Here is a 55,778-nt window from a genome sequence, read left to right as displayed (position 1 = left end):
TTTTACCTTGGACGAGGAGGAAGTCTATATCTCTCCTAGTATCGGCATTAGTATCTTCCCAGATGATGGAGTAGATAAAGAGACCCTTACTATTAATGCAGATACTGCCATGTACTTAGCGAAAAAACGCGGGAAAAATAACTACCAATTTTTTGTACACGAAGATAAAAATATTTTGACAAGAAAAACAAAAATAGAAAGAGGCTTAAAAATAGCCTTAAACAAAAACCAATTTACGTTAGTGTACCAGCCGAAGCTCAACATGCTTACAAAAAACATATACGGTGTGGAAGCATTAATACGGTGGAATCATCCTGAATTAGGACAAGTGTCCCCGGCGGAATTTATCCCAATCGCTGAAGAAACGGGAATGATCATCCCCATTGGACAGTGGGTTCTTGAGGAAGCATGCAGACAAAATAAGCAGTGGCAACAGGACGGAATATGGATTAAGGTAGCCGTCAACGTATCTGTCATTCAGTTTGACGACGATCGTTTTATTGAAAAAGTCAGAGGTGCACTAACTGCAAGTGAGCTAGATCCTCACTATTTAGGACTAGAAATAACAGAAAGCGTCATGCAAAACATCCAAAAGTCTTCCTCCATTATTAAGGAGCTAAAGGATGTCGGTGTGAAGGTCTCTATCGACGACTTCGGAACAGGCTACTCATCACTAGGTATCCTAAACAACCTACCTATTGATCTAGTAAAAATCGATAAATCCTTCATCAAAGACGTGATCACAAACTCGAACACTGCATCATTAGTAAAGACGATGATCGAAATGGGCAAGAACCTCGACTTCCACATCATCGCAGAAGGAGTCGAAACCGAACAACAAGCCAACTTCCTCATCGAAAGCGGCTGTAAACTCGCCCAAGGCTACTATTACCACCCACCCCTAAAACCAGAACTCGTGGGGACGGTTCTCATGAGTTGAAAATCATAGGGACGGTTCTCGTGAGTCGAAATGCAAAAGCACCTCCCAGAAATATCACCTATTTCTGGGAGGTGCTGCAACATTACCTAAAATTACTTTCAATTTATAGCAAACTATCTTTTCTTCACTTTTTGATTATCTAAATACTTCTTAAATTCTTCCTTCGTTACATCGGATTCCATCGCTTGCTTCACTAATTGCACCCATTCCTTAGGTAGCCGTTTTTCATCCATATTCATGATCCTCCTTCTAGTTATTTTTAACATGGGCCTATTTAAATAACATAGTTGAATTTAGACCGATCTCTTTCATACAGATACAAAAAATTAAATTTTTACCATCTATCACACAAATTTGTCACTACTAGTAAGTACCCTTTCTAATAAATACCCTTTATTATATTTTTTAAACTTATTAGTGGGTCGTGGGGACGGTTCTACTGAATCGTAATGTAAAGAACCTCCCGGAAATCTCAACAATTTCCGGGAGGTCCTTCAACGTTACATAGCTTTTACCTTGTTTTTAAAATACGGTCATTATTCATTTCCAGTGCTCTCATCAGCCTCACTTTGTGGAATGCCAAAGTTCTGAAAGACATTATGATTGGACAGAGGATATACTTCTTTTTTTGCCAAATGGTTGATAATAACTTTATTTCGGTGAACTGCTAGCCCTAAGTTCGTTGATCCTACTCCGTGAGACTTGGAGATGGCACTATGAACATAAATTTCGTTCGGAATGTCCTCTTTTTTGTATAATCGATAATCAGGTCGAACCTTATATTGATCGTTTTCATCCCACTTAATGATATCGTCCAAGTGATGAATAAAATCCGGTACAAAAGGCCGGTAACCCGTACCAACAATCACCACATCACTTTCATGGGTAAAGGGCTTCTCTTGCTGCCATTGTTCGCATTTCAATTCGTACCCTTCTCCCCCAGCCTTCTTCACAATATCATGCACTTCCGTTAACACCTGGAGCCCAACGTTTAACGGCTGCGCTCCAACGGAATACTCATACAAGAGATTATATATATCCGTTATCGTGTGGGCACTAATCCCTTTATACAGCAAATCCTGACTAGAAAAAATCTGTTCCTTCTCTTCTTCTGGCAAGCTGTAAAAATAATTTACATAGTCCGGTGAAAAGTGCTCTAAGTTTAACTTTGTATCCTCCATCGATAAAAAACCAGATGAACGGGTGAGCCAATCTAGTCGGTACCCGAAATCAGGCTGTTCCTTCAAAAGCTCTCGAAATACCTCTGCTGCGCTTTGTCCCGACCCAACGACTGTGATCGATTTGGCTGATCTGCATCGTTCTTGATGATCGAGAAATTCTGCTGTATGAAAGACATCTTCATTAGGTAACCCTTGAAAGCTCATTGGCATGGCTGGGTGACTTCCAGAGCCGATGACTAAATTTTTTCCACGGTATTTCTCTTTTTTTCCCGAAGCTACTTCAAGTACTTCCACTTCAAAATAAGGGTCCTTCTCTCTTACATGCTTCACATCGACCACACGCTTCCCAAACTGACAGGACGGCAATTTATTGACGGCCCATTGGCAATAGTCATTATATTCTCGACGAGGAATTTCTAATCGCTGTAAAAAATAAAAGTGGTACATGCGATTGTGTTCCGTTATGTAGTTCAAAAAGCTATATGGATTCGTTGGATCAGCCATTGTCACTAGGTCAGCTAAAAAGGGTACCTGCATTTTTGTCCCCTCAATTAACATCCCTGGATGCCAATCAAACTTCTCCCGCTGCTCAAAGAATATGCCCTCCACTTCAGGAACACCGTCCAAAAGGGCAGCCAAGCTTAAATTAAAGGGCCCCACGCCAATTCCAATTAGATCATACATCTTTTGATCATTTACCATACAACTCACTCCCATTCCATCATTATCCTCTCCCCATTCCTCGAGACGTATTCGTGGGAGATTCGGCGGGACGGTTCTTTTGAGTCGCAATGGATCGGACTCTGCGGGACGGTTCTCTTGAGTCATGTTGGATTGGGTGGTTCGGGGGTTTTCATTTCATTCCAATTGGATGAAAAATAATTTTCATTCATTCCACATGGTGCAAATTTTAACTAGCATGGGCGGTCTACTCTCGAAAATACGAAAGTCTCGCATATAGTGTGAAAGTGGATTTGCGGGAAGAATGAAGTCGTCATTGTTACCGCAATTGGTGGTAATACTGAAATGCGGTAAGGTAGTATACATTAGATATAAAATTTTCATTCCCCATGGTAGAAGTTTGCTTGCATGCAGAGTCTATCAAGAAAATAGAAACGGTTCAGTAGTGAAGGGCGACGACTTTAACGGGAAAAGCAATAGACGAAGACCTGATCCTTCAAGAAGCGTTCTAAAGGACAATAAAGCAGGGAAATAAGCAAATGCTGCACTTAGAAACGCCTTAACTACCGGAAAGCAGAAAAATCATGAAATGCGGTAGCTAATAAGCTTTCCGCTAATCCTTTGCTCCCTTTGCAGGAACGGTGGATCCTTCCTCTGTTCCTGCAAATCTCTTTTTCACTCTTTGCAGGAACGGTGGATCCTTCCTCTGTTCCTGCAAATCTCTTTTTCACTCTTTGCAGGAACGGTGGATCCTTCCTCTGTTCCTGCAAACCTCTTTTTCACTCTTTGCAGGAACGGTGGATCCTTCCTCTATACCTGCAAACCTTTTTTTCACTCTTTGCAGGAACGGTGGATCCTTCCTCTGTTCCTGCAAACCTCTTTTTCACTCTTTGCAAGAACGGTGGATCCTTCCTCTGTTCCTGTAAGCAGCGTTTAGGCAATTTGCAGGAGGACTAGCCGGGACGGTTCGTGTGAGTCATAAATAAAGTCAAACCCCTCCCGGAAATCTCAACAATTTCCGGGAGGGGTCTGCCTGCTATGTTTCAACACAGGTGGGTATATGGATGGACGCATCACAAGAACCGTCCCCGTGAATCTGCTAGTTTCTTTATACAGTCTTCAAAGGATCCAAAAATGATAGTGGTGGGTACAGATAACATTAAATTAACTGGGTTATCTAGATTTTCGATTTTTATTCCGTCTTTATCAATGAATATTCCATCCTCTAATTCTTTTACTTCACTATAATAGTTTGAAACCTTTACTGGTAAAGAGGACGAATCATCCATATAACCATAAATTTTTTTCTTTAATGCATACGCATAACCAATTTCAAAACTTGTTCCAGAGTCTGGTTCTGCTCCACGAAACACATTCAAATTTGCAACAACAATATCTGCTTCATTAATTAATTCGATATTTTTTTGAAAAATTTGTTTTGCAATCTCACTTTTAGGAAGCTTTCTATTAATCGAAATGGAATTATCCATAGGAAACATACCAATAAAGCCATTTGCTCTACATATTTTCTTCATTTCGTCTCCGAGTTCTTTTGCATTCGGATAAAAAACATCAAAGCCTGCCAAATATACTTTTTGATCCATTGCTCCTACTCCTCTTCTATCTTCCCGGAAAGCAGTGTTTATGCTACTTGTGGTAGAATAGAGAGCCTCTATCTTCCCGGAAAGCTGCGTTTTTGCTATTTGCGGTAGAATAGGACCCTTCTAGACGACCGCGAAGCAGCAAGACCATAAGATGTGGTAGCATTGAATGAAAATTTTCATACCCCATGCTGCAATCTCCACTTGCATCGAGGTCTACCATTTAGCACCTTCTCCGTCCAAAATCCCCTCATGTTTTCACACGAACAAATCCACGATTTTACCTTCATTTACGTTCACTAGTCCTAAATCTGTAATCTTTAATTCTGGACTAACAGGAAGCGCTATTGTACTCAATGACATAATTGGATTGTAATGCTTGTAACCTAAGTCATGCATACTTTCCCTTAACCGTTTAACTTCTTTTGCTACTTCCTCCAACGGTTCATCAGATAATATACCACCAATTGGTAATTTCAGTGACGAAAGGATTTTTCCGTCTACTACACTACAATATCCTCCTTGATTATGAATAACCTCATTTGCAGCGATAGCCATATCCTCTTCATTTTTTCCTATGACTAATAAGTTATGATGATCGTGTGCATAGGTTGTTGCTATCGCACCTCTCTTTATTGTATCGCCACCTACTAGCCCTACTGATCTATTTCCATTCTTTCCATACCTTTCAAATATTCCAATAAAGCAATAGGCAGATTCCTCATAGTTTACGAGATTAGATTCGCATGACAATTCATCGATTTTTTCTTTTGTAAATGTGGTTCCATCTGATACCATCATAGCCCTAACTTGAACAGTACCATTTTCGTTTGGAGCATGAATCTGGAAATCTGATTTACTTAATTCAGAGATTTTGACACTACTATAAAACTCATTCGGGAATTTAAATGGCTTTTGTTGAAAAGTATGTCCCACTTGAGAATCGTAAACCTTTACTCCATATTTATAAACTTCCTCTATCGTAAATTCTTGTAAATCACTAACCAATAGAAAGTCTGCTATTTTATTCGGTGCTATACTTCCTCTATCATGTAATTGCATGTGTCTATTCGGTGTAAAGGTTGCTGCATAAATAGCATCTTCTGGTTTCATTCCCATTCCTATTGCTTTTTTTACGATATGGTTCAAATGACCATGTTTGACAAATGAATCCGGCATGACGTCATCCGTAATAAAACAAAAATGTTCCTTCACATTATTCGTTATAAGATATTCCATAATTTCTGGTGTCATTGATTTTTCTTGAATTTCAATAAACATCCCTTGCTTCATTCTCTCTTCCATTCCAGCAATGGTCTGTTGTGTATGATCAGATCCAATACCAGCGTTCATAAATTTACATAAATCTAAACCCACTAACCTTGGGAAATGACCTTCAATAACTAGTTTTGGATACTTTTCTCTTATTTTTTTTAATAATTGATTGGTTACTCCATCTGGTTCAGAAATAACAGATTTAAAATCCATTACCTCCCCTAAACATGCGATATCTTCTGAGTTTTCCTTCATTAATAAATCAATATCTTCATAATCAATGCTCCCACCTGAAGTTTCCAATTGGGTAGACGGAACGGAGCTCGGTATCCCTGTAAAAATATCAACAATACACTCTTTACTAGCTTTCACCATTTCCTGAACCCCTTTTAATCCAAAGACGTTCGCTAGTTCATGGGGTTCTGCTACAATTGTCGTAACACCGTTTTGTAATACAGCTGATGAAAATGTGGCAGGTGTAATCATAGAGCTTTCAATATGCAAATGAATGTCTGTTAATCCAGGAATCATGAATTGGTTCTCACCATCAACAACCTCTGCCGCTTCTAAAGAAAGGGCATCATCTTCCCCAATATAAACGAATTTCCCTTCATTTATGGCAGCATTTCCAGGAATGAATGTTTTGAAATAGCTGTTATAAATTTGAACATTCCTTATAAAACTATCAATATGCATATGATCACCCCTTTTCTACTAATACAAGTTTATCTTCTGGTAAGCTTAAAATGACATTTTCCCCAGCATCATAAGGAGGCTCTCTATCACTATTAACCGTTATTTCACCTAATTCTGTATTCACTACGTATTGGTGAAGACCACCTAAAAATGTACTAATTTTTATGCTCCCTTTGATACTATTTTCACTCTGTTTTTCATTTTCTATATAGGATTTCATTTTAATGCTTTCCGGCCTAATTACTCCTTTATAGCTTTTATTTACTTTCACATCATTTGTTTTTAAAGCTCTAAATTTCGAATGATTACTATTAAGTAATAGCTTTCCATTTTCCGATGATTCTACTTCGAAATCAATAAAGTTAGTAAAGCCAATAAAACGGGCGACAAATTCTGTTTTCGGATACTTATAGATTACGGAAGGGCTATCTAACTGCTCAATAACACCCTTGTTCATAATCGCAACCTCATCGGATATGGAAAAGCACTCCTCCTGATCGTGTGATACATAGATGGATGTAATTCCTAATTCTTGTTGAATTCGTCTAATTTCTACACGCATGGCAATTCTCAAATTAGCATCCAAATTACTTAATGGTTCATCAAACAGTAATAAATCCGGATTGATTACAAGTGCTCTCGCAATGGCAACCCGCTGCCTCTGTCCCCCTGATAATTCTGTGACAAATCTGTCTTCAAACCCATTAAGGTCAACTAACTCCAACATTTCTGGAACACGTTTTCTGATTTCACTTTTGGGGACTTTTCTTTGTTTCAAACCAAAAGCGACGTTCTCAAAAACATTGAGGTGAGGAAATAGAGCATAATTTTGAAATACAAATCCAAAATTTCGTCTATAAACCGGAATGTTCGTATAATTTTTATCTTTAAAAGTGAATTTCCCTGCTTTCGCTTCTAAAAATCCTGCAATTAAACGTAACGTTGTGGTTTTTCCACATCCACTTGGACCTAATAAAGAAATTAATTTCCCTTTTTCTACATTCAAATTAAATTTTTCTAAAATATTAATTTTATTATCATACGCAACTGTTACATCCTCTAAAGAAATAAGTGACATAATGTAATGCCCTCCAGTTAATTAATTTATCTTGATTTCGTAAAAAATGTTAGTCCTAATGTCCGTTCAATGACAAACATAAATATAACGGTAAATACCATTAATAAAACGGACATTGCCGCTATTGTCGGATCGAAATTATACTCCACATAATTCAACATTTGAATAGGTAATGTACTTATCCCTGGTCCACTTAAGAAAAGGGAAACATCTACAGTATTAAATGACTCTAAGAATGAAAGAAGAACACCTGCAATAATACCGGAGTGTATATTTGGCAAAACGATAATAAAAAAAGTCTTGAAACGATTAGCTCCTAGACTCATCGCAGCTTCTTCTATGGAAAAATCAAGATTAGCTAAACTAGATGAAATTACTCTAACAATGTAAGGTATCATCAAAATGATGTGACCTATTAGTAAACCAGTAAACATTGGAATATTATAAGAAATAATTAAAAATTTTAATAAAGTAAAACCTAATACAATACCTGGAATCAAAATCGGTGAAATGAAAATGGCATTTAATGTGTTTTTAAACCTAAAATTATATCGGCTTAATGCATATGCTGCTGGTAAGCCTAATAAAAGGGCTATAAAATTCCCTAATAGTGCGATCGTGATACTAATTTTAAATGTTGTCATAAACATACTGACTTCAAATATATTGCTGTACCACTTTAAAGAGAAACCATTAGGTGGAAAGGCTAAATATCTATCAGGACCAAATGAAACGACAATAATGATCAACAAGGGTCCTAATAAGAAAAAATATACAAGGAATGTCATCAATGTTAACAAATAATTTCTTTCATTTTTCACAAATATTTACCCCTTTGGATTGAGTTTTTGTGCTATTTTATTCATTATTCCTATTATGATAAAGGTGGCTACAATCATAATTGTTGCAATAATAGAAGCAGTATACCAATTATTTAACGTGAGAGATTGTTGATATAACAACGTGGACATCACTCGCCTCGACCCACCTAATAACTGTGGCGTTGTATAGGCAGTTAAACTTCCTACAAAAACTAGTACACTACCAACAACTAAACCAGGAACACTTAATGGAAATACGATTTTTATAAATGACGTAAATCTAGATGCACCTAAACTTTGTGCCGCTTTCACTAAGTCATAATCTATATTTTCCATTACTCCTATTAGGGCAATAATCATTAACGGTAAAAATAAGTGTACCAACCCAATCACAATAGCTAATTCGGTATATAAAAACTGAATAGGTTCATTAATAATACCTATTTTTTTTAGCAAGGTATTAAAGATACCTTCTCTTCCTAAAATAGCCATCCAACTAAAGGATCTTACTACTGGACTAATCAACAAAGGAAATACAGCGGCTGCAATAAAAATAAACTTTAATTTTACATTTAATTTTGAAACATAATACGCTACTGGAAAACCTAATATTATACAAATAGTGGTTGTTAATAAGCTAATTCTTAATGTTCGAAATAAAATATTTAAAAAATAATGATCTGTTAAAAATGATCTATACCCTTCCAGCGTAATTCTTCCGTCTAAATAAAAACTTGAAAGAGTAGTGACTAAAATTGGTATAACCATAAAGATTAATAGAAATAGAAAACAAGGTAAGAGAAGTAGATAAAAATATTTTTTATTCAATGAAAATCCTCCTATTTCCCTTAAATTTCTGCAAATCCTTTAGAAAAGGGAGAGAATTCTGTGCACCTTCACGAGAAACGCTTATAGCTGAGGCTTTTATAGCAAATTCAATCGCTTCTATTATTCCTTTTCCTCTACTAATTTCACTAGCAAAAGCTCCAGTAAATGCATCTCCTGCACCTGTTGTATCCCGTGCACGAATTTTATAAGCATTGTATTTAAAGGATTGTCCATTATAAACATACATGACGCCATCTTCACCTAAGGTTAAAATAATGTGTTGATCTTTGATTTCTTTTAATTTTTCTTCTAACGTATCAACCGTACTGTCTGGAAGCTTTAAAAAGCATTGTGCCTCAATTTTATTTAGAATTAAGTAATCGATCTTTTTATATATACTACTTTTCAATTCATGATAAGGAGCAAGATTTACAATAACCTTCTTCCCCATTTTTTTGCATATATCAATGGAATGGTAAATGGTAGATGTAGGTACTTCTAGCTGAAAAACGATGACATCCGATTGGTCAAATAATGAAATATGCTTGTCAATATGTACTGAATCTAGTTTTTCATTAGCTCCACTAACGATAACAATGGAATTATTTCCTCTATCATCAACGGTAATTAATGCGATTCCTGTAGAAGATAAACGCGTCTTTGTTATTCCTTCTATATTAATCGTTTCTTTGCGGAGAGCTGTTTGAAGTTCCTCTCCATAATCATCTTCTCCAACGCAACCAATCATGGAGACACTTGATCCTAACCTTGCTGCTGCAATCGCTTGGTTTGCCCCTTTGCCTCCCGGTAGCTGTTTAAATGTTTTCCCTACACGGGTTTCCCCGATTTGAGGTGTTTTATCTACACGAACAGTCAAATCCATATTAAGACTTCCTACCACTAATACATTTCCGTTCCCCATAAACTTCCCCTACTTTTTAATTTTGATTTAATGTATCTATAAACATATCCATAAACCTTTCATGATCAACCTTTACACTAACATGAATATTGGGCTCTTTATTTAATCTGTTTTGAAAATCACATACCGTTTGTCCATCACAGATTTCACTTTTCGTCTCTATATCAATGTAATATTTTTCTGTTTCTATTAATCCATGATCGATTGCAACGGCTACAGCCAAAGGATCGTGTAATGCACACGCTTTTACCCCATTCCTTTTATAGTATCTGTCTATATAATGGGACGTGCTCGTCTGAACAAATTCATGTATGTCTTTATCTTCTATTTGATTTATATGTTTTTCTCGTAATAATGCTTGCCTTGTAACATCAAGCGTTACTAGCGTTATTGGCAACCCTGAATGAAAAACAGCTTTAGCTGCCTCTGGATCAACGTACATATTATATTCTGCAACAGGAGTTATATTTCCATATTGTTTAACAACTCCCCCCATAACAATAACCTCATCAACATATTGGATAATTTCTGGTTCTTTCTTCATTGCCAAGGCTAAGTTTGTAAGAGGTGCAGTCATAACTAAGGAAACATGATGTTTGTTATTTAATATTGTTTTAATAATGAAATCAGGAGCATATTCTCGATGAGTATCCTCCTTTACCTGTATATTTGTTAATGCTCCCCCTAACCCATCGATTCCATGGACATTATGTTCGTAAATACTCTCTCTAGCTAACGGCTTTGAAGCCCCTCTATGAACACTAATCTCTTTATCCTTCTTTAATAGACTTAGTACTTTTTTCGTATTTATCGTCGCTTTATCTAAAGAAACATTCCCACTTGTGGTGGTAATACCTAAAACATTCAATTTTTTGCTTTTTATAGCAAGAATAATACCTAAGGCATCATCAATTCCTGTATCCACATCTAGAATAACGTTTTTCATACCGTTCTCCTTTTTCATTTTTAACCCTACAAGCTGACTGTCATTCCGGCGTTTATATTTTTCCTAAACTGAATGAATTTCATAAATCATAGCTTTTGTTGAAACGGCTAAATCATCGTCTCCTGACTCCTAGACATCGTTTGGAAAAATTTATACATTCTGGTGTACCTTTTAAGATAAAGGCAAGTGGCCAAAATTTATCTTTATCTTTAAATAAAGGAGCAGTGCCATCAATACGTATTGATGACACTGTATCCTTTTATTTATTCTACAATTTCACGATTCCATCTATCAGTCCAAGCTTCTAACTCATTATTAACTAGCTCCCAATCTAACACGATTAAGCTCTCAATCACGTCTGAGTCATACAACAACCCTTCTGCTTGTTCTTCTGTTAATTCAACAAGTGTGTTACCTGGTGAATTCAAACCATCTATCGCATTCTGTGTTTGTAGTTCTTCACTTAAAGCCCAGTTAATAAATTTCTCAGCTAGTTCTTTATTTTCTGTCCCTTTTACTATATTAATAGTATTCATATAAGCGTAGGCACCTTCATCAGGTATGATTAATTCTGCAGTAGGGACCGCATCAACTATACCGTCGAAAGCAAAGTCCATTGTTGGTCCAATTATTATTTCACCTTGACTAAACATATTTACTAAGTCAGCTGAACCACCATAAAATCTTAAAACATTAGGACTTAATTCTTGTAATTTTTCAAAAGCTAAATCGGCATCAAATGGATCTGCTCCAGCTTGTTTTGCTGCAAAATCCACTACCATCGGTCCAGAAGTAGTTGTAATTTCAGGCATAGCCAGTCTGTTACTAAATTCATCTCTCCATAAATCACCCCAAGATGTTACAGGAGTTTCCGCTGCTGCAGTATCATATGCTAAACCAAACATACCAACTGTATATGCTGGGCCATACTCTTCTCCCAATGGTGCTTGTAGAATTTCGTACATATCTTCAATATTCGGAACATTCGATCTATCAATTGTTTCAAATAAACCTTCTTCTATGGCTTGCATAGCAAAGTAGTCTGATAAATAAATAATATCGATTTGTGAACTGTCTAACCTCACTCTGTTTAAGCGGTCAGAGTTGTTTCCAGTATCAAGAATGATTTCAACGTTATGTTCTTCTTCAAACGGTTCAATGATATTTTTTCGTTCAAGATCTTCATTATATCCCCATGTGGAAATAACTAGTTGTGTTGGTTCATCTGAAGATGATGAATTACTACCACATGCAGCTGCGATAAAAAGAAAACTAATGACAATTATAAATAATAAGTATTTCTTCACTATAAAAACCCCTTTTTTATTTTGATTTGATAATACTAACCTTTTTTTAAGCTTAAGCCTCCTTTTCAAGTTTTTTTGTTGATTCTCTTGGTAGTAGTTCAACCTCATAAGCGTAAGATGTTAGTACAATGTCTTCATTATTAATTTGCTTCATCAAATAATGCAGTGCCATTTTGCTCATTTCATATATAGGTTGTTTTATTGTTGATAGCTCTGGCATAAACGTTTTTGAAAGATCAATATCATCAAATCCAATTACTTTTATATTTTTTGGCACGTATAAATTGGAATCATACAACGCTTTGATAGCACCAATCCCCATCAAATCATTTCCAGCAAATACGCCATCAATGTCCGGATACTTAGCATACAACTCCAATAATGCGCGGTAGCCTCCATCTATACTAAACCCTCCCGGAACGATAAGTCCTGGAGTATATATGTTATTTTTATTTGTTACTTCTTCGTATCCTATTGCTCTTTCTCTTGCTGCATACACATCTAATGGGCCTGAAATATGACCTATTTTTTTACATCCTTGATCTATTAAATGTTGAACTGCCATCGATGCACCTTCACGGTTTTTGCACATAAGCGTTAGAACGTTATGTCCTGGAAATTCTCTATCCAAAACTACGACAGGAATGCCTTCCTCTTGTAGTTTTTTTATTTGTTCAGCCTGTATTGTATAGGAGGCAATCATAATTCCATCGATTCTTTTTTCTTTGAGAATCTTAATGTACTCTGCTTCTTTCTCAGCATTATTATCCGAGTTACACAGGATAACGGAATAGCCTTGTTTAATAGCCTCCGATTCTATGGCGTGAGATATTTCTGGAAAAAACGGATTTAATATATCCGACACTAGTAAAGCGATTGTAGATGTCTTCATTCCAGCTAAACTTCTAGCGATTGAACTCGGTTTATAATTCAAAGCTTTTATTGCATTTAACACGCTATTTTTTGTTGTTTCGTTTACATATCCATTTTTATTTATTACTCTCGAAACCGTTGCAACGGATACTCCAGCCAATTTACTAACATCTCTAATAGTTGCCATCTCGCACCTTCACTTCTAATAGATTATAATCAATTAGGTTTTATGAAAGCCGTTACATAGACTTTTCATAAACCCTTTATTATCTTGCTTTTATTAATATGTAACCGGTTAGATATAAACTAACAAAACAAACATTAGTTGTCAATATAGTTAGAATGTTTTCACTGTTATATAATCTGACAAAATAAAATAAAATTGTGAGGTGAGGGGCGTGGTGGTTCTGGGTGGTTCGGCGGGACGGTTCTTTTGATTCGAATTTGCTGTGACTCGGCGGGACGGTTCTTTTGAGTCATAAAGTCAAACCCCTCCCGGAAATCTCAACAATTTCCGGGAGGGGCTAGCTATCTTCTAGACAGGTGGGTATTTCGATGGACGCATCACAAGAACCGTCCCCATGACCCACGAGTCACTGTGGTGGTTGCTCTAGCCAATTGTTTTCTATCATGAGTGCGGATCCTTTAAGGGCTAGCTTTGATGTGTCTTTTATTGCATTCATATACGTAGAGACTAAATCGCTTCTCATACTGGCTGCCAGTGAGGTAGCGTATTCCGATATGGCTGCAGCTGTAAGAAGTGTCATTTGAAACATCATGAGTTTGTCTGAAAATGGCGCTTCTGTAGACCTGTATACGATTGGTTCCGAAGCCATGGGTATTGGAAGGTCATGTTCCGATAATAATTTTGACATGGCTTTTAGCCTTTTTTCTGTCATTTCCTCTCCCTGCTCCATGAATTCTCTTACTTCTTTAATATCAGCAGTTTGCTTGAAGCCTTTCGTTATTAGTTTTCCAACCATATTTGCTTCAATATTTCCAAAAACATGAGAAATTTCTATGGCATTTAAATCCCTATTCTCTTTTAACAACATCTGTCTGTCTAAGTACTCTTTATCCTCCACAAAATCAACCTCTTCTGGCGGTTCGATGAATGGAGGTTTCATGTAGATGCCTTTTTCTAGCATGAGGTCAGTAACCTCATCATAGCTAGCTACTCCTTCATCTAATCCTTTTTTAAAATAGTTTCTGAGCTCCTTTTCTTTACAGGCAGTATTCATAAAACCGAATACTGCAATTTTAGCTCGCAACATATTTTTTACATACATCAAAAAGAAGGAGTCTGAAAACAAACGTGGTGCATGTATGTTCACGTCTTCATCTGTAAAACCAGTTGGTACAGGAACATTTTCCTTTTCTAATAGGGACTTGCATTCATTAACCAGTTCCATTGAAGTAGCGTTCGTCCGTTGAAGAAAATCCTTCGTATCAGGATCCTCTGTCTGTTCAATAAAATATTTTAGCATACAAATATTGTGAGTTTGGCTCATGTACCCATTCCACAAAGATGCCATTTCCGATGCGTTTATTCTTACATTTTGTGATGCACTCATTTCGCGCCCCCCAAAAACATTGTTGTACATAATTTTTCCAAAATAACGTTTTCTATACGTTTTAATTCCATTCGCGGGGGTTGTTGGGGCCGATGGATTTTGTTGTGTGCTGTTGGATTCGGCGGGATTCGGCGGGACGGTTCTCATGAGTCGCAGCATAAAATACCATGGGTTCTGAGAGTATTCAGGTACGGTGAGCCCATTCACCAGGTGCCTGTGGCACCTGGTGAATGGGTAGCAGAAAAAGCACAGAATTGTTGGATTTTCTGTGCGGTGTAGTGGCATTAGACTCATTAGAACCGTCCCCATGACCTGCTCGTGACCCACGCGTGCATTATTTAGAACTGGCTTTGTTCGAAATAACGCTAGAAAAAATAGGTAATTTCGGCTATTCTTGAAGTAGATAAAATAGGATAAAGGGGATAAGAAAAAGGTGACAACAATTAATTTTCCATTTATTTGTGACTACAAAAATGAAGATCGTTATCGTACTAGCTTTTTCGACCTTGCTATTGAAACGTTCGGTATCCATTTTTCACCATGGTTTGAACGGGGTTGCTGGAATGAACATTATATTTGTTACTCTTATTTGGATCCTGATGAAAAGAACGTGATCGCAAATGTGTCAGTGAATATAATGGATGTTTTGTTGGAAGGCGTAAAGCGAAAGGCCATTCAAATTGGAACAGTCATGACCCACCCTGCTTACCGGAACCGTGGCCTTGCTGCTAGCTTAATGAATAAGGTGATTGCAGATTACGAAAAAACGGTTGATTTTATTTTCCTATTTGCCAACAGCAGTGTTTTACATTTTTATCCAAAATTTGACTTCAAACAGGTGGAGGAGACATTTTTTTCGGTAAAAGTAGACGGGGAAGAAATGGTAAGGTCCAATTATGAAAAAAAAGTAGAGTTCTCAGATTCAATTGTTCCTAATCAATACATAAAAAGTGAAGCAAGCATGGCTCCTGTTAAAAATAATAGTGAACGATTTGGAACCACCCTCCATCGATTAAATATGGATAACGAAGAGGATATTCAATTTCTCCTTCGTTTCTGCGCCGAACGTCGTCCCCTTTCAACTTCCTTTTCTGTTCAAAACGGGGAGCATCTTATGGCTTTTTATTGTTTGTCAGTCCATAAAAATAAGGTATACGTCACTGAGAATAAAGATCTTATCTTAATTTTTCGCATGGATCCGCACGGCACGTGTCATTTATATGATGTGATTAGTAAAGAGAAGGTGCTGTTTGCCGATGTCGTTAGATTGATTTCTACTAAGGTGAGTCTATACGTTCGTGAAGTGGTCTTTCATTTCACGCCTGATTTTGCTGATATATACCCAGATCAACAGGTGCGCCCAGCTGAAGATGATATTCTCTTCTTCCGATCGACGACAACCACCCTCCCCCCTGCCTTCCGCGTACCAGCATTGGCCCGTTCGTAGGTTTTTGCCGTGTGTGAATTCATGGGCAATTCATGGGGACGGTTCTTTTGAGTCAAAGTGTAGAGCACTTGAATGGTTTACATCGTAATCCACCAGGGTACTCGTAACACCGCATCACGAGAACCGTCCCTACGAGTCAGAATATCCACCGCATTCAGCTGACAGAGAAAACTTGATTAATCAATAGTACATGATTTATTTAAGTGATGTTATGCGTTTCTGTAAAAGCAGAGACGCTATTTTACATTACATTTCACCATTAAATCATAGGGAATTAATGGTAACATTTTTTTAGATCCTGTTGAAATGCATAGAGGGATGCTTGCTTAAACCAAAACAAATAAGTATAACTCCTTTGCTCCTGCAAACAGTAACAATGTATGTTTCTGGGAAAATTGAAGACTCCTTTTTTACCTCATATTATACAATTACTCGGTTCCGGGAAGAAAGACGACTCCTATACTCCTGCAAACTATTAAATTGCTGGTTTCTGGGAAGATAGGCTTCTCCTATGTTACCGCAAACATGTATATTACTCTTTTCCGGGAAGATAGAAGCCTTCTATGTTACCGCAAACATGTAAATCACTCTTTTCTGGGAAGATAGACTCCGCATCATGAGAACCGTCCCCATGATTCTTATGATATAATTTAACTTGTTAATTAAACATCGATATGTATGGAAGGGATCAAGAATGATTATGAAACATTTACTACTTTTATTTTTTACAATAATTTTATTAATTGGTTGTGGCAATGAACAAAGTGATGAGCAAACAATTTATGTGGCATCGGCCTCTGACTTATATCATGCTTTAACAGAAATAGGAGATGAGTTTTCCGAGAATAGTGATATTAATATTGAGTTTACATATGGATCAACTGGCTTGTTAACGCAACAGATTCAGGAAGGAGCACCCTTTGATTTGTTTTTGGCGGCTCATGAATCGTACATTGATCGACTAATTGAAAGAGAAGCTGTATTTGAGGATTCAAAAGAATATTATGCCATTGGTAGGATTGTTACCATGTCTTCTAGCGAGGAAAATGTTCCATTGGATAAAGACTATTTATTAAGTCCTGAGGTCCAACATATTACGATTGCCAATCCAGAGCATGCACCTTATGGGAAAGCAGCAAAAGAGACGTTGGAATCGTGGGGAATTTGGGAAGAAATTCAGCCTAAGCTAGTGTTAGGAGAAAACATCAGACAGTCATATCAATATGTGGAGTCTGGGAATGCAGATGTGGGGATTATCGCACTTGCTCTAATGAACAGAACCGAATTTCACTATGAATTAATTGAGGAAGAAGCCCATGAACCAATCTTACAGGCGTTAGGGATACCTGTACAGACTGGGAAAAAAGATTTAGCAAAGAGCTTCATGCAATTTGTCCTAAGTGAAAGAGGACAGGAAATATTGCTAGAGTATGGATTTGATATTCCGTAATGGATACGATTGTTACTCCTTTATGGTTATCCCTAAAAGTTGCAACGATTGCAACGATTATCGCTTTTGTTATGGGAATTCTTCTTTCATGGTGGTTTGCTTTTAATAATAATAAATTAACGAGCTTTCTTTCTATAGTCGTTACTGTACCATTGATTATTCCTCCAACCGTATTAGGATATTATTTACTCCTCCTACTGGGAAGGAGCAGCACGTTAGGTCAAATGGTTGAAAGTATCACAGGACAACCCATTGTTTTTACATGGAAAGCTGCCGTTATTGCTGCAAGCATTGCCGCTTTGCCATTATTAATTAGGCCAATTCAAGCGTCATTCGAGACAATCAACAAAGAAACGATCCAAGCAGCAGAGCTGGACGGGGCTGGTAAGGTTCAATTGCTACGGCACATCATTATCCCCCTAGCATACAAAGGAATTTTAGCTGGACTGGTCCTTGGATTCGCACGAGCAATGGGAGAATTCGGTGCAACATTAATGGTTGCTGGAAACATTCCTGGTAGAACACAGACATTATCTATCGCCATTTACGATGCAGTACAGGCAGACAGAATGATGGATGCTCACGTCATGGTTATTATCTTAAGTCTCGTTACAATCCTATTTTTGTACCTTATTCATCGATGGTTTAAGTAGTTGGGGCATGGGGACGGTTCTTTTGATTCAAAGCATTAGGCCATTATAGAGGATTGTCTAGTGAATGTAACTTTATGAACCTGTGTTGTGGTACACCGCCGACTCATGAGAACCGTCCCTATGAGTCAAAGGAGTGAGTCTGATGGTAGATTGTTGTAGTAATGGTTTAGTGACAGCGAAGGAGATGGTGCGGGAGTGCCCGTCCTGTGAAGGAATTGGAAAAGCTGTTAAGATAATTACGGTGAAAGCAATGCTTAAACCACTTTCTTTAGAAAACTTGAATGGAAATGCTAATCATTCTTTTTGCTCAAATGAAAAATGTGATGTCGTTTACTTTGACACAAATAATAAAACATATGTGAAGTCAGACGTGAAAGTCCCTGTTTTTCAAAAGGAAAATTCAAGGACTGTCCCTGTTTGCTATTGCTTCAATTGGACAAAGGAAAAAATAATAGAATACACAGAGCTAGGACAAGGAACGAAGCCCCTTGAGCATATTAAGGAAAATACGAAAGCAAACCGTTGTGGTTGTGAAGTAAACAACCCTCAAGGAAGCTGCTGCTTAGGAAATGTTACACAATATATAAAAAGCCTTCCAAATTAACGCATTTGGGAGGCTTCTATTTTTATAAATGGCGCCGTCTATTTTTTAACAATAAAACCTGGGAAATGACTGCTAAAATGGGCAATTCCAATAGTGGTCCGATGACCAGCGCTAAGGCAATGAGTGGTTGATCAGGGAATGCGGTCATTGCGATTGCTAAGGCGATCGGCGAATTCCTCGCTAGTGTCGTTAAACTGAGGCTAGTTCGGTCAGCGTACGGAAATTTCATGACTTGTCCGATCTTTTGACCAACCATATAATTTATAACAAAAAATAAAAGGAGAGGTATCATCATTTGCCATATGATCTCTAAGTTGTTGATTACTATTTGCCCTTGAGAGGCAAACATCGCAACAATTGCAAGGCTTAGAAAAACAATTGGCAAGACACTTAATCTATTGATGAGATTCTCCCTTAACACCTGTTTACTTCTCAAGCTAAGTTTTGTCAGCAAGGCCAGCACGAATGGTATAAATAAAACGATTAGAATGCTTTCCAGAAGAAATCCAAGGTCGATAACTCCAGTAGTGCCCCCAAAGATGAGCAGATACACAGGAAGTAACATAATTTGTAATACTAGATTTAATGGTAAGATAGCGGTCGATAAAGCAACATTTCCTCTTGCTATGCCTGTAAAAATTAAGTACCAGTCTGTACAAGGAGTAACCATTAACATGATAAATCCTATATAAAGGGCTGGATTGTCTCCTAAAAAAATCATTGCAAGTAGCCACGCAAAAATAGGTGTCCAAACAAAATTGATGAGAACAGACGTATATGTAAATGTAGTGTTTCTAAACGCGTTTCTTATTTCCTCAATAGGAATTTGTAAGAATGTAATATAGAGCATGGCTACTAATAATGGGACGATAAGGCTTTCGGCATTTGTTCGAATAACCTCCACTTGCCCTATACTAATCCCAATAACCACTGCAAGAAAAATGACAAAGGAATACAATTTCTCCAATAAACTCAATTTGCAACCACTCCAAATAAAAATTCATGGGGACGGTTCTCCCGAGTCGGCCGCCGACTCGGGAGAACCGTCCCCATGAGCCGAATTAATACATACTTAGCTCTTGGATGAATTGGTGGAGGTTTGGGTGCTCGGCCAAATAGAATTCGTCGCCTCTGGAAATGAACACATCTTCCCCTTTATTGGCAATCCAAATTCTTTCTCCTCCCTTTATGCCGATGTGCTGTGAGGAGGATCCATTTGATTCTTCTGGTGGTATTTCAATGATGATCCCTTCGTTCATAATGGGGTGATTGGCTTCGGTTGATTGTCGGATATTCGTTGCAGTATTAAACCATGTAATAATATCGTTTCTCTCTTCATCTGTTGTAGGACGCCATGAATTTCCTCCGTTTTCAATTCCATGACCAAACACAAAGACGACCACATCATCTTCAATTTGCTGATGTGGAGATTGGGTCGAATGCCCTAAAAATAAGAGCAGTACTATAAATAAACAACTGACAGATACCAGTGTGATAACAACCTTCTTCAATATTCTCACCTCAATTTAATCATTGAAATTGAAGTTGACTCCCCTATGAAGCTATGTTTCTCTCTTTTTGTTTAACTACCCTAAAAGGTACTTTCTAATACCACTCCCTTAACGGGGGAGGTTTGTACTACGGCAATAAAAGGATCTAACAAAATCCGCACTAACTAATAAAAGGCCTATGTATATTTAGTTACTTTCGTACTGAAAAATGACTGTTATTTCCTCTAACATTAGTATACCTCTTTATATAAGACGTTCATAGGGGTTAAAAGGTTTCAATACATGGCAACTTTCTAGTGTATACCGTGAAGACGGTGCAGGAGTGAAATGCGGTGACTCCAGCGGGAAAGCAACAGGGGAAGCCCCGACACTTCGGCACGTAAGTGCGAAGTGTCGGGGCTGAGGCGTTGCCCGCGGTAAAGAAGACACTGTGAAGCATGAACAGATGTCGCACTTATGCCTGTGGTGAAAGCGTCCGTATGGAACGGATGAACACCCTTGATAGGAGATTTTCATACTACATGGTGCAATCACTTACATGGAGGTCCACCTCTGAATATGGACTTTGTAGTTTGCTCAAAGCATGCTCAAAAATTATTTTTTAAAAAATAGTTTGTGCATAAAACTATTTGTTTTTTCTCATACTATCTTCATAAGGAGTGTGGAAAAAATGTTGGAACGTTTTGTTATACGGTTTGCAATCGTTTTTGGAATCCTAGCAATACCAACCTTATTTCGTAAGCCTTCTTGGAAACTATGGGTCCCATATTTTTTACTAAATGGCGTTTTGAATCATTTGTTTGATGCCATTTTAGTTAAAACAGGGAAGTTGAAATATCCTGTGCGCTTTCTTCCAAGAAAATTTAAAATTAATTTTGTTTATGATTATATTATTTGCGCTTTTTTATCCGTCTGGTACGGGCAAGCTACGTATAATTCGCGACTTCCGGGAATCGTTGGCAAGCTATTGCTGTTCGGTCTCCCCCAGTCTACATATGAAATCTGGGGCGAAAGAAAGACAAAATTGCTTAAATTTCAGGGTAATTGGGATTGGGTTCACTCTGCATTCGCTGTGTTCATCGTAAAAATTTTAACTCGTAGCATTCTCGAAGTAATCAAACGGGTAGTCCTTCCAAAAATAGATGAGAATGTTGCTGGGGATGAACGTGGGTGATCTATGATCGAATTTCCTCGTTCTATGAGCAGGTTTCCGCCTCCTATGAGCAAGTTCCACGGTTCTATGAGCATTTCCGCTTTCTATGAGCAAGTTTCCGCTTTCTATGATCAAGTTTCAACGTACTATGATCCGGTTTCCACTTTCTATGAGCAGGTTTCCGCCTCCTATGAGCAAGTTCCACGGTTCTATGAGCAGGTTCCACGTTCCTTTATGCATGTTCGCCGATCCGATGAGTAAACTCCCCCCTGGTTCCAACTAGTTTCCCTACCTTAAACTTAGTTCGGTGAATGGCTGGTGTCCATTTTTCCCTGCATTATTTCTTGTCATGTTTTCCTCTCCCCTGCTTATGGATAGGTATAAAGGGCGTTTGCAAACGTTCGGGGAGGAATTGGATTATGACGAAGACTTCTGGGAGAATTGGCAATCCGTTGACCGTGATTGGTTTGTTCGCTGGCCTTGCTGAGGTGGCGATGCTGTCAGCGCTTGCTATTGTTGACGAGAGTTTGCAGCCGATTTTCATTCTGTTTGTCATCGGCTTTCCTATTTTGCTCGTCGTCCTGTTTTTTTTGACGCTGAATTTCAACCCTAAGGTGCTCTACGCCCCTAGCGATTATGAGGACGAACGGCTTTTTGTAAAAACGTTGAATCGGATTAAAGTGGATCCTTACGCGAATGAAAAACAAGGAGCTGATGAGGAAAAAATTGAGTCATTCCATAATCAAACATTTACAAATAAGGTCATCAACATCGACAACAAGGAATTTCGTAGCTGTCATTTTGATAAATGTACGTTAGTGTATAAAGGTGAGGGCTACTTCCACATGGAGGACTGCAGCTTCCATCATGTTTCCTGGAATTTTGAAAAAAATGCAGCGCAGGTCATTAACTTTTTATCGACTATGTACATGGAGTACGGTGACACTGGCAAGGAAATTGTGGAGGTCACGTTTAGCAATATTAAGAACGGACTGTATCACAGCATTGCCAAAAGCGAACGCGGGAAAAAATAAAGCTGCATCCTCATTTCCACTGGAGCATTCGTGAATGCTGCACAGGTTATAACACCGCAAACGCTAGATTGGTGCTAGCGTTTGCGGTGCGGGGTGTGGGTCTATGAGTTGTTTATCAATCGTAGCCGCCAGTGGCTTCTGGTAGTGCACGGTACTCTTCTTTTGTAAAAATAATGTCTAGAATGATATATTCCATTGTGTCTTCCCATTTATTGAGGGCTCTCGATGTGCAAGATGTGTCCCACTCTAAATTGTACTGCTCACCATCTACGGTCATGGTGAGTTCGTATCGGTTATACGGGTCCATGCATGGGGAGCCACTTTCTTCTTCTGGCAAGCTTAGAACGTCCACACTTCTAAATTTTTCGTAAATTGCCTCCATTTCTTCATTGGAAAGTTCCATGTCTGTTGTTGCGGTTCCATCTTGGATTAAATCTTTGGTGAACGTGTTGTCATACGTATTTAACTCATTTGCTGCTGTTATCCCATATTTTAAGGAAAAGGCAAAGTCATCCGGTTTTTCTTTAGGAAAGACATTTGCTGTTGAATTACACGCGCTGAGAAGGATCAACGTTGTAAAAACAAATAACAGTTTTCGCATATTATTCCCCTTTCGATTCCTGTTTCTATAGTAGTCGTTAATTCTGGTTCAAAGGTTTCACTTCTTTTCTTAGAGTAGACTCCCCATGCAAGTGGAGATTTGCACCATGGGGGATGAAAATTTTCTATCTAGCGGCTTCATTCTTACCGTATTTTTGTTTTTCCATCATTTGCGGTAACAATGGCGACCTTCTATACGCCTGCAAATCTCCTTTTCCCTTTTGCAAGCTTATTGGCGACCTTCTATACGCCTGCAAATCTCCTTTTTTCCTTTTGCAGGCTTATTGGATCGCTTCTATACGCCTGCAAATCTCCTTTTCCCTTTTGCAGGCTTATTGGCGACCTTCTATACGCCTGCAAATCTCTTTTTTCCTTTTGCAGGCTTATTGGATCGCTTCTATACGCCTTGCAAATCTCCTTTTCCCTTTTGCAGGCTTATTGGATCGCTTCTATACGCCTGCAAATCTCCTTTTCCCTTTTGCAGGCTTATTGGATCGCTTCTATACGCCTGCAAATCTCCTTTTCCCTTTTGCAGGCTTATTGGCGACCTTCTATATTCCTGCAAACCTTCTTTTTCCGATTTGCGGGCTTATTGGATCGCTTCTATACGCCTGCAAATCTCCTTTTCCCTTTTGCAGGCTTATTGGCGACCTTCTATATTCCTGCAAACCTTCTTTTTCCGATTTGCAGGCTTATTGGCGACCTTCTATATTACCGCAAACCTTCCTTTTCCCTTTTGCAGGCTTATTGGCGACCTTCTATCGTATTTTCAGGGTAGACCGCCTATGTAAGAAAAACTTTCACCATGGAGGATGAAAATAATTATTTTTGTCGATACTTCATTTTGCTTTCATACCGTGTATTTTCAGGGTAGACTTTATTATTAAATTAGTAGTTTCCGGATGAGGATTGTTGCTGAAGGGGTGGGTGACGGGAGATAGAGTATGGGTCTCTATCTTCCCTTTTGTGGCTGTGTCTATGTTTACACAAATGGTTATTGGGGTTGGGTTTCGAGCTTTTGTACGAATTTGTAGTAGCCGAGGATGGTGAGGAAGAGGATTGGGTCGAATAGGATGGAGTAGGTGAATTTCCACCAGCCGTAGTGGAAGTAGCCCCATGGGTGTGGGAGGAGGGCGATTAGTTCGTAGATGAGGATGGCTAGGACCCAGATGGTGATGTATTGGATGTGTTTGGTGATGGGTTGTTTGAGTGGGTACCAGTTTAGGAACATCATGTTGACTGGGGCGATGAGTAGTGTGTTTGGGAGTAGGCCTGCCCAGTCGATGTTTTTGGTGAAGTACCAGTAGCCGTGATATTTGTAGTCGACGATGATGTCGAAGGTTTGGATAAGTGCGATGGTGAACATCCAGATGTGTAGGATTTGGTTGCCTGTTAGGCGTTTGTTTGTTTTGAAGGCGATGGTGTTGAATATTATGATTGCTAGTATGAGTCCGATCATTGTCATTTTCCTTTTTTGTTTAAGGTGCCCGGGGTTGAGTGGGATTATGTATGGTGAGATTTTTGGGTCTATGAGCCGGTTTTGGTGTTCTATGATCGGATTTGGGGATTTGGGGATTTGGGGATGGATTTTAGGTCTATGAGCAAGAGTCGAAGTTCTATGATCGGGTTTGGTTTTTGGCAGGAACATTGGGGGCTTCTTATGTTACTGCAAACCTGCTTTTCTGTGTTTGTAGGTTTTTGTTTCTATGGCTTTCTGCGGCTCTAGGTTCCTGCTTAAAATTAGCAAATTTGGACTTTACCCTTTTGAAGGGACATTGATTGCTTCTATTTTACTGCAAACCTGCTTTTTCCCTTTTGCAGGCTTATTGGCTACCCTCTATCTTCCTGCAAATCTTCTTTTTCCCGTTTGCAGGCTCATTGGCGGGCTTCTATCTTCCTGCAAATCCTCTTTTACCCTTTTGCAGGCTTATTGGACGCCTTCTATCTTCCTGCAAACCTGCTCTTTCCCTTTTGCAGGCTTATTGGCTATGCATTTGCTGATTCTAAGGCTTGCTATAGCTCTAGGTTCCTGCTTAAACTTAGCAAATATTGTTTTGTTGACTTCCTTTTTAATAAAAACCACGTCTACCTTACCTCAAATACCATTTTCACCGTTTGCGGGAATATTGGTGGCTTCTTTATACTGCACTATGAGCAAGAGTGGGAGTTCTATGAGCAAATTTTCAAAATCCATGATCAGTTTTTCCACTTTCTATGAGCATTTCCATTTTCTGTGATCCTGTTTCCTCGTTCTATGAGCAGGTTTCCGCTTTCTATGAGCAAACAAACTACCCCATCATTGACAGAGTCCTCCCCTCCCCACTAAACGGATGCGCTATTTTAAGATATCTATTGGTACGTTTAGTAGGTTCCATAATATGATGCTGCAGATAATTGTAAGGGCCCAGGCTATGATTGGGCGGTGATGATGGATTTTTATAATAACAAATAACATAATGTCGAATACGAAAGACCACAATAAGTTCCAGCCGTTGTGATGCTCGATTAGACCCATTTTTAGATCAAACATCTCTAATCCGATGTAAATGATGACCCAAAGTGAAATCCAGGCAGTTCCCTTAGCCATACCTTTTGGAAATTTTCCGAGGAAAATGAGCACTGTTGCCGGGTATCGCAACAGCATAAACGAAAAAACTAAAAATGTATCATACTTTAATAAAGGGATTCTTTCGTCGAACTCCCATAGTGTGTAATCGTAAAAGATGTAATTGTACGCTAGGTCTCCGAGGATGAAGAATAGTATTGTTGGATAATATTTCTGCCAATTTCTCCAATCTCCCCACTTCCATGCTGCTAGTACAAACAATAGTTTTATTGATAAGTGGATCATGATGTCCGCCCTTTTTCTTTACGACTTTAATGTGATTTAAGCTTTATAAATGTATTTTCTCTAAATTTCTTTTACATAACATATCCTATTTTTTAACAAATATTTATGCTTTTTGTTGGTGATGGTCTTCGGTAGTTTTGCCACTTTCTTCGATCCATTTCTTAAATATGTTACCTAAGATAAGCGTTACTATATGAATAAATGTTAATGGGTACATGGATTTTGCTCTTATTACTCCTAATCTAAATAGAATTCTATCCACTCCTAATACTGCTATCATCCATAAAACCCTTGCCCACTGACTGCACTTTATTATGGTCCATGTTCGAATAAAGGCAAGAATGCTAACATATGTTGGGATAATTTTTATTTGTTTTTTCATGGAGTAACCGAATCGTATTTTTCCTAGAACCTCTAATATAAAAATTCCATTGATACATATGAAGTGGAAAATATTATATAAGGATATAATTTTAATAGGTGGATTATCGCTTTTTAACAGCTGCCACCATTTATCGGTGATGAAAAAATATACTGGGATTAGAAGAAATGTATATGTTTTTTTCCACCACTTACGTTTGTAAATTCCTAAAAATTCAAATATGCTTTCTACGGCAACAAAATAAAGGGTAAAAAGCCATTTCACTTTCCATCCTAGCTGAAAGGCTGTAATAAATAGTGCTGTGAACGGAACATAAATCGCTTGGGACAGAGTAGCCCCCAATACACTATCTAGGTGCTTGTTTCTTAAAAATTTCGGTCTATACGTATACCCTCGGAAAAATGAAAGTACAAAATAGTCAAAAATAAAAGCCATACCCATAATGGAGAAGAGTAACACAGATAGTGATTTTCTATCCTTCTTTTTATAGAAAGTGAAAATGAGCATTGCGGAGTGGAAGATAAACAAAATGATATACGGATATTTGTTCCATTTTTTTCTACGAATAAACATAAAAAAACCCCTATTCCGTAAATGGATTAGGGTTAGTATTCGTCAATATAGGGCATTTCATTAAATTTTTTTTGACAGTATTGCGTTCTGGACCGGAAAGCTTATTTCCCAATTAAATGAGTAATAGTGAACGTGCTAATTCGTCTCGCTTTTTATTTTTTCACTAATGAGATCCTTGATGTAATCATAGTCGATGGACTGTGCTTTGTCGGTGTAGAAAAAACCTTTGTATCTGATTGTATCGTTCGAATTAATGATAAAATCTTTCAGTCGCTTCCTTTTTTGGTTGTAAATGGTCGTTCGGAAACTATAGCCCATGTAGCCGAAGGAGGATTTCCCCTTTTGAAAGGTTACGGCATTTAAGTTCGTTATGATGTGATCGATCTGGTCTTCATCAGTAATCTCAATATCGTAGCCAGTATTTCCGTCAAAAATTGTTATTTTAGATACTTTATTAGGCTCCATGCTCACGACACTGTGAGGAATATATGTCATGGCAAACGCCAGTAGGAGTACGATTGGAATAAATATAAAAATTCGCTTTTTAGCTTTATCGTTCATTTTGGTTAATAGGAAGAAGGTAATAAAAATTGCAATGACTAATAGAAAAATAACTGGTAAAAATAATTCGATGTTCATCTTACATCTCTCTTTTCTGTTTTATTTTACCCCTCTTTTTAACACCCCTAGATTTCCGAAAAAAATTTTATTAGTTTCAAAGAAAGGTTAAAAGACAAAACAAGCCTATCATGGTGCCATATCTTATTGGAATTGTCTTTTCTTTCTTTTTGAAATTACCTTTTTTAATATCAATGGTTAGGACGACGAGGAAACCAATTATTAATGAAAACGTGAGGATATCTGTTTGTGAAAAAAGCTGAAACATTATTCCAGTAAATAAGACGATGGTTACTAAGAAGGCAATAATTCCTGGAATGTACTCTACTTTGAATTCTAGTTTTTTCATTTTTCTCCTCCATGAGTTTTGTGAAGGTTTATATTCCATTCCGGTGAAAAATTAATAGATGCTGCGACTCTTGGTTTAAACGATCGTTTAATCGGTCTAACATTATTATGGATTAGTAGGTCAGCTGGACAGGAGGCTGTTTTGTATTGGAAATACGATATTTTGTCATTCTATTCCATGCCATTGATTTACAATTCTATATTGCGATCATTCATTCCTTCTTTTCTAATGTTGGAAATTGAAAGTTTTGCTACGCAAAACCAGCAAATATTGTTTTTTTCTCATGGTCCAGAACACCTACAACAACTATTGAGCTTCGGAAAGGAGAAAAAATATGTTTTGTGGGGGCTCATTTAGTTTTCTATCTTACTGCAAATGGGCTTTTGCAACGTTTGTAGGCTTATTGGCTGCACTCTATATGCCTGCAATTCGCCTTTTCTCCTTTTGCAGGCTTATTGGCTACCTTCTATATGCCTGCAAATGGGCTTTAGCAACGTTTGCAGGCTTATTGGCACCCTTCTATATGCCTGCAAACCTCCTTTTTCCGTTTGCAGGCTTATTGGCTGCACTCTATATGCCTGCAAACCTCCTTTTTCCTTTTGCAGGCTTATTGGCTATGCATTTGCTGATTCTAAGGCTTTCTGAGGCTCTAGGTTCCTGCTTAAACCTAGCAAATATTGTCTTGTTGACTTCCTTGTTAATAAAAACCACTTCTCCCTTACCGCAAATCCCCTTCTCCCCTATTTGCAGGAACACTGGCACCACATTTATTCCCACAAATCCTAATTTGCTGGCAATTCGGCAATTCCAGAAAGATCAAGGAAGGACTTCCTCATCGATCACCGATCCACACCAATTTTTACAGAACGATCGATTAGCATTTGGTAGCCATAAATGATAAAGGAAAAAGCAAAGTATGTTAGGAATACGAGATGATTGTTGAAGTTCTTTAGCTTGTATACGTTATACTTTTGCATGATCGTACTTAATGGGTAGGCTAGCAGCAAATTCATGAACGAATTAATCCCAATATAACGAATGAATTTTCCATAGGTCAGATGAAAGATCCAGAGTGTTCCGGCAAAAAATGGTCCGAAAACAAAGCTAAAATCATTCCATACTCTTTCCCAGAGGCCACCTTTTATTGACCAAAATTTGTAAGGAATAGCCAATGCACAGACGAATAAGACAAGTGTTGATGTAAAAATAGAAACAGGTAAATATTTTTTTAGTGATGTTTTAGGCAAAAAAATCAGTGAGATTATAGAGATCGTAAAAAAGCATAGTCGTACAATAGCTGGAATCTTCATTCATAACAGGCTCCTTTTTCTTTTTATTATTCGTTGGTAAATAAAAATGTATCCAATATAATTTTCAACTAAATTTGTTCGAAATTCCTCCAAACTCTAAGACAAAACCACAGGAACTATGTATTAGAAGCATTGTATAAATATGCACCTTTCGTTTAAGGCACTATATCATTTTGAATACAATTTTATTTTTGGTAGATATTATTATCATTAAGATACTAGGACTAGGAGAGGATACCCTATGCCGGAAATGAAAGATATCCGTTTGACAGCTTCTGAACTAGCCGTTGTTTGGAGTAGCTATCAAAACAACAGTATGTCTATTTGCGTATTGAACCAATTTTTACAACATGTAGAGGATCAAGATATTAAAGAAATATTAAAGTTAGCACTTACTATATCCGAACAAAGTTTGCAAAAATCAATTACTATTTTAAAAAATGATGGTCAGCCTTTACCAGTTGGATTTATGGGAGAAGATGTTAGTGGTAATGCTCCCCGCTTGTATTCCGATGCCTTTTATTTGTATTACCTAAAGAATATGGCGAAGGTAGGGTTATCGGTGTATGGAGTAGCATTGGCAACCTCTGCCCAGGGTCATGTTCGGGATTTTTTAAGTAAAGCTATTCAAGATTCATTGGACCTTTATAATAAAACTGCAGATGTATTGTTAAGCAAGGGGTTGTTCATTAGACCACCGTATGTTTCAACATCCAATAATGTAGATTTTATTGACGACAAAAGCTATTTAGGTGGGATTCTCAATTTAGGGAATAATAATAGACCGTTGAATGTGGTAGAGATAACACATATTGGGTCAAATGTGGAGGCAAATGCCATTGGAAGTGCCTTACTTACAGGGTTTGCACAAGTGGCACAATCTAAAAAGGTTCGAGAGTACTGTACTACTGGAAAAGAGATTGCGAAAAAGCATATTCGAGTCTTTTCTAAAATGTTAACGGATGATGATATTCCATCCCCGATGCCGTGGGACCTTCAAGTGACCGATTCTACTGAATACACTTTTTCAGATAAATTAATCATGTTCCATTCTGCTTTAATTATTTCATCGAGCATTTCGAACTATGCTACTGCTTCTGCAGTTAGTTTAAGATCAGATATTATTGCGAACTATGTTCGTCTATCTGCTGAATCTGCCCAGTTTGGAAAGGACGGAGCTGATATCATGGTCAAAAATAAGTGGATTGAGCAGCCGCCGCAAATTCCGAACCATAAGAAACTCGCGAAGGAAGATTAGAGAAAGGACGCCATTCCTCTGAACGTGTGTTTTTGGTCTTTGGTCTTTGGTCTTTGGTATATGCTCTGTGATCTTTGGACACTGACGCACTTCAAACATTCATGCTCATCCTCCATCTTCCTTCACATGTTATGTTATGGGTGGTGAATCTCTAGCTTGTGCCAAATCGCCTTCCAGTTTTTTTTATGAATCCGTTGTTCATATATTTCTGTCCGTTCTGTGGTTTCTGTAAAAAATGTTGTTGGCTTTACTTGTAGTTGAATGGCGTCTTCTATTCCACAAGGCGCTGCTAAAATGACCTCCCCTTCCTCATTAAGCTTTGCGCCAAGAGCCGTTGCTGTCTCTGGAAATTTAGACATGGCATCAACGGAGTCTTTGTAAGGAGGGAGGTTATTTCTTTTGTGCATTCGCGCTTGATTTTTTACAGACCAAGGGGTTTCAGGGAGGATAGAACATAGCTTAGCTTCCAACTCCTTTTCATGTTGTTCGTCTATATTTTCAGGATCAAAATAGATGACATCGACGTCTGGTAAGGGAGTGCGAGTTGGAAAACCGTGCAACGTGTCCCAAATTTTTGAACGGACGAAACCAGCACATACCCACCAATCGGGAAGGTTTAGTGTCTTAGCAGCACGGAGAATCTCCATCATCTCTTCGTCTTCCTCTATAATTTCAATGACGTCTTTTTCGTTTTTTAGCATCAATTAAATCCCCTCCCTCTATCTAATATTCATTCTATCATTACTTTAATAGTTGCAAAAAACTTTAGTGATAGGTACTTCATATGACTGTTAATCTTCTTTAGCAATACGTTTCTAATTTTCACCAAACCATTAAGATAGATTTCTGAAGCATATCCCCAACTGATCACAAACATTAATCCGAATTTCCCGCAATATAAAGGCTTCATTAGGCTTTCATACATATCCGCAAATAATTAAAGACATACTAACTATTATCTTGTTTTAGGAGGATAGGATGGCGATGAAATGGCTCAATTTCTTTCATAGAAAAGGAACTACAACAGATGATACTCGTGTACCTGTTCATGCTGGATCAATGTCCAATGAAAAAACGAATTATATTGGTCTTGAGCAGGGCATTACTTACATAAAAGATTCCTTTTCAACTACAGACGATTTAATCATCAATAACAAGCTTTTTCATGAAAAAAAGCTTGTCACGATTTACCTTGATCCCTATTTAGATAAAGATCTCTATCAGAAAGCTATTTCTCTCCTTTCCCATGATAACGAAGCTGCGATGACGGACCAGCTAAAAAAGAGTTTTGATGTTTGTCCCACATTAGATTATGCTATTCAGAAACTATTGGATGGAAAATGCGTCATTCTTTATGAAGGGGTACCACAGCTATTTGTTGTGAATGTTCGTTCTTCTTTTCATCGAGGTGTTGATGAACCTATTAATGAACGGATTGTTATTGGGCAGCATGAAGGTTTCGTGGAAAGCTTAAAGGTGAACCAGCAATTACTTCGGAAGAGAATAATCCATACTGATTTGATTATTAAAAATATGACTATTGGGACAAAAACGAATACGTCTGTTTCTATTATTTATGTGGAGGGTCTGGCCGACTCCAAAGTCGTGAAGAAAATATGGAATGAACTAGATTCTCTTTCTATTAGTAGTGTGGAAAGTAGTGGCGCTGTCATGCAGTTGATAGAGGAGCATAGTTTTTCCCCATTTCCACAAATGTTGAATACAGAACGACCCGATCGGGCTGCTGCAAATTTAATGGAAGGTCGAATTGTTTTAATGTTTGATGGTTCTCCTAGTGTCTTAATTCTGCCCGTGTCATTGTTCACCTTTTTTCAGTCTCCGGATGATTATAATACACGATGGATAATGGGGTCCTTTTATCGTGCAATTCGACTTGCTAGTTTCTTTATTGCCGTTACATTCCCAGCTTTCTATATTGCCGTAGTATCCTTTCATCCCGAGGTTATTCCATCGGGCTTAATATTAATTGTAAAGCAGGCTGTAGATGATATTCCTTATCCTCATATTGTTGAGGCATTTATTATGGAAATGACGCTTGAGTTATTGCGAGAAGCTAGTATCCGACTACCTAATCCTATTGGCCAGACGATTGGTATTGTTGGCGGGTTGGTCATTGGAGACGCTATTGTAAGAGCTGGACTCGTTTCCAATATTATGATCATTATTGTTGCCATTACTGCCATCTCTTCATTTGTTGTTCCTTCCCATGAGATGAGCTCGTCCATCCGGTTGCTTCGATTTCCCATGATGTTTTCCGCTGCCATCTTTGGGTTTGTAGGGATCGTTTATTTTTACTTACTCTTAATCATCCATTTATGTCGATTAGAATCCTTTGGAACTTCCTATTTGTCCCCTCTTGTTCCATTAAAATTAGAAAAGCTAAAGGATTCCTTTATTCGATTCCCTACGTGGTCCCTTAAAAACTTCCGTCGTCCTGGGAATAAAAAACGTAAATCAGCTTTTAAGGAGTGGGATGATTTTGCGTAAAAATCAAGCTATCGTTCCCCCTTATCAGCTTTTCACATTCATGGTCGTGACGCAAATGGGTGCAAGAGGACTGTCACTTCCATTCAATGTGTTTACCGTTTCAGGAAGTGATGGATGGATTTCTGTTATACTTTCTGGACTGTTTATTCAATCGAATATTTTCCTATTATGGTTTATTTGTCGAAAGTACCCTACAAACACTTTGTTTGAAATTACGAAAAAATTGTTAGGAAAAATAGTAGGTAATTTCCTAAACACTTCCTATATTGCTTTTTTTATTACTACCGCAATTACAACGTTAGTTATTTACACTAGTTTATTGAAAGAGTGGATTCTTCCATATACGCCTAATTGGATCCTACTCCTTTTGTTTATATTTATCTGTTCCTACCTTGTGAGAGGTGGGATAAAATCTATTGCTAGCTTATATTCAATCTTGTTTCCACTAAATATCCTTATGGTCATTTTTCTAGCTATAGCTCATAAAAATGCCCATTATTTATTTGTCTTACCTATTGGAAACGAAGGATTAGAGGCCATTGTTCTTGGTGCAAAAGAAGGTATTTACGCTATGACAGGGTATGAATTACTGATCGTTATTTACCCTTTTATCCAAGGACAAGCAAAGGATAAGCTAAAAATGATGACACTATCTAACATATTCGTAACTACCGTCTATACCTTTGTCACGTTTACGAGTATCGTCTATTTCAGTCCACAGGAATTTCTGTTAGTACCAGAGCCAGTCCTTTATATGATAAAAGAGTTTACATTTATTATGATTGAACGAGTTGATTTGTTTTTCTTATGCTTTGTTATCTTTTTTGTTGGGGCAACTTACAGTAGCTATCTTTACGCATCTTCCATTGGGTTAGCATCGTTAATGAATACCAAAAAAATAGAGTGGATCATCCCCCTCGTTGCAGCTACTACAGTTGTTGTAGGTTCTATTCCAAAAAATGACCAATCCATTCAAGAGTGGGTAAAACTATTTAGTAATATTTCTTTTCTTTTTATCTTCGTCTTCCCTGTCATTCTTTTCATGTTCTCATTTTTTAGAAAAAATCATGCTGGAGGATAGCCATGCGACGGAATCGAATCCCATGTTTGTTCATTTGTATTATTGTTTTTTGTACAGGGTGCTGGGATCAGACATTTCTCAAGGATCAATCACTCATCACGGCAATTGGCTTTGACAAGAGTGAGGAAAATGGTCAGTTACTAATGTCCGTTGCCATTCCTATTATTGATAAAGAGAAAATAAATGAGCTTGTCTATTCACATGTGGGGACTTCTGCTAGAAATGCGAGAAGAAGCATTGAACGTTCCACTCAAAAAACGTTAGACCCTTCTAGAAATAGGGTGATTATTTTGAGTGAGGACCTGGCAAAACAAGATATATATTCTTTGTTGGATAAATTTTATCGTGACCCGCGAAGCTCACTTATTGCGAAAATCGCTGTTTCTGAAGGAAACGTAAATGAATTATTAACTATTCCTTTGACTAACCAACCGGAAATTAGTCAATTTATTACTGAGTTAATAGAAGGTGTGGAAAGAGAGTCTCTTGCACCCGTGCAGAATCTCCAGATTATTTGTCCACTTATGTTTGATCCTGGTCACGATTTTTCCGTTCCCTTATTGAGGCCAGGTAAAAACACCATTGACTCTGCTGGACTAGCATTGTTTGACGGTACCAAAATGACAGGAAAACTAGATTCAAACGAAGCAATGGTTTATTTAATGCTAGCAGATGAATTAGGAAAAATAACATCCATCACCCAGAAGGTCCACGACGAGAAAACCCCTGACCAAAACAATTACATTACCTTTCGAATCAATGAGCTTTCAAGAAAGCTACATGTTGAACCAAAGGATAATGGTGAAGTAGCTACAACGTTGGATCTACATGTGAAAATAGCCGTATCGGAATATCCTGTGGATGAACTTCAGGAGGAGGAAAAAATTGATGAATTAACATCTACAATCTCAGAAAACCTAACCACCTATTCAGAAAACATTTTAGATAAAATCCAAGCTGCAAACTTTGACGGACTTGGTATTGGTCGCCACGTTTATGCCCATCACCAAGACTTTTGGAAAAACTATAAATGGAAGGAAATTTATCAAAACGTTCAATTTACCGTTAACATGGAAGTGGAAATTGTTGAATTTGGGATTATTAATTGATTGCGTACTAGCTCGTTCATTGATTGCAAATTTGCTTGCGAATTACTTTGCACTGTACTTTCCATGGAATGGATGGGGAAATGATCATAGACATGGGGAAGTTGCTCATAGAACAGCGAAACTTGCTCATAGAACTGCGGAAGCCGATCATAGAATGGGGAAATGCTCATAGAACAGCGAAACTTGCTCATAGGATGCCGTCTAGACGACTGCAATGCTATGAAATCATGTAATGCTCGGTATAAAACTAGCTAATTTTATTCCCAAAATGGAAGGATACATAAATACGGTGAGAAAGGCTATACACAGTTGGAAAGTTCACGAATAAAATGTAAGATAGAAGTGCTTTTTTTGTTGGTTTGATGGTTATTTCTGTGGTGTACGTATGTAGCTTCTTTTTGCACAAAAATCTTGCGTTAGTTAAGGACTGGGAAGGATGTCTAATGAGCTTCAGCAGTTAATTGGGCAATGGGTTGCTTTGATTGGGGTGATCGTTGCTGCAATTGGACATACAAAAAGGTTAACGAATAATGAGGAATTGAATACGGAGCTTCGTTTGATTGGACGAGGAATTCAAGGGTCTGGGAATGCTCTCCAAGCGTTAGGGGAAACGGAAGAACCCTTCGTTGAGATCGGGAACTGGATTCAAGCAACTGGTGCTGGAACTACGTCCTATGCTGCTTTTAAGCGGTTAATTGGTGAAGAGCTGGAGAGCTTCAATAATGAATTCCTAGGGTCTACTTTACAAGCTCTTGGTGCCAATGTTTCCGCTATCGGCAAGGAAAACAAGGGTAGTCATCCTGTTCGAATTTCAGGAAATATTATTCAGTCCCTTGGGAACATTCTACAGTCAATTGGTGTTGTCTTTATTTTGGCCACCAAAAAGGAAAAGGGCGAAGTGCTTCGCGTTATTGGACCGTGGATCCAGGTGTTCGGTATTGCATTGCAGTCCATTGGGGCAACGATTGATTATGAGAAAGAGATGGAAAATAGTTAATAGGATGATTGGTTTTCGTCATGGATCTAGTTAGTTGAATGATAGCTTTTCGTTATGGATCTAGTTAGTAGGATGATAGCTTTTCGCTATGGATCTAGTTAGTAGGATGATAATTTGTCGGAAGTATTTCTAGTAGGGTAATAATTTTTCGGAAGTATTCTTAGGATGATACTTTTCGTGAGTGTTCCAGTTAGTAGGATGATAGAATTATATAGTTTCCGATAAAAAGGATGGTGTAGACGGCCGCTACTAGGCTGATAATGCTGATGGAAAAGGTTCGTAGTTGTCCTTTCTCCCCTACTAATGCTGTTATGAGGGAAATGGCGAGACCAGTAAATAAGATGATGGTGCCTGATTGTCCGTGAACATCTACGAAACCGAGAACGATGATGGTTAGCATGATGGAAGTGAGGGATGCTTTGGATAGGTAGTTTTTCATCATTTTATCCTCCTATCTTAGAAAAACTTGGCTTGAGGCCGTAGGCGAAAGTCAAGTTTTTCGTTTGTTTTGTTCGTGGTATAGGTGCAGGTTGCTGTATTTGAAAGGCTGTTGTTCACTTGTCAGCTTGGTTTGGTGCAGGGGGCTTTTGTTTACCCGCTACTGTTGTGTCTTCTGATTTATTTACATAATAGTAGATTAGTAGGGCTATGCCGAGAATCAGGAAGGCTGGGGCGAAGATGTTGTCGGTGAAGGTGTTGATTTCTGGTAGGGGGATTTCGCCTGTTCGGCCTCCTGCGTGCCAGCCGGCTATAAAGGTGTTGCTTGCGATCATGGATGCGGCTCTTTCGATGGTGTAGATGATGGCGGATAGGATGATGAGGATGGTGCCTGTGATTTTATAATAGTTCATGTTGGTTGCTCCTTTTTTGGTAGATATTAGGTGTGATGCTGTTGTTAATTTTTACCATTATCCTGTAGAGGCAGAGGAAGTGAGTTAATATAGGGATTTGGGCGGTGTTGGTTTTGCTGGTAGGGTTGATGCTAGGATGAAGTATGGGATGAATAGTCCTGGTGTTAGGAGGAATATGAGTCTGACGCTTAATGATGAGATGCCGAAGAATTCTGCGATTCCGCCGCAGACGCCGAATAGAGATTTGTCTGTTGCTGATTTTTCTAGTTTCATTGTGGTGGAACTCCTTTCGTTTGGGTTTTGTTTGGGTAAAAATAGGGTGTAACTGTTGTGCTTATTAAGATGACATGAGCATGATGATGATTGGTGTGACTAATAGAACAGCGATGCAGCTCATGAGTACTTGGGTTACTTTTTTCGGGAGTTTTTGTCGTTCTGCTCCTTTGTACCAGCCGCTGAATTGGAGTTTATTTCTGTATAGGATGAAAATGATGATTAATACGGCTGGAAATCCGATCATGCCGTATGTTTCTGTGTTGACGCCTATGAATGCGTAGGTTCGTTGTACGATGGTTCCTAGTAAGGCTGAGACTATGAAGATAATGAGTAGGACACGAATATATTCCAATATTGGTCTCATTTTGTTTTCACCTCGTTTTTTGTTCATTATGTAATTTAATGTTGCGTTGTGTTGCATGATAAGTGATAGTGACTTTATTGTTACTAAAATAAACAAGCAAATTAGCTCTTTTTGTTTTGATGGTAAGTGAATTCTAGGGAGATATGAAAATAGCAGTCAGGGTGGTGTCGGTGTCTGGGCGTGTTAGGGCGATTCTATGGGACTGTAAATTGATTTTTGGCTTTTTACGGGTTCTGGCGGCTGCTTTCTTACTGCATTTTATTTCTTCAGACTTTGCGGGTTCATTGGCAGGAACGCTAGCCGGCTACCGCGTTACCGCATATCTTCTTTTTCCCTTTTGCAGGAACGCTGGCCGGCTACCGCGTTACCGCAATCCTTCTTTTTCCTTTTTGCAGGAACACTGGCCGGCTACCGCGTTACCGCAAACCTCTTTTTCTCTTTTGCAGGCTCATTGGCGGACTCCCGCGTTACCGCAAACCTGCTTTTTTCCTTTTGCAGGCTCAGTGGCGGTTGCTTAACGTCCACAATTGCTATTATTGCAGCTTTCCAAACGCCAAAACGTCGTCCGGATTTGTAAAAATGCTCAATCCCAACGTTCCAGAGCTTTTGAAGCCTGCTTAAACCTAGCAAATTAATTCTTTCCCCTTTTAAGGAATATAAAAGACTACTATATTACCGCAAACCTGCTTTTTCCCTTTGCAGGCTCATTAGCGGGCTCCCCCGTTACCGCAAACCTGCTTTTTCCCTTTTGCAGGAACGCTGGCGGGCTCCCGTGTTACCGCAAACCTTCTTTTTCCCTTTGCAGGCTCACTGGCGGACTCCCGTGTTACCGCAAATCTTCTTTTTCCTTTTGCAGGCTTATTGGCGGACTCCCGCGTTACCGCAAATCTTCTTTTTCCTTTTGCAGGAACGCTGGCGGGCTCCCGCGTTACCGCAAACCTGCTTTTTTCCTTTTGCAGGCTCAGTGGCGGTTGCTTAACGTCCACAATTGCTATTATTGCAGCTTTCCGAACGCCAAAACGTCGTCCGGATTTGTAAAAATGCTCAATCCCAACGTTCCAGAGCTTTTGAAGCCTGCTTAAACCTAGCAAATTAATTCTTTCCCCTTTTAAGGAATATAAAAGACTACTATATTACCGCAAACCTGCTTTTTCCTTTTGCAGGCTCATTGGCGGGCTCCCGCGTTACCGCAAATCTTCTTTTTCCTTTTGCAGGAACGCTGGCGGACTCCCGTGTTACCGCAAATCTTCTTTTTCCTTTTGCAGGAACGCTGGCAGACTCCTGCGCTACCACAACCTTCTTTTTCCCTTTGCAGGCTCATTGGCGGGCTCCCGCGTTACCGCAAATCTTCTTTTTCCTTTTGCAGGCTCATTGGCGGACTCCCGCGTTACCGCAAATCTTCTTTTTCCTTTTGCAGGAACGCTGGCGGGCTCCCGTGTTACCGCAAACCTTCTTTTTCCCTTTTGCAGGCTCACTGGCGACCTCCCGCGTTACCGCAAACCTGCTTTTTTCCTTTTGCAGGCTCAGTGGCGGTTGCTTAACGTCCACAATTGCTATTATTGCAGCTTTCCGAACGTCTAGACAGCGTCCGATTTTGTAAGAAATGATCATTTCCAATTTTCCAGAGCTTTTGAAGCCTGCTTAAACCTGGCAAATAATTTCTTTCTCACCTTCCAGGGTTTTGAGATTGGCACCTTCTATTAATGCCACAATCCCCTACTTGGTGATGATACAATTTATTTGTTTTTAGTCCGGTGATTGACAAAAATGAGTAGTGCTAGCATGATTATGATGAAAATGAAGCTTGCAACGCCTATGTTTAGTAGCATGTTCGTTCTCCTTACTGTTAAGGTTCTTATTCTTATGACTAATTTCCTTCTTCTATTGTTCTAATTATCCTTAATTTTTCTTCGATCGTTTCTTCTTCCTTTATTTTAACTTCTCGATAGCACCACTCTACCATAATCAGCAACGCTAATGTATCACTATAGTTATAATCTTGCTTCCTTCTGTTTTCAACATAGCTTTTATTTTTCCCCATACGAATATGGTTATATATGTTAAAATATGATTTGAAGCAAGTGACAATTCATCAGTTCAGTAGACTACAATAATATATCTAATCCTACCAATGGAGGAAAGGAGACACATGATGTTTGTTCTAGCAATCGTTGGATCTTTTATTTTGCATGCCTTATTTTTTCTAGTATTAATCTTATTTGGTTCTCATAAAACAAAAGTGGGCGTGCCTAGCCTGGAAAAGGCATATGAAGAAGGAGAGGCACTACCAAACCGTGTGGAGCACGGAAAGAAAGTTTCACCGTTATTTCTCCCCGTATCCTTTTTAGCAGTCGCATGCCTTCTTTATCTCATTTTGTCTTTAATTTAAACTACCGTGGTTGTTTTTTGCCGAAAAAAATTAGTATCGTAGCTGTTTATCAGGGTCTTGCTGCCAACACAACATAAACGTTCGTTAACAGCAATGAATTCCAATTGGTGAAGGACGTTTCATCATTTTTTTCACCATTAGTGATTTTCATCTAGAACAACATTTTTCACCATTATTGATCTTCTTTTAAAACCGCAAACATCTTCAGGTCCCGGTGCTTCCCTTTAATGAGCATGGCTTTTCGGTGTAAGCCTTCGTAGGTCATGCCTACCTTTTCCATGACGCGCTGGGAGGCCACGTTTTCTGTAAAACATCTTGCTTGGATACGGACGAGGTCCATTTTTTCAAAACCGAATGTGATGATCGCCTTCGCGGCTTCTGTCGTGTAGCCGTTCCCCCAGAATTCTTTGGCGATGACATAGCCTATTTCTGCTGTGTGGTGCTTCGTCTGCCAGGAAACGAAGTCAACCGTTCCGATCAATTTACCGTTTTCTTTCAGTTCCATGGCCCACGGTGCTATTTTCTTATTTTCATATTGGTTTAGAACGAATTTCACAAATTCCTCTGAATCTGCGATAGTACGGTGGATATCCCATGTGACGTAACGAGAAACCTCTTCATCGGACCCGTATTTGAAAATGGTTGATACGTCCTCCATCGTTACTTTTCTAAGTACGAGTCGGTCTGTTTCTAGGGTTGGCAGATCGCCGTATATGTCTGCTATTTCCATCTATCTCTCCCCTTTTACGTATTGATATTGTGGCTGGTTAGCCGTCTTGACGAAAGCCATGAAACAATTGGCCTCCCAGTGGTTCGTAAAAGTCGTGGACGAATTGGATGACAGGCTGTTTGTTTCCATTCTTATAGAAATCGTCTATTGCGGTAAAAAATTGGTGGTACAGCTTTTCATCGAATTTCTTTAATGCTCTTGATAGACCTTTGCCCCTTCCTGACCATTGATCGTTTACTCGAAGCATGAAGTCTATGAATTGGATCGTGATGGTGTTTAAACTAATGAGTGCTTCTTGGCGGTTTTTTGCATCTTGAAAATCCTCTAGAAGATCGAACATGAAGTATCTCGATGCTTGGATAAAGCTTTCTGTCAATGGGGCTGGCCCTTTATCGAGAAAAGCTTTAGCATTGTTTTTCATGGTCGGCGCTTTTCCCCTCTTGTCTTTGAGGACGATTCCTTCGGCGATCATGTTTGCTAGAATGGGGCGCCCTGTTTGTTTGTCTGTTTCGTACTGGTTTAAAACGGAGTTGGGACTATGTACGAAGGTTTCTATTTTCCAGTCGTATAATAGATAGCTTTCTCGATAAGCTGGTTCTTCTGAGTCATTTATGATGACCATATCTAAATCAGAGGTCTCTGTTTCTTGTCCTTTTGCTGCGCTTCCTGCTAAAAGGACGATGTCTGCTTTTTCGTGATGTTCAGAAACGAATTTCCTTGCTGCTTCTTGTCCTGAGATTCGCAACGTTGCTCCTCCTTTGAAAGGTACTTCCTTCACGAAAAACGTTTTAGAGTGTATGGCTACTTCTGTTTGTCCAAAAATTTCTGGGTGAGCATTCCGGCGTTAAAGATTGCTGCGATCATGGCGATGTACATGAGAATTCTTGGGATGATGTAGGTGTCGTCGCCGTTGAATTGGATGTAAAAAAAGGAGCCTACCACAAAGAGGGTGGCGGTGATGATGGCTAGGATGAATTGGCCTTTTAGTGATTTTATCATGGTTTTCCTCCTGATTTTGGTTTTCTAGATGAGGTGTGGTACGTCAATGAAGATGGATGTAATGGCGTGGATCAGGGCTACGCCGATGAATATTCCAATGGTTTGGTAGGTGGTTCGTGTGATTGTTTGTTGCCATGTTGGATTTGATCCTCTGGTGAAGGACCATGTGATAAGGAGGTTCAGTGGCCATAGGATGATGAAAAGGATGAATGTGCTTATTAGGCCTTCTCCTACTGGTGTCATGTCGTGTCTGAGTGTGATGAAGTAGGTGATGGATATGGCGAAAAGTGTGATGAAGATGATTGGTTTGATGTATTTTGGCATTGGTTGGTCCTCCTTTTTGGGTGTTTATTCTTATGTAGACCGTTGTTTGGAAAACTAGGTTGCTATTATTTGGCGTTATTGGTAGTTAAATAAACGTTTGTTTAACTTCCATTGTTGTATGTTTGGATCCACTGTTTTCGTTTTAGGAAAAGGACAATGTATAGGGTGATTTGGCTTAGTATTAGTAGACCTACTCCTAAGACGATGCCTCCAAAAAAGAGAAATTCGTTGATGCCCCATGCGTAGAGGTACCAGCCAATAAGGATAGCGATCATGAAGACTAGGTTTAGGGTCCCTGCGATGATTGCTTGCGGTAGAAAGGTGCCCGTTTTTTGAATCGTCGTGGATGCAAATTTTAAGCTGATGACAAATGCTACTGTAATTAGCACCACATAGATGGTCATGACTACGTCCGTTTCGGTCATCTTGCTTCCCTCCTCATTTGAATTGCTTCGTTTCTGTGACAGGATAATGATGTGTGAATTCTTTGTTTGAACATCGATGGTTCGAAATACGTGATTGGATTACAGTGCTATAGATTTCGTGATTCAACATTGATGTTGGAAATTCCAAGATTTAATTTTGAAAGTGTAGATGTATATTAATTAGATTTTAGCATTAATTTCCTTTTTTCGTGTGAAAAAATGTAATTTTTGTATTCATCATTTATTTTTTGTTTGAAACATGTTGGTGGTTTGGATCCATTAGTAGAATAATAGATACACCGTTATTCCTGGTAGGAGCCATACTGTTGCATCAAACAGATATAATATATGCCCTTTTTCTTCTTTTTTAAAAAGATATTGTTCGATGCTGAAGGTTATATTTACAATGGACCCGACAAAGGGGAAGAGAAGAAAAAAGTTTGTATCTTGGTACATAACGATATACAGGGTGCTACCGAGAATAATAATATAAAATAAAGCAGCAAAACTTTTTCTTTTGTGCTTGTATCCCCAGCTGTTTTTTATGATATTCAGTTTTTTTACAAGCACTGTTCTTGTGTAAAATCCTAATACAATGATAGCTATCAAAACAATAAAACCCATGTGAATGTGGACCTCCTGATGTATTAGTGAATATTTGATTTGTGATTGTTTAAGCAAGTTGTCAGGTCGGAATGACAGGGGTGATTAACGTTATCGAACTTTTTGAACGATAAGGGCCGTCTCCTCTTGGTGTGGGAGTATCAGGATCTAGCTCATTCGGACAATAGCAATTTGTTTCGCATGTCTCCTTTAAGTGTGAGAGTAATAGATTCACGCTTTTGGCAAATATTTTGTGAAATAAGCACCAATTAGAAATAATAAGATAAGTATGCCCCAGTTTATTATGCCGGCAAATGAATTCGTAAGGTATGCTATTAGCGTGATAATTGGTGCCATTAAAAAGCACACTGGCGTTATGTATCCTTTGATCCCATGCTCGTTCGGGAGGTTTTTTCGCTTTTTATAAATAATAATGACTGCTGTTGTTACGAGTACCACCGTGATTATGGTCATGAGTGTTGGAACTAACATCAGGTATCAACGCCCTTCGTTGTTTTGATAGATCATTGGGGGATCTATTCTCCATCATGGTTTGAGGTTCTTCTTATTTTTGCAACTTTCTGAAGGGATAGGTGCATGCTTAAACCTAGGAAATTTAATCTTTTATTGTTGTGGGAAAAATGGCGACTTCTATGTTCCTGCAAACCTTCTTTTCCCATTTGCAGGCTCATTGGCGCCCTTCTATCTTACTGCAAACCTCTTTTTCCCTTTTGCAGGCTTATTGGCGCCCTTCTATCTTACTGCAAATCTCTTTTTCCCATTTGCAGGCTTATTGGCGCCCTTCTATCTTACTGCAAATCTCTTTTTCTCATTTGCAGGCTTGTTGGATGGCTTCTATATTCCTACAAATCTTCTTTTCCCTTTTGCAGGCTTATTGGACACTTCCTATACTCCTGCAAACCTTCTTTTTTCCTTTTGCAGGCTCATTGGACACTTCCTATACTCCTGCAAATCTCTTTTTCCCTTTTGCAGGCTTATTGGACTCCTTCTATCTTACTGCAAATCTCTTTTTCTCATTTGCAGGTTCATTGGACCCTTCCTATTCTCCTGCAAATCACTTTTTCCCTTTTGCAGGCTTATTGGCTACTCTCTATACGCCTGCAAACCGCTTTTCCCCTTTTGCAGGTTCAGTGGCGGGCTTCTATGTTACCGCAAACCTACTTTTCTCCATTTGCAGGTTTATTGGATGGCTTCTATATTCCTACAAATCTTCTTTTCCCTTTTGCAGGCTTATTGGACGCTTCCTATCCTCCTGCAAATCTTTTTTCCCTTTTGCAGGCTCGCTGGCTGCCTTCCCCGTTTCCTCAAACTCCCTTTTGTCCTTTTACAGTAACACTGAACTATGTATTCGCTGTTTAAACAGCTTTCTGCAGCTCCAAATTCCTGCTTAAACCAAGCAAATTAATTTTTTCCTATTTGCTGGAACATAGAAGACTGCTTTATTACCACTAACCTTTCTTTTTCCTTTTGCAGGAGCATTGGCGCTTTCCCCATTACAGCAAACCCATTTCCGACGTTTTCCCCTGGTAACACTGCCATCTCTTTTACTCTTATCCTAAAAGTTCATGCTGTCCGTTCCTAGTATAAATGGTAACAGGATGATAACGATTCCGATGACGAACATGATTGTTCCGAAGACCTTTGCAATTAGGTCCCTGTTACCGTCTAGTCCGTTCCACAGAAACAAGTTTATTAAAAAGAGTGCTTTATGTTTATAGATAAAATAACCTAAGATCATAAATAAGAGTCCGAAAACAATTGGTAATATCAATTCCATTTGAATCCAACCTTTCTGCTAAAAATTAAACTAACATATTTGTTTATTAAGTTATTTTACGAAAAGCCTGCCCGAATGGTTTCAGAAAATGTTTAGCCAATCTAAATTTCATTCTAGTTTAATACCTTTTAAAAAATAGCTTGTTGCAATGAAATAGCAAAACCGACTACAAAGATAGACTCCATCTTAGTCGGTTATTTATGAGTTTTCCTTCTGCTATTTTCCGTCTGTTCCTTAGTTTTCAGACTGCTACTATGAGCTACTTCCACCGTCCTATGAGCATTTCCACTTTCTATGATCGGTTTCCACATTTCTATGAGCAGGTTTGGCAATTCTATGAGCACATTTTCCACTCCTATGAGCAGCTTCCACCGTTCTATGAGCATTTCCACTTTCTATGATCGGTTTCCGCATTTCTATGAGCAGGTTTGGCTGTTCTATGAGCAGGTTTCACCATTCTATGAGCACATTTCCGACTCCTATGAGCAGCTTCCACCGTCCTATGAGCAACTTTACACGTTCTATGAGCATTTCTCTTCTGCCCACTGACTCTTCATTGGTTTTCCGACACGATAGGGAGCAGTTCCTTTAGGCTGCGAATGACAGGGATTGATTTAGGAACGGATGCACCACCGAATTCGTCGCCTGAAGTACCACCCGGTTGACCATTTGTTACAGCACCTGAAGTACCACCCGATTGACCATGTTTTACAGCTCCTGATGTAGCTTCCTCTGCCGCTTGGTTGGGGGATGCTTCTTTGTGGCGGTTTAGCCATATTCCCTTCATCCCTGCCCGGGTGCTCCCTATTGCATCTGTGTCCAATCGATCGCCGACGTAATAGCATTCCTCCGTGCTAACCTTGGCAGATTCACATGCCTTTTGAAAAATGGCAGCATTAGGCTTTGCCACTCCGATTTCACTTGATGTGAAGATGCATTCAACATAATCCAGCACCCCTATCTTTTCAAGTTTTTCCCGCTGCTGCTCCAGGTCACCATTGCTAATAATGCCGAGTCGGAAGCCGTTTCGTTTTAATTCCTTTAGGCAAGGGATGACGTCGTCAAAGGCGGACCAATTTTCTTTGTAAAAGTACAAATACGCATTAAATCTAGCATCTGCCTGTTCGTCGCTTAGTTGATGTCCGAACAGTTCTTTTATGCGCATCCGCCTTTGTTCTTGGAAGGATAACTGTTTGGCTAAAAATTTTTCGAAATATTTTTCAGAGAGCATATACCATTGCTGCAAAAATTCAGCTGAACTCCCTTTTAATTCGTGGCGATATGCATCAAAGAACGCTATTCCCCCCAATGCTTCTCCACCCTCATGATCAAGTAACGTTCCGTCAATATCAAGGAAAATCATCATTCAAACACCTAGATTCTTTTATTTTTCCCAAAAAGGGTTCACATCACGTCTATTTCCTAAATCGATTGCCTGTGTTGGCGTAGATGAGAATAAATAGGATGGTGACGATAAAGCCGACGAGGCCGAGGGAAAAGAGCCAGGCCACCACAAATAGTTGGCTGAGAAACCATAGGGTGATACAGAAGGTTAGTACAAACATGGATTTGCCCATGAATTTGGCCAGGGCTGCGGTGTCGTACTTTTCCTTCTCCTCCTTTGGGAGGGTGTTGTAGCCGGCAATGAGGAAGGCTCCTTTTCCGTTGTACAGAATTATTGCGAGTATGAAAAATAGGATGATGATAAATAGAAGGATATACATAGTGGTCTCTCCTTTACTGACATTGATTCTTTCTATACGTCCATGGCAGGTGTATGGTTTCTACTGTTTCGGTCTCCTTGTTGAGAAATCACTGGTCGGTTCAGTTGCATGCATTTAGTTCCGTTCTTTCTTCTTTTGCATGATTCGATCGGCTGAATACCATATGGCAAAAAACACAACGCCCCCTAAAATACCGCCGATGATGCCTCCTAGCAAATTTGCAAATATGATGGATAGATATAGGATGTTCATGATGGTCCACCCGCCTGATACGATAAGGGCAAGTCTTTTAGATTCTTCTTTACTTCTTTTCACGGTGACCTCTCCTCCTTCTAGTGCCGTTAGTCGGTCGTCCGGTGTTTTATCAAATCAAGTCAATTGCTTCGAAGGTTCGAGTATTCTTTCAATGACTCTAGTTAGTTCTTCAAAGTTAATTGGCTTTGTAATGTAAGCGGAGCAGCCAGCTACTAATGCCTGTTTTATCGTTGATTGGAGGGCATCTGCACTGACAGCAACAATTGGGATATTTTTCGTAATTGGGTTGGATTTTAGTTTGTTTAAAACTTCGTATCCATGAATATCTGGTAAACTCAAATCTAGCAGAATGATAGCTGGGTGAATATCAAAAGCTTGTTTTATTCCCTTTTCTCCCGTTGTGACAGACGTCAAATCAACATTTCCTATTTCATGCAACATGCCTTTCATGACTTCAATATTATCCAAATTGTCTTCAATATAGAGGACGGAGGTAGCTTTATTTAATGATGTGCTTGCTATTTTTCCATTCTTTTTGCATTTGTCAGATAATTCCTTTCTCTTCGATCTTTTAAATGACACCCAAAAGGTTGAACCGATTCCTTCTTCTGTAAAAATACCATATTTTCCGTCCATTCTTTTTGTTAGCTGTGCAACAATAGCTAACCCTAGCCCTGTTCCTACAGATTTTCTTTCACTTTTTTTCGTGCGATAAAAGGGGTCAAAAATTAAGTGGAGGTCTTCATTTCCTATGCCAATTCCAGTGTCTTTTACATTTATAGTTATGTCTTTATTTTTTTCATCATAATCGCAATAAATCTTTACTATTCCTTTTGCATTATTATATTTAATGGCATTGTCTAATAGATTCGTCATAATTTGGTTGAATCGTAGTGGATCTACTTCAATCCAAATAGTATCATCAATGTCTTCTAATTCAATTGTTATATTTGATGTGGTGATGTCCATTAAGGAACTAACACACTCTTCTAGGAAAGGCTTAAGCTGAACAGCTTCTTTGTTAATTTTCACACTGCCCGTATCAATGGATGTAAAGTCCAAAATTTCCTCAATTAGCTTTAGTAAATGCTCGGATGCGTTATAAATTTTCTTTATTTTTTCATTGAGATGCTCTCGTTTATATTCATTCATTAATATGATTTGTGCGTACCCTTGAATCGTGTTCAACGGGGTCCGTAAATCATGACTCATTTGTGAAAGAAAGAGATTTTTTGCACTATTCTCTTTTTCAGCATTTATTTTTTCCATTTTAAGGAACTTCTCTCGTTCTTTTTGAGTAGCAGAATTTATTAAAAGTGTTTCGTATTTCTCTTTTAAGATCGTGTTTTCCTGTTGTAAAAGTTGCAATCTTTCAATCTCGGAATTTGAAGTATCTGACACATTTTTTCTATTATAAAACGGGGACTTTTCAATTTGGTCATCTAGCATAATGTATTGGTGTATCTTTAATAATTCATTTTGAAAAAATGCAGGCATCGTAAGCCCATTATAGGAGCAAACAGAAATTATATTTTTTCCGTACATTAAGTTATCGTAAGCTTTTTCGTATTTTTTAATTTCACTAATCGATGAATCTAGAACTAGTACCTGGCCCCAAATTCTTGTTCTCTTTGAAGGAGTTTCATTAATCCCTTTCAATAGTTCCTCAAGTTTAGCCATCATTATATCTATATTAAAATCTTTTTTAGGTAGATAGTAATCAGAGTTACGATAATATGAAATTAATTGAATCTCTTCTTCTGAATATCCCTGTAATTTCAGCAGTCTCTTTATAGTAATATAGAAATTTTCATCTTCAACCAAAATGATATGTTCTCTATTATCTAACCCTTCAGATAGAAAGGTAAGGGAATTTCCCACATATTTCTCATGTTCATTAAACACATATACAATATGAGCTCCTTCGTCGATTAGAAGATTATTTGTTACATGCTGTAGCGTATGACACTGTTGTTCTATTGATGTCTTTTCATTAATCACGAAGTAACCTCCTAAAAAACTTTAATACTCTTATTTTAATAAAAATTTCTCTATTCTAAAAGCTAGTTTTGATGGGAATAGGTGGATTTGGTCTAAATTGATAAAATCGCCTCTATTTATGCTTGAAACCTTACTGTTTATAAAGTATAAAAAACTCTAAACAACGCACGTAGCGTTACTTAGAGTTTTACTCATTGTAAGATATTTCTTTATAAAGTTCGTTTATTCTCAGCTTCGAAACATGTGCATAATGGGAATAGTTTCTAAAGTGAGCCAAATAGGTCTCCCCTTCTAAAATGATATGGGAAATGTGGTGAAGGTTGGCAATAAATGAACGATGCGTTCGAAAAAAATGACTGTCTAGCCTATTATGAATACTATCTAATGTTTCATTCGTTTCAAAATTTTGTTCATCCGTATGAATCACTGTTTTTCGATTCGCTTTTTCTATAAAAATAATGTTATCAAAAGGAATAAAATAAGAGATTCTATCCATTTTAATTGTTAAAATTTTTTTCTGCTCTTCTGCATCCTGATCTTTAGCATTTATTAGGTTTTTTACTTTTTCTAAAGCTACATATAGTCGTTCCTTTTTTATTGGCTTCATAACATAGTCAACAGCACTTAATTCAAAAGCCTTCACAGCATATTCATCATGGGCTGTCGTGAAAATAAACTTTAAATCTTTGTTTACTTTTACACAGGAGGTAATTGCTTCAATTCCGTTTAGCTTTGGCATGTTAATATCAGCAATGATTAACTGTGGTTTTTTATTTAAGTTTAACTCCAGTAAGCTTTCCCCATTATCGACTACGCCAATTACTTTAAAGTCTTCAAGTGGTTTTATAAAACTCAAAATAATATCTTGAGCATCTGGACTATCTTCTGCTATAATGACATCTATTTCTCTATCCAAATCAAATTACCTCCATGTTCCTAATGGCATCATTCTTACTATCTGTGGAAGGATTTTTTCATGGACATTAAGATGATATATAGGTTAAGAAATTTCAAATTAAGATCTGTTTCGAAAACGCTTTCACATTTTTTGCTTTTAGTTTTTTTACATGAAAAATGATAGTTCCATAATAATCAATCTATTCTATCAATTCTTGTTCACTATTGTATCATTTTTTTTTAGAATTTTCGTCGTTCTAATTAAATAGGAAATAATCCTTATATTAACCCATAAATTTACAATTGTATTTATGTATTAACTATTGTAATACCTTCTTTGCCTTAATCCTCTCCTATCTATCTCTTCCTCTAATAATCTTAGAAAGTCTTTCTTTAAATTCAATTTAACTGCTCTTTCATATGTATCTATTAACAATTTGTTACTTAATTGATGCACCGAATTAGTCAACTCCTTTATATTTTCCCATTTTGTAGTTTAAGGTTTGATTTTCTCGTACAGTGGTTCATCTGTTACAGACAGACGATTTTACTTATTCCTGCATCTCTCTAGTATTTCTCAGGTGTTATTTTCAGGGTAGACTTATGCATAAATTCTTATTTTGTTATTCTCTTTATACCTTTTTATAAACATCTCTGTTCCATTTGTAGACGACAATTAATCAATTAATCCGACATTTTAATCACCTATTTATTTAGTTCAGAGTAGTAAAACGACTTTTTATACTTTTTTAAAACTAAGCGCTTTTGTAGCGCATTTGGCACGGGTGTTTCGTATGGGATAGTTCTTTTTTTCGTAAAAAATAAAGCAAATTCCTTTTTATAGGGCTTTATCCCTTTTACTCTAATTTCCTTATTTTCGAAAGATTCAGCGTAACAAGAATACTACCTAAAGGTGCAGTAATGGTATTACATAGTTCCTATAAATTTGTAAATAATAAAATATATATTAGTAGGAAAATTGAGGGGAACAGCATGAATAACTTTCAACCAACAAATTCGGAACGTCGGTTCAAAGCATACGTTAGTGCTTTTGGAACGACGCAGCTTCATCTACGAAATCCATATATCATTGCTTGGTGGTCGGCAGCATTTCCTGGTTTTGGCCATCTTCTATTATCTAAATACCTTAGAGGCTATGCATTATTTATTTGGGAAATTTTAGTTAATAATATGGCAAACCTTAATCTTGCGATAGTGCATTCCTTTACTGGAAATATTCATATGGCAAAGGAAGTGCTAGAGCCAAGATGGGTCCTTTTGTATATCCCTGTCTATATTTTCGCCATATGGGATAGTTATCGTACATCTGTTGATATGAACAAAGTTTTCATTTTGACTGAACGGGAAAATGCTAATTTTAATTCCTATAGTATTGGGGCTTTCGAGATTAATTATTTAGACAAACGAAGACCTATTATGGCAATCTTATGGTCATTGTTCACTCCAGGGCTAGGACAGCTTTATATTCATCGCGTTGCTACAGCCATATTTACGATGGGCTTTATGATTGCATTTGTATACAATTCAAAGTTTCTTGTAGCTTTTCATCACCTTTTTTTAGGAGATATCAATCAAGCCACTGAAGTTCTTGATCCACAATGGTTGTTATTTATTCCTTCTCATGTTGGCTTTTCTATTTATGGTTCTTACGTGAATACAGTTGAAAATAATAAGCTATTTGAAAGCGAGCAAAGAAAATTTTTACAAGCAAAGTATCAGCACTATCGTGTTAAAATTCCAGCTTCCGTTAACGAGGTGAAATAAATGCAAATCTTCTCAACTTTTGAGCACTCCACTTACCTTGAATTGGCAATTACTTCCTTAGAGAAAGTAGGAATAAAGGATGAAAGAATACTTGCAGTCCCTCTCATTAGCAGAGTAGAGGAAAGGCGTTTGTTTGACACGTTACATAGAGCAGACGGTATTAGTTTATTTGATAAAGGTGCTGCAATTGGAACAGCTTTCTCAGTCATTGGGGCCAGTGTTGGCTTTATTTTAGAGTGGGGGCCTATTTATTGGGGGTTAATTGGTGCTGCTACTGGGTTTCTTGTTGGATTTATTATTGACTACATAATTTTTAAAGTGGTTCACAAAAGAAAAAGAGTTGTTAGAGGCAAAAAGTCTGATGTGGTGTTAGTTGTTGATTGTCCTTCTGAACTAGTGGAAAAAGTGGAAGAGGTTCTATGGGAGCACCTTGCACTTGGAGTAGCTAAAGTGGAGGACGCTAGATGATTTTTTTCTGAAAAAACAAAAAAATGGAGGATGAAAATGTTCTTTCTAAAGTATACTATCTTCCCGCAATTCCAATCTCATACCGTTTGCGGGAACAATATCGGCTTCATTCATCCCGCATTTATGTTTTTCCACCGTTTGCGGGAACAATATCGGCTTCATTCATCCCGCATTTTTGTATTTCCACCGTTTGCGGGAACAATATCGGCTTCATTCATCCCGCATTTGTGATTTTCCACCGATTGCGGGAAGAATATAGACTTCATTCATCCCGCATTTATGTTTTTCCACCGTTTGCGGGAACAATATAGGCTTCATTCATCCCGCATTTATGTTTTTCCACCGTTTGCGGGAAGAATATCGGCTTCATTCATCCCGCATTTTTGTATTTCCACCGTTTGCGGGAACAATATCGAGTCTTCTTCCCGCAAATCCACTTTCCCACTATATGCGAGAACTTTCGTATTTTCAGGGTAGACCTCTCATGCAAGCAATACGTGCACCATGGAAGAAGAAAATACTAAATAAGTTGGTTCATCCGTTACTGGTGAATCAATTACGCCTAAGGTCAGCCCACGTCCTGTGGGCAACGGCGTAATCCTGCCATCCTGGCTGCGCGGACAATGCCTCAGCCTCCCCACTTCGCACTATCGTGCCGAATTGTCGCGTCTTCTGCTATTGCTTTTCCCGCTGGAGTCGTCACTATTTTCCAGGTGTCCTTTTTTATAGGTAAAACTAAAACAACGTTTATCGTCCATGGAAACATATTTATACATAGGTCGTGCATCCTAATCAATAAAAGGAGGCTTTTTTATGAAAAGGAATATAGTGTTTGAAAAGCTATTTTTGCGATTCTCACTAGTTTTAGGGTTATTACTTTTGCCAATAATCTTTCGAAAGCCACCTATAAAGGACTGGTTGTTGGTTTTTTTGTGGAATAGTGCCACAAACGGAATCATTGATCGGCTTGTTGTATCATACAATATTATTCAATATCCCGTTCGCTTGTTACCAAAACGATTTAGAATAAATATTTTGTTTGATTATTTGTTGTATCCGATTATAACCGTTACTTATAACCAACTAACTAAGAAGGACAAGCCAATGAAGATGGTTGTAAAGTTATTATGTTTCACGATTCCTATGATTCTAATAGAAGTTTGGGCTGAACGAAACACAAGGCTCATTAAGTTTCGTAACGGATGGAAATGGTACCATTCTTTTATTAGTCTTAATATAAAATCATTATTGACGAGACTATGGATTGGTGGCGTAAGAAGAATAGAGGAAAAGCAGGAATTATTGCGGTAAAAGGAGTTGCTTTTCCATGAGTAGACCGTTCCAGATCATTTTGGCACATCGCTTTAATTCTGCTTCTTCTTTATGTCCATTCGATATTTTTAGTGTGATGGGTTAGGTTAAGAAAAATTGAAATTTCACTTTATGCGACTAAAGTATCATTCACTTGATATATCAGCTCCTGGAACGTATTCAACGATCAATTTGGGAAAAACTGTATTTAACAGAGTGATCGATTGAGGGGTATGTGGCAATGAGTGGAATTTCATCAACCTTTAACAATAGTACATTAGAATATAAATCGCCAATTTCCGCTTTATTAATGTCTTTCGTTTTACCAGGTTTGGGGCATCTATATAATGGGCAAATTATCATCGCTATCATTTTAATGGTGTGGGAACTGATCGGAAATAGTTTGTCCAGGCTGAATTATGCCATTATGACTTCCTTTCATGGCGAATTTGAGAGTGCTCACAAGGTGGTGGATTATGATTGGGGAATGTATTACCCTTCTATATGGGCTTTTGCTATGTGGCATTCCTATAATCACGCTATCTCTATTAATGCTGCTTTAAAGGGTGAAAAAAATAAAGAGGTCCGGCTAACAGGATTCTTTTTCGGTGCTGTAGTAGGGATGAATTTGGGTATTTATTGGCACGTCCCTGTGATTTATAATTTAGATAATTTTTTTCTAGAATCACCGGTTTTTTCTGGACTTTCACTAGGAATTTCATTAGGCTTCGTAGGACACATCGTTGAAAAGCTATTAAAAAGAAGAATGGCTAGACGGAATTCCGTATCTGAATGAACTACTAAGGAAACAAGAATTATAGTGATAATCAATAAGTCTATTTCATATTATGCTAACAACTAGTTTTTTAGCTGGGAGGTTAATATGAAATGGCAGCAATCGAAGTTCTCCATAAAAAAGGAAAGATTTTTGAAGAGCTGTTTGGGGAAATGTCCATCATTCTCGAAACCACTAATTATTATAATCACCCTGAGACGAAATACGATAAATTTCTATTAACTGTAAAAACAAAAGTCAATTACGCTGAAGAGGAAATTGTTGGTGCTGTCACATCTATTAACGGGGCAATACATAAGACCATTGTCCGATTATTCCAGCGCCACATTCCCCCACAGGAGATCGGCTATGCTTGTAACATCCCGTTATTTACAATTGATGTAGTGGACTACTTTGCATCGGACGATTGGCACCGAGAGTTTCCTGACTTTCTATTAGATAGCATTAAGCAAAAGGTCACGACCATAGATACCCGTGATGCCGCCGGCCAGTGGATCGACTATCGATTCAAAGTCCGAAATCTCTATTACTTCCGTTCCGTTCACGGAAATTGACGAATGCGCCTGCACCTCCCCCCCAACGAACGATATCAACCAATTTCCGAAAAGCCAGCTACCTTTGACTTAACCACTTGGAGTTTTTCGACTTTCTTCAGTCCAGGCGCTTGCTCAAACCTAGCAAATGGGCTTTTTCTTTCTGTAGCCTTATGTACCACCGGGCAAATTTGCTTTTTAGCTTTCTCCGGTTCCAGCGCTTTCTTAAACTTGCAATTATTGTTGATCTCCCATCTCTCTGCAGTTCCAGATACCAGCTTAAACCAAGCAAATGTTGTTTTTTCCTCTCTCTTGTAGTTCCTGGCGTTTTCTTAAACTTGCAAATATTGTTGATCTCTCATCTCTCTACAGTTCCAGATACCAGCTTAAACCAAGCAAATGTTGTTTTGTTGTCTTCCTATAGCATTGGCGCGCTTCTATATGACTGCAAATCCTCTTTTCCCTTTTGCAGTATCATTGGACGCCTTCTATATGACTGCAATTCTTCTTTCCTCCTTTTGCAAGCTTATTAGCGGCCTTCTATACGACTGCAAATCCTCTTTTTCCCATTTGCAGTCTCATTGGACGCCTTCTATCTTACTGCAAATCTCCTTTTCCCTTTTGCAGGCTTATTAGCGGCCTTCTATATGACTGCAATTCTTCTTTTCCCCTTTTGCAGGCTTATTAGCGGCCTTCTATACGACTGCAAATCCTCTTTTTCCCATTTGCAGTCTCATTGGACGCCTTCTATACGACTGCAAACCTTCTTTTCCCTTTTGCAGGCTCATGGCACGCCTTCTATATGACTGCAAATCCTCTTTTCCCTTTTGCAGGCTCATGGCACGCCTTCTATATGACTGCAATTCTTCTTTTCCCATTTGCAGGTTCATTGGACGCCTTCTATATGACTGCAAATCCTCTTTTCCCTTTTGCAGGCTCATGGCACGCCTTCTATATGACTGCAATTCTTCTTTTCCTATTTGCAGGCTCATTGGACTGTGCATTTGATGTTTTTTCGTATTTTTTCAGTTCTAGACT

At 38.3% G+C, this 55,778-nt stretch carries 70 protein-coding genes (1 of these 70 running past the window's edge); 23 read left to right on the top strand and 47 right to left on the bottom strand.

The window, feature by feature from the left end; all coding sequences use genetic code 11:
• A protein-coding gene (locus QA612_RS17660) for a bifunctional diguanylate cyclase/phosphodiesterase (protein ID WP_278285145.1) crosses the window boundary here: on the top strand, nucleotides 1-940 show its 3' end. 1,280 nt of this gene lie to the left of the window's left edge; 940 of the gene's 2,220 nt are visible here — the last part of the coding sequence; the start codon falls outside the window, past its left edge; the stop codon is at nucleotides 938-940.
• 113 nt (nucleotides 941-1,053) lie between these two features.
• On the opposite strand, the gene QA612_RS17655 is transcribed toward QA612_RS17660, so the two are convergent.
• The 14 genes from QA612_RS17655 to QA612_RS17590 form a co-directional block, all read right to left on the bottom strand.
• Nucleotides 1,054-1,173, bottom strand: a complete 120-nt coding sequence (locus QA612_RS17655) for an anti-repressor SinI family protein (protein ID WP_278285144.1) — start codon at nucleotides 1,171-1,173, stop codon at nucleotides 1,054-1,056.
• A 303-nt stretch (nucleotides 1,174-1,476) separates the two neighbouring features.
• Entirely contained in the window at nucleotides 1,477-2,823 is a 1,347-nt protein-coding gene (locus tag QA612_RS17650) for a lysine N(6)-hydroxylase/L-ornithine N(5)-oxygenase family protein (RefSeq protein ID WP_278285143.1), read from the bottom strand.
• A gap of 542 nt (nucleotides 2,824-3,365) precedes the next feature.
• Entirely contained in the window at nucleotides 3,366-3,572 is a 207-nt protein-coding gene (locus QA612_RS17645; protein ID WP_278285142.1) for a hypothetical protein, read from the bottom strand.
• Nucleotides 3,530-3,676 (bottom strand): hypothetical protein, encoded by a 147-nt coding sequence (locus QA612_RS17640; RefSeq protein ID WP_278285141.1) that lies wholly within the window; start codon nucleotides 3,674-3,676, stop codon nucleotides 3,530-3,532. The genes QA612_RS17645 and QA612_RS17640 overlap by 43 nt, the downstream gene beginning before the upstream one ends.
• A gap of 199 nt (nucleotides 3,677-3,875) precedes the next feature.
• Nucleotides 3,876-4,406 (bottom strand): nucleoside 2-deoxyribosyltransferase, encoded by a 531-nt coding sequence (locus QA612_RS17635; RefSeq protein WP_278285140.1) that lies wholly within the window; start codon nucleotides 4,404-4,406, stop codon nucleotides 3,876-3,878.
• Nucleotides 4,407-4,661: 255 nt separating this feature from the next.
• A complete protein-coding gene (locus tag QA612_RS17630) occupies nucleotides 4,662-6,374 on the bottom strand; it encodes an adenine deaminase (protein ID WP_278285139.1) in 1,713 nt (570 codons plus the stop codon).
• A 4-nt stretch (nucleotides 6,375-6,378) separates the two neighbouring features.
• Nucleotides 6,379-7,452, bottom strand: coding sequence for an ABC transporter ATP-binding protein (locus QA612_RS17625; RefSeq protein ID WP_278285138.1), 1,074 nt, complete (start codon nucleotides 7,450-7,452; stop codon nucleotides 6,379-6,381).
• Between the two features lie 26 nt (nucleotides 7,453-7,478).
• Entirely contained in the window at nucleotides 7,479-8,240 is a 762-nt protein-coding gene (locus tag QA612_RS17620; protein ID WP_278285177.1) for an ABC transporter permease, read from the bottom strand.
• Nucleotides 8,241-8,279: 39 nt separating this feature from the next.
• On the bottom strand, nucleotides 8,280-9,101 hold the full coding sequence (locus tag QA612_RS17615; protein WP_278285137.1) for an ABC transporter permease: 822 nt from the start codon (nucleotides 9,099-9,101) through the stop codon (nucleotides 8,280-8,282).
• The gene (gene rbsK / locus QA612_RS17610) at nucleotides 9,094-10,023 is read right to left on the bottom strand and encodes a ribokinase (protein WP_278285136.1); all 930 of its coding nucleotides are present in this window, start codon (nucleotides 10,021-10,023) and stop codon (nucleotides 9,094-9,096) included. Before rbsK ends, QA612_RS17615 begins: the two co-directional genes overlap by 8 nt.
• A 16-nt stretch (nucleotides 10,024-10,039) precedes the next feature.
• Nucleotides 10,040-10,969: a nucleoside hydrolase gene (locus QA612_RS17605; protein ID WP_278285135.1), complete on the bottom strand. Its 930-nt coding sequence runs from the start codon at nucleotides 10,967-10,969 to the stop codon at nucleotides 10,040-10,042.
• A gap of 263 nt (nucleotides 10,970-11,232) precedes the next feature.
• Complete coding sequence (locus QA612_RS17600) at nucleotides 11,233-12,276, bottom strand: ABC transporter substrate-binding protein (protein WP_278285134.1); 1,044 nt, start codon at nucleotides 12,274-12,276, stop codon at nucleotides 11,233-11,235.
• Nucleotides 12,277-12,328: 52 nt separating this feature from the next.
• Nucleotides 12,329-13,336, bottom strand: coding sequence for a LacI family DNA-binding transcriptional regulator (locus tag QA612_RS17595; RefSeq protein WP_278285133.1), 1,008 nt, complete (start codon nucleotides 13,334-13,336; stop codon nucleotides 12,329-12,331).
• Nucleotides 13,337-13,742: 406 nt separating this feature from the next.
• Nucleotides 13,743-14,723 carry a DUF3231 family protein gene (locus QA612_RS17590; RefSeq protein WP_278285132.1) on the bottom strand — a complete coding sequence of 327 codons (981 nt, stop codon included), beginning with the start codon at nucleotides 14,721-14,723 and terminating at the stop codon, nucleotides 13,743-13,745.
• A 433-nt stretch (nucleotides 14,724-15,156) separates the two neighbouring features.
• Here QA612_RS17590 and QA612_RS17585 point away from each other — a divergent pair, with 433 nt between their 5' ends.
• The 4 genes from QA612_RS17585 (at nucleotide 15,157) to QA612_RS17570 (ending at nucleotide 18,877) form a co-directional block, all read left to right on the top strand.
• Nucleotides 15,157-16,170 (top strand): GNAT family N-acetyltransferase, encoded by a 1,014-nt coding sequence (locus tag QA612_RS17585; protein ID WP_278285131.1) that lies wholly within the window; start codon nucleotides 15,157-15,159, stop codon nucleotides 16,168-16,170.
• A gap of 694 nt (nucleotides 16,171-16,864) precedes the next feature.
• Entirely contained in the window at nucleotides 16,865-17,620 is a 756-nt protein-coding gene (gene modA, locus QA612_RS17580) for a molybdate ABC transporter substrate-binding protein (RefSeq protein WP_278285130.1), read from the top strand.
• On the top strand, nucleotides 17,620-18,273 hold the full coding sequence (gene modB / locus QA612_RS17575) for a molybdate ABC transporter permease subunit (protein WP_278285129.1): 654 nt from the start codon (nucleotides 17,620-17,622) through the stop codon (nucleotides 18,271-18,273). The genes modA and modB overlap by 1 nt, the downstream gene beginning before the upstream one ends.
• Before the next feature lie 142 nt (nucleotides 18,274-18,415).
• On the top strand, nucleotides 18,416-18,877 hold the full coding sequence (locus tag QA612_RS17570; protein WP_278285128.1) for a putative iron-sulfur cluster-binding metallochaperone: 462 nt from the start codon (nucleotides 18,416-18,418) through the stop codon (nucleotides 18,875-18,877).
• Between the two features lie 22 nt (nucleotides 18,878-18,899).
• Here the strand turns inward: QA612_RS17570 and QA612_RS17565 are convergent, their stop codons facing one another.
• Nucleotides 18,900-19,853, bottom strand: a complete 954-nt coding sequence (locus tag QA612_RS17565; RefSeq protein WP_278285127.1) for an arsenic resistance protein — start codon at nucleotides 19,851-19,853, stop codon at nucleotides 18,900-18,902.
• An 85-nt stretch (nucleotides 19,854-19,938) separates the two neighbouring features.
• Complete coding sequence (locus tag QA612_RS17560; RefSeq protein WP_278285126.1) at nucleotides 19,939-20,388, bottom strand: hypothetical protein; 450 nt, start codon at nucleotides 20,386-20,388, stop codon at nucleotides 19,939-19,941.
• 670 nt (nucleotides 20,389-21,058) lie between these two features.
• Between QA612_RS17560 and QA612_RS17555 the strand changes: the two genes are divergently transcribed.
• Nucleotides 21,059-21,562, top strand: coding sequence for a CBO0543 family protein (locus tag QA612_RS17555; protein ID WP_278285125.1), 504 nt, complete (start codon nucleotides 21,059-21,061; stop codon nucleotides 21,560-21,562).
• Between the two features lie 398 nt (nucleotides 21,563-21,960).
• Nucleotides 21,961-22,575 (top strand): hypothetical protein, encoded by a 615-nt coding sequence (locus QA612_RS17550; protein WP_278285124.1) that lies wholly within the window; start codon nucleotides 21,961-21,963, stop codon nucleotides 22,573-22,575.
• A gap of 115 nt (nucleotides 22,576-22,690) precedes the next feature.
• Here QA612_RS17550 and QA612_RS17545 read toward each other — a convergent pair whose 3' ends face one another.
• A complete protein-coding gene (locus QA612_RS17545; protein ID WP_278285123.1) occupies nucleotides 22,691-23,176 on the bottom strand; it encodes a lipoprotein in 486 nt (161 codons plus the stop codon).
• Nucleotides 23,177-23,289: 113 nt separating this feature from the next.
• Between QA612_RS17545 and QA612_RS17540 the strand changes: the two genes are divergently transcribed.
• Nucleotides 23,290-23,991, top strand: a complete 702-nt coding sequence (locus QA612_RS17540; RefSeq protein ID WP_278285122.1) for a hypothetical protein — start codon at nucleotides 23,290-23,292, stop codon at nucleotides 23,989-23,991.
• 178 nt (nucleotides 23,992-24,169) lie between these two features.
• On the opposite strand, the gene QA612_RS17535 is transcribed toward QA612_RS17540, so the two are convergent.
• A complete protein-coding gene (locus tag QA612_RS17535; protein WP_347568881.1) occupies nucleotides 24,170-24,823 on the bottom strand; it encodes a hypothetical protein in 654 nt (217 codons plus the stop codon).
• A 131-nt stretch (nucleotides 24,824-24,954) separates the two neighbouring features.
• On the opposite strand from QA612_RS17535, the gene QA612_RS17530 reads away from it, so the two are divergent.
• Nucleotides 24,955-25,176 carry a hypothetical protein gene (locus tag QA612_RS17530; RefSeq protein ID WP_278285121.1) on the top strand — a complete coding sequence of 74 codons (222 nt, stop codon included), beginning with the start codon at nucleotides 24,955-24,957 and terminating at the stop codon, nucleotides 25,174-25,176.
• Between the two features lie 334 nt (nucleotides 25,177-25,510).
• Here QA612_RS17530 and QA612_RS17525 read toward each other — a convergent pair whose 3' ends face one another.
• From QA612_RS17525 to QA612_RS17510, 4 genes are all read right to left on the bottom strand, one after another.
• Entirely contained in the window at nucleotides 25,511-26,026 is a 516-nt protein-coding gene (locus QA612_RS17525; protein ID WP_278285120.1) for a CBO0543 family protein, read from the bottom strand.
• 103 nt (nucleotides 26,027-26,129) lie between these two features.
• Nucleotides 26,130-26,981, bottom strand: coding sequence for a hypothetical protein (locus tag QA612_RS17520; RefSeq protein ID WP_278285119.1), 852 nt, complete (start codon nucleotides 26,979-26,981; stop codon nucleotides 26,130-26,132).
• 135 nt (nucleotides 26,982-27,116) lie between these two features.
• A complete protein-coding gene (locus tag QA612_RS17515; protein WP_278285118.1) occupies nucleotides 27,117-27,620 on the bottom strand; it encodes a hypothetical protein in 504 nt (167 codons plus the stop codon).
• A 76-nt stretch (nucleotides 27,621-27,696) separates the two neighbouring features.
• Nucleotides 27,697-27,948, bottom strand: a complete 252-nt coding sequence (locus tag QA612_RS17510) for a hypothetical protein (protein WP_278285117.1) — start codon at nucleotides 27,946-27,948, stop codon at nucleotides 27,697-27,699.
• 334 nt (nucleotides 27,949-28,282) lie between these two features.
• Here QA612_RS17510 and QA612_RS17505 point away from each other — a divergent pair, with 334 nt between their 5' ends.
• Nucleotides 28,283-28,846 (top strand): hypothetical protein, encoded by a 564-nt coding sequence (locus QA612_RS17505; protein WP_278285116.1) that lies wholly within the window; start codon nucleotides 28,283-28,285, stop codon nucleotides 28,844-28,846.
• On the opposite strand, the gene QA612_RS17500 is transcribed toward QA612_RS17505, so the two are convergent.
• The gene (locus QA612_RS17500) at nucleotides 28,788-29,258 is read right to left on the bottom strand and encodes a hypothetical protein (RefSeq protein ID WP_278285115.1); all 471 of its coding nucleotides are present in this window, start codon (nucleotides 29,256-29,258) and stop codon (nucleotides 28,788-28,790) included. The two genes, QA612_RS17505 and QA612_RS17500, sit on opposite strands and share 59 nt — an antisense overlap.
• Before the next feature lie 241 nt (nucleotides 29,259-29,499).
• On the opposite strand from QA612_RS17500, the gene QA612_RS17495 reads away from it, so the two are divergent.
• Nucleotides 29,500-30,516, top strand: coding sequence for a DUF3231 family protein (locus tag QA612_RS17495; RefSeq protein WP_278285114.1), 1,017 nt, complete (start codon nucleotides 29,500-29,502; stop codon nucleotides 30,514-30,516).
• Between the two features lie 134 nt (nucleotides 30,517-30,650).
• On the opposite strand, the gene QA612_RS17490 is transcribed toward QA612_RS17495, so the two are convergent.
• Nucleotides 30,651-31,217, bottom strand: a complete 567-nt coding sequence (locus QA612_RS17490) for a nucleotidyltransferase family protein (RefSeq protein ID WP_278285175.1) — start codon at nucleotides 31,215-31,217, stop codon at nucleotides 30,651-30,653.
• Nucleotides 31,218-31,494: 277 nt separating this feature from the next.
• Between QA612_RS17490 and QA612_RS17485 the strand changes: the two genes are divergently transcribed.
• From QA612_RS17485 to QA612_RS17470, 4 genes are all read left to right on the top strand, one after another.
• The gene (locus tag QA612_RS17485; protein ID WP_278285113.1) at nucleotides 31,495-33,024 is read left to right on the top strand and encodes a spore germination protein; all 1,530 of its coding nucleotides are present in this window, start codon (nucleotides 31,495-31,497) and stop codon (nucleotides 33,022-33,024) included.
• Entirely contained in the window at nucleotides 33,017-34,105 is a 1,089-nt protein-coding gene (locus QA612_RS17480) for a GerAB/ArcD/ProY family transporter (protein WP_278285112.1), read from the top strand. The genes QA612_RS17485 and QA612_RS17480 overlap by 8 nt, the downstream gene beginning before the upstream one ends.
• 2 nt (nucleotides 34,106-34,107) lie before the next feature.
• A complete protein-coding gene (locus QA612_RS17475; RefSeq protein WP_278285111.1) occupies nucleotides 34,108-35,214 on the top strand; it encodes a Ger(x)C family spore germination protein in 1,107 nt (368 codons plus the stop codon).
• A gap of 436 nt (nucleotides 35,215-35,650) precedes the next feature.
• Nucleotides 35,651-36,211, top strand: a complete 561-nt coding sequence (locus QA612_RS17470) for a DUF6944 family repetitive protein (protein ID WP_278285110.1) — start codon at nucleotides 35,651-35,653, stop codon at nucleotides 36,209-36,211.
• Between the two features lie 190 nt (nucleotides 36,212-36,401).
• Here the strand turns inward: QA612_RS17470 and QA612_RS17465 are convergent, their stop codons facing one another.
• The 4 genes from QA612_RS17465 to QA612_RS17450 all read right to left on the bottom strand — a co-directional run bounded on the left by QA612_RS17465 (nucleotide 36,402) and on the right by QA612_RS17450 (nucleotide 37,702).
• Nucleotides 36,402-36,650 (bottom strand): hypothetical protein, encoded by a 249-nt coding sequence (locus tag QA612_RS17465; RefSeq protein ID WP_278285109.1) that lies wholly within the window; start codon nucleotides 36,648-36,650, stop codon nucleotides 36,402-36,404.
• A gap of 115 nt (nucleotides 36,651-36,765) precedes the next feature.
• Nucleotides 36,766-37,062 carry a hypothetical protein gene (locus QA612_RS17460; protein ID WP_278285108.1) on the bottom strand — a complete coding sequence of 99 codons (297 nt, stop codon included), beginning with the start codon at nucleotides 37,060-37,062 and terminating at the stop codon, nucleotides 36,766-36,768.
• An 84-nt stretch (nucleotides 37,063-37,146) separates the two neighbouring features.
• Nucleotides 37,147-37,335 (bottom strand): PspC domain-containing protein, encoded by a 189-nt coding sequence (locus QA612_RS17455; protein ID WP_278285107.1) that lies wholly within the window; start codon nucleotides 37,333-37,335, stop codon nucleotides 37,147-37,149.
• 64 nt (nucleotides 37,336-37,399) lie between these two features.
• Nucleotides 37,400-37,702 carry a hypothetical protein gene (locus QA612_RS17450; RefSeq protein ID WP_278285106.1) on the bottom strand — a complete coding sequence of 101 codons (303 nt, stop codon included), beginning with the start codon at nucleotides 37,700-37,702 and terminating at the stop codon, nucleotides 37,400-37,402.
• 143 nt (nucleotides 37,703-37,845) lie between these two features.
• Between QA612_RS17450 and QA612_RS17445 the strand changes: the two genes are divergently transcribed.
• Complete coding sequence (locus QA612_RS17445) at nucleotides 37,846-38,220, top strand: hypothetical protein (protein ID WP_278285105.1); 375 nt, start codon at nucleotides 37,846-37,848, stop codon at nucleotides 38,218-38,220.
• Between the two features lie 189 nt (nucleotides 38,221-38,409).
• Here the strand turns inward: QA612_RS17445 and QA612_RS17440 are convergent, their stop codons facing one another.
• From QA612_RS17440 to QA612_RS17425, 4 genes are all read right to left on the bottom strand, one after another.
• Nucleotides 38,410-38,793, bottom strand: a complete 384-nt coding sequence (locus QA612_RS17440) for a hypothetical protein (RefSeq protein WP_278285104.1) — start codon at nucleotides 38,791-38,793, stop codon at nucleotides 38,410-38,412.
• Nucleotides 38,794-38,830: 37 nt separating this feature from the next.
• A complete protein-coding gene (locus QA612_RS17435; RefSeq protein ID WP_278285103.1) occupies nucleotides 38,831-38,995 on the bottom strand; it encodes a hypothetical protein in 165 nt (54 codons plus the stop codon).
• Entirely contained in the window at nucleotides 38,989-39,177 is a 189-nt protein-coding gene (locus QA612_RS17430; protein WP_278285102.1) for a hypothetical protein, read from the bottom strand. Before QA612_RS17430 ends, QA612_RS17435 begins: the two co-directional genes overlap by 7 nt.
• A 392-nt stretch (nucleotides 39,178-39,569) precedes the next feature.
• Nucleotides 39,570-39,743 (bottom strand): hypothetical protein, encoded by a 174-nt coding sequence (locus QA612_RS17425; protein ID WP_278285101.1) that lies wholly within the window; start codon nucleotides 39,741-39,743, stop codon nucleotides 39,570-39,572.
• A 108-nt stretch (nucleotides 39,744-39,851) separates the two neighbouring features.
• On the opposite strand from QA612_RS17425, the gene QA612_RS17420 reads away from it, so the two are divergent.
• Nucleotides 39,852-40,091, top strand: coding sequence for a hypothetical protein (locus tag QA612_RS17420; RefSeq protein WP_278285100.1), 240 nt, complete (start codon nucleotides 39,852-39,854; stop codon nucleotides 40,089-40,091).
• Nucleotides 40,092-40,263: 172 nt separating this feature from the next.
• Here the strand turns inward: QA612_RS17420 and QA612_RS17415 are convergent, their stop codons facing one another.
• The 6 genes from QA612_RS17415 to QA612_RS17390 all read right to left on the bottom strand — a co-directional run bounded on the left by QA612_RS17415 (nucleotide 40,264) and on the right by QA612_RS17390 (nucleotide 43,193).
• The gene (locus tag QA612_RS17415; RefSeq protein ID WP_278285099.1) at nucleotides 40,264-40,821 is read right to left on the bottom strand and encodes a GNAT family N-acetyltransferase; all 558 of its coding nucleotides are present in this window, start codon (nucleotides 40,819-40,821) and stop codon (nucleotides 40,264-40,266) included.
• Nucleotides 40,822-40,858: 37 nt separating this feature from the next.
• Nucleotides 40,859-41,566 (bottom strand): nucleotidyltransferase domain-containing protein, encoded by a 708-nt coding sequence (locus tag QA612_RS17410; protein WP_278285098.1) that lies wholly within the window; start codon nucleotides 41,564-41,566, stop codon nucleotides 40,859-40,861.
• A gap of 56 nt (nucleotides 41,567-41,622) precedes the next feature.
• Nucleotides 41,623-41,820: a hypothetical protein gene (locus QA612_RS17405; RefSeq protein ID WP_278285097.1), complete on the bottom strand. Its 198-nt coding sequence runs from the start codon at nucleotides 41,818-41,820 to the stop codon at nucleotides 41,623-41,625.
• A gap of 24 nt (nucleotides 41,821-41,844) precedes the next feature.
• On the bottom strand, nucleotides 41,845-42,144 hold the full coding sequence (locus QA612_RS17400) for a hypothetical protein (RefSeq protein ID WP_278285096.1): 300 nt from the start codon (nucleotides 42,142-42,144) through the stop codon (nucleotides 41,845-41,847).
• Between the two features lie 101 nt (nucleotides 42,145-42,245).
• Nucleotides 42,246-42,569, bottom strand: coding sequence for a hypothetical protein (locus QA612_RS17395; RefSeq protein WP_278285095.1), 324 nt, complete (start codon nucleotides 42,567-42,569; stop codon nucleotides 42,246-42,248).
• Between the two features lie 279 nt (nucleotides 42,570-42,848).
• Nucleotides 42,849-43,193, bottom strand: a complete 345-nt coding sequence (locus tag QA612_RS17390) for a DUF4181 domain-containing protein (RefSeq protein WP_278285094.1) — start codon at nucleotides 43,191-43,193, stop codon at nucleotides 42,849-42,851.
• 576 nt (nucleotides 43,194-43,769) lie between these two features.
• Between QA612_RS17390 and QA612_RS17385 the strand changes: the two genes are divergently transcribed.
• The gene (locus tag QA612_RS17385; protein WP_278285093.1) at nucleotides 43,770-44,552 is read left to right on the top strand and encodes a hypothetical protein; all 783 of its coding nucleotides are present in this window, start codon (nucleotides 43,770-43,772) and stop codon (nucleotides 44,550-44,552) included.
• 42 nt (nucleotides 44,553-44,594) lie between these two features.
• Here the strand turns inward: QA612_RS17385 and QA612_RS17380 are convergent, their stop codons facing one another.
• From QA612_RS17380 to sda, 8 genes are all read right to left on the bottom strand, one after another.
• Nucleotides 44,595-44,732, bottom strand: coding sequence for a hypothetical protein (locus QA612_RS17380; protein ID WP_278285092.1), 138 nt, complete (start codon nucleotides 44,730-44,732; stop codon nucleotides 44,595-44,597).
• A 16-nt stretch (nucleotides 44,733-44,748) separates the two neighbouring features.
• Entirely contained in the window at nucleotides 44,749-44,970 is a 222-nt protein-coding gene (locus QA612_RS17375; protein ID WP_278285091.1) for a hypothetical protein, read from the bottom strand.
• A gap of 553 nt (nucleotides 44,971-45,523) precedes the next feature.
• Entirely contained in the window at nucleotides 45,524-46,333 is an 810-nt protein-coding gene (locus QA612_RS17370; protein ID WP_278285090.1) for an HAD family hydrolase, read from the bottom strand.
• A gap of 52 nt (nucleotides 46,334-46,385) precedes the next feature.
• A complete protein-coding gene (locus tag QA612_RS17365; protein ID WP_278285089.1) occupies nucleotides 46,386-46,694 on the bottom strand; it encodes a DUF3784 domain-containing protein in 309 nt (102 codons plus the stop codon).
• A gap of 114 nt (nucleotides 46,695-46,808) precedes the next feature.
• Nucleotides 46,809-47,009, bottom strand: a complete 201-nt coding sequence (locus QA612_RS17360) for a hypothetical protein (protein ID WP_278285088.1) — start codon at nucleotides 47,007-47,009, stop codon at nucleotides 46,809-46,811.
• Between the two features lie 54 nt (nucleotides 47,010-47,063).
• Complete coding sequence (locus QA612_RS17355) at nucleotides 47,064-48,950, bottom strand: ATP-binding protein (protein ID WP_278285087.1); 1,887 nt, start codon at nucleotides 48,948-48,950, stop codon at nucleotides 47,064-47,066.
• A gap of 187 nt (nucleotides 48,951-49,137) precedes the next feature.
• Nucleotides 49,138-49,866 (bottom strand): LytR/AlgR family response regulator transcription factor, encoded by a 729-nt coding sequence (locus QA612_RS17350; protein WP_278285086.1) that lies wholly within the window; start codon nucleotides 49,864-49,866, stop codon nucleotides 49,138-49,140.
• Nucleotides 49,867-50,163: 297 nt separating this feature from the next.
• Complete coding sequence (gene sda / locus QA612_RS17345) at nucleotides 50,164-50,304, bottom strand: sporulation histidine kinase inhibitor Sda (RefSeq protein WP_278285085.1); 141 nt, start codon at nucleotides 50,302-50,304, stop codon at nucleotides 50,164-50,166.
• Between the two features lie 536 nt (nucleotides 50,305-50,840).
• Between sda and QA612_RS17340 the strand changes: the two genes are divergently transcribed.
• The 5 genes from QA612_RS17340 (at nucleotide 50,841) to QA612_RS17320 (ending at nucleotide 54,761) form a co-directional block, all read left to right on the top strand.
• Nucleotides 50,841-51,632 (top strand): hypothetical protein, encoded by a 792-nt coding sequence (locus QA612_RS17340; RefSeq protein ID WP_278285084.1) that lies wholly within the window; start codon nucleotides 50,841-50,843, stop codon nucleotides 51,630-51,632.
• Nucleotides 51,633-52,100, top strand: coding sequence for a hypothetical protein (locus tag QA612_RS17335; RefSeq protein ID WP_278285083.1), 468 nt, complete (start codon nucleotides 51,633-51,635; stop codon nucleotides 52,098-52,100).
• An 813-nt stretch (nucleotides 52,101-52,913) separates the two neighbouring features.
• The gene (locus QA612_RS17330) at nucleotides 52,914-53,411 is read left to right on the top strand and encodes a CBO0543 family protein (protein WP_278285082.1); all 498 of its coding nucleotides are present in this window, start codon (nucleotides 52,914-52,916) and stop codon (nucleotides 53,409-53,411) included.
• Between the two features lie 241 nt (nucleotides 53,412-53,652).
• Entirely contained in the window at nucleotides 53,653-54,207 is a 555-nt protein-coding gene (locus QA612_RS17325) for a hypothetical protein (protein ID WP_278285081.1), read from the top strand.
• Nucleotides 54,208-54,299: 92 nt separating this feature from the next.
• A complete protein-coding gene (locus tag QA612_RS17320) occupies nucleotides 54,300-54,761 on the top strand; it encodes a hypothetical protein (RefSeq protein ID WP_278285080.1) in 462 nt (153 codons plus the stop codon).
• A gap of 674 nt (nucleotides 54,762-55,435) precedes the next feature.
• On the opposite strand, the gene QA612_RS17315 is transcribed toward QA612_RS17320, so the two are convergent.
• The gene (locus tag QA612_RS17315; RefSeq protein ID WP_278285079.1) at nucleotides 55,436-55,630 is read right to left on the bottom strand and encodes a hypothetical protein; all 195 of its coding nucleotides are present in this window, start codon (nucleotides 55,628-55,630) and stop codon (nucleotides 55,436-55,438) included.
• Between the last annotated feature and the right edge of the window lie 148 nt (nucleotides 55,631-55,778).

It is taken from the genome of Evansella sp. AB-P1, assembly GCF_029688925.1.
Classification (GTDB): domain Bacteria; phylum Bacillota; class Bacilli; order Bacillales; family Salisediminibacteriaceae; genus Evansella.
The sequence above is the reverse complement of the archived record's forward strand: the minus strand, read 5'-3'. Positions and strand labels throughout refer to the sequence as shown.

Excerpts from the sequence above, each read along its gene's own strand:
- QA612_RS17425 (WP_278285101.1), bottom strand. The coding sequence starts at position 39,743 with ATGGGGAAAAATAAAAGCTATGTTGAAAACAGAAGGAAGCAAGATTAT.
- modA (WP_278285130.1), top strand. The coding sequence starts at position 16,865 with ATGATTATGAAACATTTACTACTTTTATTTTTTACAATAATTTTATTA.
- QA612_RS17370 (WP_278285090.1), bottom strand. The coding sequence starts at position 46,333 with ATGATTTTCCTTGATATTGACGGAACGTTACTTGATCATGAGGGTGGA.
- QA612_RS17485 (WP_278285113.1), top strand. The coding sequence starts at position 31,495 with ATGGCGATGAAATGGCTCAATTTCTTTCATAGAAAAGGAACTACAACA.
- QA612_RS17635 (WP_278285140.1), bottom strand. The coding sequence starts at position 4,406 with ATGGATCAAAAAGTATATTTGGCAGGCTTTGATGTTTTTTATCCGAAT.
- QA612_RS17450 (WP_278285106.1), bottom strand. The coding sequence starts at position 37,702 with ATGAGACCAATATTGGAATATATTCGTGTCCTACTCATTATCTTCATA.
- QA612_RS17570 (WP_278285128.1), top strand. The coding sequence starts at position 18,416 with ATGGTAGATTGTTGTAGTAATGGTTTAGTGACAGCGAAGGAGATGGTG.
- QA612_RS17460 (WP_278285108.1), bottom strand. The coding sequence starts at position 37,062 with ATGAACTATTATAAAATCACAGGCACCATCCTCATCATCCTATCCGCC.
- QA612_RS17320 (WP_278285080.1), top strand. The coding sequence starts at position 54,300 with ATGGCAGCAATCGAAGTTCTCCATAAAAAAGGAAAGATTTTTGAAGAG.
- QA612_RS17525 (WP_278285120.1), bottom strand. The coding sequence starts at position 26,026 with ATGATCCACTTATCAATAAAACTATTGTTTGTACTAGCAGCATGGAAG.
- QA612_RS17555 (WP_278285125.1), top strand. The coding sequence starts at position 21,059 with ATGTTGGAACGTTTTGTTATACGGTTTGCAATCGTTTTTGGAATCCTA.
- QA612_RS17655 (WP_278285144.1), bottom strand. The coding sequence starts at position 1,173 with ATGGATGAAAAACGGCTACCTAAGGAATGGGTGCAATTAGTGAAGCAA.
- QA612_RS17625 (WP_278285138.1), bottom strand. The coding sequence starts at position 7,452 with ATGTCACTTATTTCTTTAGAGGATGTAACAGTTGCGTATGATAATAAA.
- QA612_RS17620 (WP_278285177.1), bottom strand. The coding sequence starts at position 8,240 with ATGACATTCCTTGTATATTTTTTCTTATTAGGACCCTTGTTGATCATT.
- QA612_RS17520 (WP_278285119.1), bottom strand. The coding sequence starts at position 26,981 with ATGTTTATTCGTAGAAAAAAATGGAACAAATATCCGTATATCATTTTG.
- QA612_RS17340 (WP_278285084.1), top strand. The coding sequence starts at position 50,841 with ATGAATAACTTTCAACCAACAAATTCGGAACGTCGGTTCAAAGCATAC.
- QA612_RS17475 (WP_278285111.1), top strand. The coding sequence starts at position 34,108 with ATGCGACGGAATCGAATCCCATGTTTGTTCATTTGTATTATTGTTTTT.
- QA612_RS17445 (WP_278285105.1), top strand. The coding sequence starts at position 37,846 with ATGAAAATAGCAGTCAGGGTGGTGTCGGTGTCTGGGCGTGTTAGGGCG.
- QA612_RS17595 (WP_278285133.1), bottom strand. The coding sequence starts at position 13,336 with ATGGCAACTATTAGAGATGTTAGTAAATTGGCTGGAGTATCCGTTGCA.
- QA612_RS17545 (WP_278285123.1), bottom strand. The coding sequence starts at position 23,176 with ATGCGAAAACTGTTATTTGTTTTTACAACGTTGATCCTTCTCAGCGCG.
- QA612_RS17335 (WP_278285083.1), top strand. The coding sequence starts at position 51,633 with ATGCAAATCTTCTCAACTTTTGAGCACTCCACTTACCTTGAATTGGCA.
- QA612_RS17405 (WP_278285097.1), bottom strand. The coding sequence starts at position 41,820 with ATGATAAAATCACTAAAAGGCCAATTCATCCTAGCCATCATCACCGCC.
- QA612_RS17470 (WP_278285110.1), top strand. The coding sequence starts at position 35,651 with ATGTCTAATGAGCTTCAGCAGTTAATTGGGCAATGGGTTGCTTTGATT.
- QA612_RS17315 (WP_278285079.1), bottom strand. The coding sequence starts at position 55,630 with ATGAACCTGCAAATGGGAAAAGAAGAATTGCAGTCATATAGAAGGCGT.
- QA612_RS17395 (WP_278285095.1), bottom strand. The coding sequence starts at position 42,569 with ATGACCGAAACGGACGTAGTCATGACCATCTATGTGGTGCTAATTACA.
- QA612_RS17380 (WP_278285092.1), bottom strand. The coding sequence starts at position 44,732 with ATGGCAGTGTTACCAGGGGAAAACGTCGGAAATGGGTTTGCTGTAATG.
- QA612_RS17535 (WP_347568881.1), bottom strand. The coding sequence starts at position 24,823 with ATGTTCCTGCCAAAAACCAAACCCGATCATAGAACTTCGACTCTTGCT.
- QA612_RS17420 (WP_278285100.1), top strand. The coding sequence starts at position 39,852 with ATGATGTTTGTTCTAGCAATCGTTGGATCTTTTATTTTGCATGCCTTA.
- rbsK (WP_278285136.1), bottom strand. The coding sequence starts at position 10,023 with ATGGGGAACGGAAATGTATTAGTGGTAGGAAGTCTTAATATGGATTTG.
- QA612_RS17385 (WP_278285093.1), top strand. The coding sequence starts at position 43,770 with ATGCTTAAACCTAGGAAATTTAATCTTTTATTGTTGTGGGAAAAATGG.
- QA612_RS17330 (WP_278285082.1), top strand. The coding sequence starts at position 52,914 with ATGAAAAGGAATATAGTGTTTGAAAAGCTATTTTTGCGATTCTCACTA.
- QA612_RS17415 (WP_278285099.1), bottom strand. The coding sequence starts at position 40,821 with ATGGAAATAGCAGACATATACGGCGATCTGCCAACCCTAGAAACAGAC.
- QA612_RS17455 (WP_278285107.1), bottom strand. The coding sequence starts at position 37,335 with ATGAAACTAGAAAAATCAGCAACAGACAAATCTCTATTCGGCGTCTGC.
- QA612_RS17630 (WP_278285139.1), bottom strand. The coding sequence starts at position 6,374 with ATGCATATTGATAGTTTTATAAGGAATGTTCAAATTTATAACAGCTAT.
- QA612_RS17325 (WP_278285081.1), top strand. The coding sequence starts at position 53,653 with ATGAGTGGAATTTCATCAACCTTTAACAATAGTACATTAGAATATAAA.
- QA612_RS17390 (WP_278285094.1), bottom strand. The coding sequence starts at position 43,193 with ATGGGTTTTATTGTTTTGATAGCTATCATTGTATTAGGATTTTACACA.
- QA612_RS17375 (WP_278285091.1), bottom strand. The coding sequence starts at position 44,970 with ATGGAATTGATATTACCAATTGTTTTCGGACTCTTATTTATGATCTTA.
- QA612_RS17400 (WP_278285096.1), bottom strand. The coding sequence starts at position 42,144 with ATGCCAAAATACATCAAACCAATCATCTTCATCACACTTTTCGCCATA.
- QA612_RS17550 (WP_278285124.1), top strand. The coding sequence starts at position 21,961 with ATGACGAAGACTTCTGGGAGAATTGGCAATCCGTTGACCGTGATTGGT.
- QA612_RS17540 (WP_278285122.1), top strand. The coding sequence starts at position 23,290 with ATGAAAATTTTCTATCTAGCGGCTTCATTCTTACCGTATTTTTGTTTT.
- QA612_RS17495 (WP_278285114.1), top strand. The coding sequence starts at position 29,500 with ATGCCGGAAATGAAAGATATCCGTTTGACAGCTTCTGAACTAGCCGTT.
- QA612_RS17605 (WP_278285135.1), bottom strand. The coding sequence starts at position 10,969 with ATGAAAAACGTTATTCTAGATGTGGATACAGGAATTGATGATGCCTTA.
- QA612_RS17590 (WP_278285132.1), bottom strand. The coding sequence starts at position 14,723 with ATGAGTGCATCACAAAATGTAAGAATAAACGCATCGGAAATGGCATCT.
- QA612_RS17490 (WP_278285175.1), bottom strand. The coding sequence starts at position 31,217 with ATGCTAAAAAACGAAAAAGACGTCATTGAAATTATAGAGGAAGACGAA.
- QA612_RS17650 (WP_278285143.1), bottom strand. The coding sequence starts at position 2,823 with ATGGTAAATGATCAAAAGATGTATGATCTAATTGGAATTGGCGTGGGG.
- QA612_RS17510 (WP_278285117.1), bottom strand. The coding sequence starts at position 27,948 with ATGAAAAAACTAGAATTCAAAGTAGAGTACATTCCAGGAATTATTGCC.
- QA612_RS17465 (WP_278285109.1), bottom strand. The coding sequence starts at position 36,650 with ATGAAAAACTACCTATCCAAAGCATCCCTCACTTCCATCATGCTAACC.
- QA612_RS17505 (WP_278285116.1), top strand. The coding sequence starts at position 28,283 with ATGTTTTGTGGGGGCTCATTTAGTTTTCTATCTTACTGCAAATGGGCT.
- modB (WP_278285129.1), top strand. The coding sequence starts at position 17,620 with ATGGATACGATTGTTACTCCTTTATGGTTATCCCTAAAAGTTGCAACG.
- QA612_RS17500 (WP_278285115.1), bottom strand. The coding sequence starts at position 29,258 with ATGAAGATTCCAGCTATTGTACGACTATGCTTTTTTACGATCTCTATA.
- QA612_RS17515 (WP_278285118.1), bottom strand. The coding sequence starts at position 27,620 with ATGAACATCGAATTATTTTTACCAGTTATTTTTCTATTAGTCATTGCA.
- QA612_RS17365 (WP_278285089.1), bottom strand. The coding sequence starts at position 46,694 with ATGTATATCCTTCTATTTATCATCATCCTATTTTTCATACTCGCAATA.